General features: G+C 52.3%; 51 protein-coding genes, 3 tRNA genes and 1 pseudogene (1 of these 55 running past the window's edge). 41 read left to right on the forward strand and 14 right to left on the reverse strand.

The genetic code is table 11. The features are described from left to right. The 17 genes from ltrA to ICT70_RS00085 all read left to right on the forward strand — a co-directional run. The coding region (gene ltrA, locus ICT70_RS00005) for a group II intron reverse transcriptase/maturase (RefSeq protein WP_191153337.1) at positions 1-986 on the forward strand (986 nt) is incomplete at its 5' end. A gap of 81 nt (positions 987-1067) precedes the next feature. Then, positions 1068-2075 (forward strand): NAD-dependent epimerase, encoded by a 1008-nt coding sequence (locus ICT70_RS00010; RefSeq protein WP_191153338.1) that lies wholly within the window; start codon positions 1068-1070, stop codon positions 2073-2075. Positions 2076-2128: 53 nt separating this feature from the next. After that, a tRNA-Val gene (locus ICT70_RS00015) sits at positions 2129-2203 on the forward strand. A gap of 74 nt (positions 2204-2277) precedes the next feature. Then, positions 2278-4194 carry a threonine--tRNA ligase gene (gene thrS, locus ICT70_RS00020; RefSeq protein ID WP_191153339.1) on the forward strand — a complete coding sequence of 639 codons (1917 nt, stop codon included), beginning with the start codon at positions 2278-2280 and terminating at the stop codon, positions 4192-4194. 81 nt (positions 4195-4275) lie between these two features. Beyond that, positions 4276-4788 (forward strand): translation initiation factor IF-3, encoded by a 513-nt coding sequence (gene infC / locus ICT70_RS00025; RefSeq protein ID WP_191153624.1) that lies wholly within the window; start codon positions 4276-4278, stop codon positions 4786-4788. 41 nt (positions 4789-4829) lie between these two features. After that, positions 4830-5027 carry a 50S ribosomal protein L35 gene (gene rpmI, locus ICT70_RS00030; RefSeq protein ID WP_191153340.1) on the forward strand — a complete coding sequence of 66 codons (198 nt, stop codon included), beginning with the start codon at positions 4830-4832 and terminating at the stop codon, positions 5025-5027. A gap of 122 nt (positions 5028-5149) precedes the next feature. Further along, the gene (rplT, locus tag ICT70_RS00035; RefSeq protein ID WP_191153341.1) at positions 5150-5506 is read left to right on the forward strand and encodes a 50S ribosomal protein L20; all 357 of its coding nucleotides are present in this window, start codon (positions 5150-5152) and stop codon (positions 5504-5506) included. A 131-nt stretch (positions 5507-5637) separates the two neighbouring features. Next, on the forward strand, positions 5638-6657 hold the full coding sequence (gene pheS / locus ICT70_RS00040; RefSeq protein ID WP_191153342.1) for a phenylalanine--tRNA ligase subunit alpha: 1020 nt from the start codon (positions 5638-5640) through the stop codon (positions 6655-6657). A gap of 20 nt (positions 6658-6677) precedes the next feature. Further along, positions 6678-9089 (forward strand): phenylalanine--tRNA ligase subunit beta, encoded by a 2412-nt coding sequence (gene pheT / locus ICT70_RS00045; protein WP_191153343.1) that lies wholly within the window; start codon positions 6678-6680, stop codon positions 9087-9089. Between the two features lie 94 nt (positions 9090-9183). Continuing rightward, positions 9184-9465 (forward strand): integration host factor subunit alpha, encoded by a 282-nt coding sequence (locus ICT70_RS00050; protein WP_191153344.1) that lies wholly within the window; start codon positions 9184-9186, stop codon positions 9463-9465. 18 nt (positions 9466-9483) lie between these two features. Next, the gene (locus ICT70_RS00055) at positions 9484-9858 is read left to right on the forward strand and encodes a MerR family transcriptional regulator (RefSeq protein ID WP_191153345.1); all 375 of its coding nucleotides are present in this window, start codon (positions 9484-9486) and stop codon (positions 9856-9858) included. A 4-nt stretch (positions 9859-9862) separates the two neighbouring features. Then, positions 9863-10621 carry a 5'/3'-nucleotidase SurE gene (gene surE, locus ICT70_RS00060; RefSeq protein WP_191153346.1) on the forward strand — a complete coding sequence of 253 codons (759 nt, stop codon included), beginning with the start codon at positions 9863-9865 and terminating at the stop codon, positions 10619-10621. 2 nt (positions 10622-10623) lie between these two features. Continuing rightward, positions 10624-11280 carry a protein-L-isoaspartate(D-aspartate) O-methyltransferase gene (locus tag ICT70_RS00065; RefSeq protein ID WP_191153625.1) on the forward strand — a complete coding sequence of 219 codons (657 nt, stop codon included), beginning with the start codon at positions 10624-10626 and terminating at the stop codon, positions 11278-11280. A gap of 21 nt (positions 11281-11301) precedes the next feature. Next, the gene (locus tag ICT70_RS00070; protein ID WP_224746715.1) at positions 11302-11898 is read left to right on the forward strand and encodes a YqaA family protein; all 597 of its coding nucleotides are present in this window, start codon (positions 11302-11304) and stop codon (positions 11896-11898) included. Between the two features lie 61 nt (positions 11899-11959). Beyond that, the gene (locus tag ICT70_RS00075; RefSeq protein ID WP_191153347.1) at positions 11960-12727 is read left to right on the forward strand and encodes a peptidoglycan DD-metalloendopeptidase family protein; all 768 of its coding nucleotides are present in this window, start codon (positions 11960-11962) and stop codon (positions 12725-12727) included. A gap of 46 nt (positions 12728-12773) precedes the next feature. After that, positions 12774-13748: a sigma-70 family RNA polymerase sigma factor gene (locus tag ICT70_RS00080; RefSeq protein WP_191153348.1), complete on the forward strand. Its 975-nt coding sequence runs from the start codon at positions 12774-12776 to the stop codon at positions 13746-13748. A 24-nt stretch (positions 13749-13772) separates the two neighbouring features. Continuing rightward, positions 13773-14288: an adenine phosphoribosyltransferase gene (locus tag ICT70_RS00085; RefSeq protein ID WP_191153349.1), complete on the forward strand. Its 516-nt coding sequence runs from the start codon at positions 13773-13775 to the stop codon at positions 14286-14288. A 58-nt stretch (positions 14289-14346) separates the two neighbouring features. Here the strand turns inward: ICT70_RS00085 and ICT70_RS00090 are convergent, their stop codons facing one another. From ICT70_RS00090 to ICT70_RS00110, 5 genes and pseudogenes are all read right to left on the reverse strand, one after another. Next, a complete protein-coding gene (locus tag ICT70_RS00090) occupies positions 14347-14469 on the reverse strand; it encodes an IS3 family transposase (RefSeq protein WP_475597470.1) in 123 nt (40 codons plus the stop codon). Positions 14470-14613: 144 nt separating this feature from the next. Next, a pseudogene (locus ICT70_RS00095) lies at positions 14614-16041 on the reverse strand (IS5 family transposase); the annotation flags it as partial. Positions 16042-16372: 331 nt separating this feature from the next. Continuing rightward, on the reverse strand, positions 16373-16699 hold the full coding sequence (locus ICT70_RS00100) for a type II toxin-antitoxin system RelE/ParE family toxin (RefSeq protein WP_191153350.1): 327 nt from the start codon (positions 16697-16699) through the stop codon (positions 16373-16375). Continuing rightward, the gene (locus ICT70_RS00105) at positions 16699-16974 is read right to left on the reverse strand and encodes a type II toxin-antitoxin system Phd/YefM family antitoxin (RefSeq protein WP_191153351.1); all 276 of its coding nucleotides are present in this window, start codon (positions 16972-16974) and stop codon (positions 16699-16701) included. Before ICT70_RS00105 ends, ICT70_RS00100 begins: the two co-directional genes overlap by 1 nt. A gap of 85 nt (positions 16975-17059) precedes the next feature. Further along, on the reverse strand, positions 17060-17392 hold the full coding sequence (locus ICT70_RS00110) for an Arm DNA-binding domain-containing protein (protein ID WP_191153352.1): 333 nt from the start codon (positions 17390-17392) through the stop codon (positions 17060-17062). 115 nt (positions 17393-17507) lie between these two features. Between ICT70_RS00110 and ICT70_RS00115 the strand changes: the two genes are divergently transcribed. The 3 genes from ICT70_RS00115 (at position 17508) to ICT70_RS00125 (ending at position 18110) form a co-directional block, all read left to right on the forward strand. After that, positions 17508-17584: transfer RNA gene (locus ICT70_RS00115), tRNA-Arg, on the forward strand. A 212-nt stretch (positions 17585-17796) separates the two neighbouring features. Then, positions 17797-17871: transfer RNA gene (locus ICT70_RS00120), tRNA-Val, on the forward strand. Positions 17872-17951: 80 nt separating this feature from the next. Next, positions 17952-18110: a rubredoxin gene (locus tag ICT70_RS00125; protein ID WP_191153353.1), complete on the forward strand. Its 159-nt coding sequence runs from the start codon at positions 17952-17954 to the stop codon at positions 18108-18110. A 9-nt stretch (positions 18111-18119) separates the two neighbouring features. On the opposite strand, the gene ICT70_RS00130 is transcribed toward ICT70_RS00125, so the two are convergent. The 3 genes from ICT70_RS00130 to amrA are packed head-to-tail and all read right to left on the reverse strand — an operon-like array spanning position 18120 to position 20626. Next, positions 18120-19277, reverse strand: coding sequence for an aminotransferase (locus ICT70_RS00130; RefSeq protein WP_191153354.1), 1158 nt, complete (start codon positions 19275-19277; stop codon positions 18120-18122). A gap of 38 nt (positions 19278-19315) precedes the next feature. Next, positions 19316-20056 (reverse strand): methylenetetrahydrofolate reductase, encoded by a 741-nt coding sequence (locus ICT70_RS00135; RefSeq protein WP_191153355.1) that lies wholly within the window; start codon positions 20054-20056, stop codon positions 19316-19318. Between the two features lie 15 nt (positions 20057-20071). Further along, the gene (gene amrA / locus ICT70_RS00140; RefSeq protein ID WP_191153356.1) at positions 20072-20626 is read right to left on the reverse strand and encodes an AmmeMemoRadiSam system protein A; all 555 of its coding nucleotides are present in this window, start codon (positions 20624-20626) and stop codon (positions 20072-20074) included. A gap of 373 nt (positions 20627-20999) precedes the next feature. On the opposite strand from amrA, the gene ICT70_RS00145 reads away from it, so the two are divergent. The 6 genes from ICT70_RS00145 to ICT70_RS00170 all read left to right on the forward strand — a co-directional run bounded on the left by ICT70_RS00145 (position 21000) and on the right by ICT70_RS00170 (position 27204). Continuing rightward, positions 21000-22193, forward strand: coding sequence for a M48 family metalloprotease (locus ICT70_RS00145; RefSeq protein WP_191153357.1), 1194 nt, complete (start codon positions 21000-21002; stop codon positions 22191-22193). Between the two features lie 5 nt (positions 22194-22198). Further along, positions 22199-22702, forward strand: coding sequence for a hypothetical protein (locus tag ICT70_RS00150; protein WP_191153358.1), 504 nt, complete (start codon positions 22199-22201; stop codon positions 22700-22702). Between the two features lie 77 nt (positions 22703-22779). Next, the gene (miaB, locus tag ICT70_RS00155; RefSeq protein WP_191153359.1) at positions 22780-24105 is read left to right on the forward strand and encodes a tRNA (N6-isopentenyl adenosine(37)-C2)-methylthiotransferase MiaB; all 1326 of its coding nucleotides are present in this window, start codon (positions 22780-22782) and stop codon (positions 24103-24105) included. 16 nt (positions 24106-24121) lie between these two features. Continuing rightward, a complete protein-coding gene (locus ICT70_RS00160) occupies positions 24122-24772 on the forward strand; it encodes a histidinol phosphate phosphatase domain-containing protein (RefSeq protein ID WP_191153360.1) in 651 nt (216 codons plus the stop codon). Between the two features lie 163 nt (positions 24773-24935). Then, complete coding sequence (locus tag ICT70_RS00165) at positions 24936-26003, forward strand: M42 family metallopeptidase (RefSeq protein ID WP_191153361.1); 1068 nt, start codon at positions 24936-24938, stop codon at positions 26001-26003. A gap of 7 nt (positions 26004-26010) precedes the next feature. Continuing rightward, positions 26011-27204 (forward strand): cation diffusion facilitator family transporter, encoded by a 1194-nt coding sequence (locus ICT70_RS00170; protein WP_191153362.1) that lies wholly within the window; start codon positions 26011-26013, stop codon positions 27202-27204. Positions 27205-27228: 24 nt separating this feature from the next. Here ICT70_RS00170 and ICT70_RS00175 read toward each other — a convergent pair whose 3' ends face one another. From ICT70_RS00175 to ICT70_RS00195, 5 genes are all read right to left on the reverse strand, one after another. Beyond that, positions 27229-28434 carry an HD-GYP domain-containing protein gene (locus tag ICT70_RS00175; RefSeq protein WP_191153363.1) on the reverse strand — a complete coding sequence of 402 codons (1206 nt, stop codon included), beginning with the start codon at positions 28432-28434 and terminating at the stop codon, positions 27229-27231. After that, complete coding sequence (locus tag ICT70_RS00180; protein ID WP_191153364.1) at positions 28431-30593, reverse strand: HEAT repeat domain-containing protein; 2163 nt, start codon at positions 30591-30593, stop codon at positions 28431-28433. The genes ICT70_RS00175 and ICT70_RS00180 overlap by 4 nt, the downstream gene beginning before the upstream one ends. Positions 30594-30746: 153 nt before the next feature. Beyond that, positions 30747-32492 carry a DEAD/DEAH box helicase gene (locus tag ICT70_RS00185; RefSeq protein WP_191153365.1) on the reverse strand — a complete coding sequence of 582 codons (1746 nt, stop codon included), beginning with the start codon at positions 32490-32492 and terminating at the stop codon, positions 30747-30749. A gap of 94 nt (positions 32493-32586) precedes the next feature. Next, positions 32587-35094 (reverse strand): efflux RND transporter permease subunit, encoded by a 2508-nt coding sequence (locus ICT70_RS00190; protein WP_191153366.1) that lies wholly within the window; start codon positions 35092-35094, stop codon positions 32587-32589. A 137-nt stretch (positions 35095-35231) separates the two neighbouring features. After that, positions 35232-36851, reverse strand: coding sequence for a fumarate hydratase (locus tag ICT70_RS00195; RefSeq protein ID WP_191153367.1), 1620 nt, complete (start codon positions 36849-36851; stop codon positions 35232-35234). A 301-nt stretch (positions 36852-37152) separates the two neighbouring features. Here ICT70_RS00195 and cysE point away from each other — a divergent pair, with 301 nt between their 5' ends. The 6 genes from cysE to mtaB all read left to right on the forward strand — a co-directional run bounded on the left by cysE (position 37153) and on the right by mtaB (position 42425). Continuing rightward, positions 37153-37851, forward strand: a complete 699-nt coding sequence (cysE, locus tag ICT70_RS00200; RefSeq protein WP_191153368.1) for a serine O-acetyltransferase — start codon at positions 37153-37155, stop codon at positions 37849-37851. Beyond that, positions 37848-38294: an Rrf2 family transcriptional regulator gene (locus ICT70_RS00205; protein ID WP_191153369.1), complete on the forward strand. Its 447-nt coding sequence runs from the start codon at positions 37848-37850 to the stop codon at positions 38292-38294. The genes cysE and ICT70_RS00205 overlap by 4 nt, the downstream gene beginning before the upstream one ends. A gap of 32 nt (positions 38295-38326) precedes the next feature. Next, the gene (gene nifS, locus ICT70_RS00210) at positions 38327-39547 is read left to right on the forward strand and encodes a cysteine desulfurase NifS (protein WP_191153370.1); all 1221 of its coding nucleotides are present in this window, start codon (positions 38327-38329) and stop codon (positions 39545-39547) included. 53 nt (positions 39548-39600) lie between these two features. Continuing rightward, a complete protein-coding gene (nifU, locus tag ICT70_RS00215) occupies positions 39601-39969 on the forward strand; it encodes a Fe-S cluster assembly scaffold protein NifU (protein WP_191153371.1) in 369 nt (122 codons plus the stop codon). Between the two features lie 66 nt (positions 39970-40035). Next, the gene (gene mnmA / locus ICT70_RS00220) at positions 40036-41118 is read left to right on the forward strand and encodes a tRNA 2-thiouridine(34) synthase MnmA (RefSeq protein ID WP_420488568.1); all 1083 of its coding nucleotides are present in this window, start codon (positions 40036-40038) and stop codon (positions 41116-41118) included. After that, entirely contained in the window at positions 41106-42425 is a 1320-nt protein-coding gene (gene mtaB / locus ICT70_RS00225; RefSeq protein WP_191153373.1) for a tRNA (N(6)-L-threonylcarbamoyladenosine(37)-C(2))-methylthiotransferase MtaB, read from the forward strand. Before mnmA ends, mtaB begins: the two co-directional genes overlap by 13 nt. Here the strand turns inward: mtaB and ICT70_RS00230 are convergent, their stop codons facing one another. Beyond that, the gene (locus ICT70_RS00230) at positions 42426-44645 is read right to left on the reverse strand and encodes a vitamin B12-dependent ribonucleotide reductase (RefSeq protein WP_191153374.1); all 2220 of its coding nucleotides are present in this window, start codon (positions 44643-44645) and stop codon (positions 42426-42428) included. A gap of 381 nt (positions 44646-45026) precedes the next feature. On the opposite strand from ICT70_RS00230, the gene ICT70_RS00235 reads away from it, so the two are divergent. The 9 genes from ICT70_RS00235 to panP form a co-directional block, all read left to right on the forward strand. Next, positions 45027-46175: an aminotransferase class V-fold PLP-dependent enzyme gene (locus ICT70_RS00235; protein WP_191153375.1), complete on the forward strand. Its 1149-nt coding sequence runs from the start codon at positions 45027-45029 to the stop codon at positions 46173-46175. A gap of 40 nt (positions 46176-46215) precedes the next feature. Next, on the forward strand, positions 46216-47532 hold the full coding sequence (locus ICT70_RS00240) for a PhoH family protein (protein ID WP_191153376.1): 1317 nt from the start codon (positions 46216-46218) through the stop codon (positions 47530-47532). A 16-nt stretch (positions 47533-47548) separates the two neighbouring features. Next, entirely contained in the window at positions 47549-48562 is a 1014-nt protein-coding gene (gene tsaD / locus ICT70_RS00245; protein ID WP_191153377.1) for a tRNA (adenosine(37)-N6)-threonylcarbamoyltransferase complex transferase subunit TsaD, read from the forward strand. Next, on the forward strand, positions 48559-49089 hold the full coding sequence (locus tag ICT70_RS00250; protein ID WP_191153378.1) for a DUF2062 domain-containing protein: 531 nt from the start codon (positions 48559-48561) through the stop codon (positions 49087-49089). Before tsaD ends, ICT70_RS00250 begins: the two co-directional genes overlap by 4 nt. After that, positions 49086-49886 carry a 16S rRNA (adenine(1518)-N(6)/adenine(1519)-N(6))-dimethyltransferase RsmA gene (rsmA, locus tag ICT70_RS00255; RefSeq protein ID WP_191153379.1) on the forward strand — a complete coding sequence of 267 codons (801 nt, stop codon included), beginning with the start codon at positions 49086-49088 and terminating at the stop codon, positions 49884-49886. Before ICT70_RS00250 ends, rsmA begins: the two co-directional genes overlap by 4 nt. A 108-nt stretch (positions 49887-49994) precedes the next feature. Beyond that, positions 49995-54752, forward strand: coding sequence for an NAD-glutamate dehydrogenase domain-containing protein (locus ICT70_RS00260; RefSeq protein WP_191153380.1), 4758 nt, complete (start codon positions 49995-49997; stop codon positions 54750-54752). 361 nt (positions 54753-55113) lie between these two features. Then, on the forward strand, positions 55114-55917 hold the full coding sequence (panB, locus tag ICT70_RS00265) for a 3-methyl-2-oxobutanoate hydroxymethyltransferase (protein ID WP_191153627.1): 804 nt from the start codon (positions 55114-55116) through the stop codon (positions 55915-55917). Positions 55918-55927: 10 nt separating this feature from the next. Further along, positions 55928-56779, forward strand: coding sequence for a pantoate--beta-alanine ligase (panC, locus tag ICT70_RS00270; protein ID WP_191153381.1), 852 nt, complete (start codon positions 55928-55930; stop codon positions 56777-56779). Beyond that, positions 56776-57671, forward strand: the 5' portion of a protein-coding gene (gene panP, locus ICT70_RS00275) for a pyridoxal-dependent aspartate 1-decarboxylase PanP (RefSeq protein ID WP_191153382.1). It continues 754 nt past the right edge of the window; only the first 896 of its 1650 coding nucleotides appear in the window; its start codon is at positions 56776-56778; the stop codon falls past the right edge of the window. The genes panC and panP overlap by 4 nt, the downstream gene beginning before the upstream one ends.

The raw sequence follows: 57671 nt of genomic DNA on the forward strand, positions 1-57671 counted from the left end.
AGTTGATGCTCATCTTCGAACCGCACTTCTCCGAAGCGTCCTACGGGTTTCGTCCCAGACGCAGTGCCCAGCAAGCCGTCCGAAAGGCCCGGCAGCATGTTGCTGAAGGCTATCGCTGGATTGTCGACCTGGATCTGGAGAAGTTCTTTGACCGTGTCAATCACGACATTTTAATGGCGAGGATTGCGCGGCGAGTCAAAGACAAACAGGTGTTACGGCTCATTCGTCGTTACCTGCAGGCAGGTCTGCTCGAAGGAGGAACTGTCTCGCCACGGATGGAAGGGACCCCGCAAGGCGGGCCACTCTCCCCGCTGCTGTCGAACATCCTTCTCGATGAATTAGACAAGGAACTGGAACGCCGTGGCCACCGCTTCTGCCGCTATGCCGACGACTGCAATATCTACCTGCAGAGCAGACGCAGCGCACAGCGGGTCATGGACTCGGTGAGCCAGTACCTCGAAGAGCGGCTGAAACTCAAGGTCAATCGGAGCAAAAGTGCCGTAGACCGACCGTGGAACCGCAGCTTCCTCGGCTATAGCATGACCTTTCACAAAAAGCCGCGACTCAAAGTTGCACCAGCCAGCGTGAAGCGTCATAAAGCCAAAATTAAGGGAATACTGCGACGAGGACGAGGGCGAAACCTGACGAAGACCATCGAAGAACTGAAGCCGGTTATGCGCGGCTGGATCAACTACTACCAGTACGCAGCAGTTAAGGGCATCTTCGAAGAGCTTGACCAATGGATACGACGTAAACTACGCTGCATCCTCTGGCGTCAATGGAAAAGACCCTGGACTCGTGCCAAGCGGATGATGCAAGGCGGACTGACAGAAGCACATGCCTTCCGTTCAGCCTTCAATGGCCGAGGTCCTTGGTGGAACGCCGGAGCAAGCCACATGAACCTGGCTTGCCCGACGTCCTATTTCTCAAGAGCGGGACTGTTCAGTTACATAGAGCAGTTCCATCGTTTTCAACACACTTCGTGAACCGCCGTATACGGAACCGTACGTACGGTGGTGTGGGAGGACGGCAGGGGCGACCCTGCCTCCTACCCGATGGAGATAACAATGAAAGTTCTGGTGACCGGTGCTGCCGGTTTTATTGGTTTCCATCTATGCCAAAGGCTTCTCAAGCGCGGCGATGAGGTCGTTGGTCTTGATAATCTCAACGACTATTACGATGTCAATCTCAAGTACGCCCGTCTGGCGCAGATTGAGAGTCAGTCTAATTTCCGACTGGTCAAAATGGATCTGGCCGACCGTGAAGGCATTGCCGATCTGTTTCGCGCCGAGAGTTTTGACCGTGTTGTTAATCTCGCGGCACAAGCCGGTGTGCGTTACTCCCTGATCAATCCTCATGCCTATATAGACAGCAATCTGCAGGGATTTATCAATATTCTTGAGGGATGCCGCCATGCTAACGTGGAGCATCTGGTTTACGCTTCGTCCTCTTCGGTCTATGGCGCGAACACCAGTATGCCTTTTTCCGTGCATGACAACGTTGATCACCCATTGTCTCTCTACGCGGCCAGTAAAAAAGCCAATGAGCTGATGGCCCATACCTACAGTCATCTCTACGGATTGCCGACTACGGGTCTGCGCTTTTTTACCGTCTACGGCCCCTGGGGCCGCCCCGATATGGCCCTGTTTCTATTTGCCCGGGCGATCCTGGCTGGTGAGCCGATCGATGTTTTCAATTACGGCAAGATGCGCCGTGATTTCACCTATATTGATGACATTGTCGAAGGGGTCGTGCGCACCCTTGACCATCCCGCCACCCCCAATCCGCAATGGGATGGAGCGACGCCTGATCCGGGAACCAGTGCGGCACCGTACCGGCTCTACAATATCGGCAACAATAACCCGGTGGAACTGATGTATCTGATCGAGGTGCTGGAGAAACAACTGGGAGTTACAGCGCAAAAAAATATGCTCCCTCTCCAGCCTGGTGACGTGCCGGCGACCTATGCCGATGTTGATGCTTTAACCACCGATGTTGGCTTTAAACCGGCAACCCCCATCGAGGTCGGGGTAGAGCGTTTTGTTGCCTGGTATCGGGAATTTTATAATAAATAAAAGCGCTTGACTTTTTCTGTTGGGATTTGTTAAAAGGACGCCTCGGTTGTTGCAGGCACGTAGCTCAGTGGGAGAGCACTACCTTGACACGGTAGGGGTCGGCGGTTCAATCCCGCCCGTGCCTACCAGCGACTGCAGCGAGATAATTCCAACCGAGTCAAGGCATCTGTTAGATGCCTTTTTTGTTTTGGAGGAAGAACTGATGGCCCGTATCCAAATAGAGCTTCCAGATGGATCGACCAGGGACTTTGACGCCGGCGTAACCCCTTACGATGTTGCCCTGTCCATCAGTGAAGGGCTGGCACGCCAAACCCTCGCGGCGCGTTTTAATGATCTTCTGATCGACACCACCCGCGCCTTGGAAGAATCCGGTAAGTTACTGCTCATCACCCCCAGTTCTCCGGAAGCCCTTGAGATGATTCGTCACTCCTGCGCGCACCTGATGGCGCAAGCGGTCAAAGAATTGTATGGCAACGAGGTCCAGGTCACCATTGGACCGGCGATTAAGGACGGTTTCTACTACGATTTTTACAGCGAAACCAAAAAGTTTATTCCCGAAGATTTTCCCGTCATCGAAGCCAAGATGGAAGAACTGGCCAGAGCCGACATGCCGGTCGAACGCAAGGTGATAAGCCGTGATGAGGCGATCGCCATGTTTCGCTCCATGGGCGAGAGCTACAAGGTCGAACTGATTGAAGATCTTGAGCAGGACACCCTGTCATTGTATCAACAGGGCGATTTTATCGATCTGTGCCGCGGACCACACGTGCCGCGTACTGGAGTTTTTAAGGCCTTCAAATTGACCAGTTTGGCTGGTGCCTATTGGCGCGGTGACGAAAAGAAGGCGATGCTGCAGCGCATCTATGCGACCGCCTTTCTGAATAAAAAGGATCTGAAAAAGCATCTGGAGCGGCTTGAAGAGGCACGGAAGCGTGATCATCGCAAGTTGGGGCGTGAGCTTGACCTGTTCTCATTCAGTGATGAGATTGGTGCAGGGATGGTTCTCTGGCATCCCAAAGGGGCACTGTTGCGAACCCTGATTGAGGATTTCGAGCGTAAGGAACACCTTAAGCGCGGTTACGATATCGTTGTCGGTCCGCAGTTACTTAAAACCGAGCTGTGGAAAACCTCCGGTCACTATGACAACTATCGGGAAAATATGTATTTTACCGAGGTTGACGAACAGGGTTACGGTATCAAGCCGATGAACTGTTTGGCCCACATGCTTATCTATAAATCAAGACCCCGTTCTTATCGTAACCTCCCGATCCGTTATTTCGAGCTGGGGACTGTCCATCGTCACGAGAAATCCGGCGTATTACACGGTCTGTTGCGCGTCCGTGGTTTTACTCAGGATGATGCTCATATCATCTGTCGTCCCGATCAGATTGATGCAGAGGTCAAGGGCGTTATGTCCTTTGTCCGCGATGTTGCCGGTATTTTTGGTTTTGATTACACCATGGAACTGTCAACCCGGCCGGAAAAGTCGATCGGCAGTGATGCCGACTGGGAACTGGCAACCGGCGCTTTACGAAGTGCACTGGATGATGTCGGCGAACCCTATGAGGTCAATGCAGGTGATGGGGCTTTTTACGGGCCAAAGATTGATGTAAAGCTGAAGGACGCGCTTGACAGGGAGTGGCAGTGTGCTACAATCCAGTGCGATTTTACCCTGCCGGAACGTTTTGACCTGACCTACACAGGACAGGATGGTGAAAAACACCGCCCGGTCATGTTGCATCGGGTGATTGTTGGTTCTATCGAGCGGTTCATCGGTGTTCTCATTGAACATTATGCCGGCAGTTTTCCTCTCTGGTTGTCTCCGGTACAGGCCATCGTGCTGAACGTTACGGATCGTCAGGCAGAGTACGCGCAGCAAGTGTTTGAGCAGTTACGTGCTGCCGGCGTGCGGGTTGAGCTTGACTTGCGTAACGAGAAGTTAGGCTTTAAAATCCGTGAAGCACAGGTAGCAAAGATTCCCTACATGCTGGTTATTGGTGATCGGGAAATGGAAGATCAGTCTGTTGCCCCGCGTTTCCGCGATGGCAGCACCCTGGATTCACTAGGTGTTGCGGATTTTGCTGCCTTTGTTGCGGCTGAAGCCGCAGCTCATAAATAAGCATGCGTTGCACAAAAGACCCGTCGTGGGTCTTTTGTGTGTGTGTAAATGCGTTAGTTTGCCAAGAATAGGAGACATGTCATAGCCAAAGAAGCGAACATCAACGAAGACATCAGGGCACGCCAGGTGCGTGTTATTGATGATGAAGGCGGCCAGTTAGGAGTTCTTGATATTGACCGGGCGTTGGAGTTGGCGCGGGAGCAGGGTCTGGATCTGGTTGAAGTTTCACCTCAGGCAGAGCCTCCGGTGTGCCGGATCATGGATTATGGCAAGTACAAATACCAGCAGGCCAAACGTTCATCGGAAGCGAAGAAAAAACAGGTCAAGTTCGAAATTAAAGAAGTTAAGATGCGTCCAAAAACCGACGAGCATGACTTCCTGTTTAAAATGAATCATGCCCGGCGCTTTCTTGACGAAGGGAATAAGGTCAAATTGACCATCATGTTTCGCGGACGCGAAAATGCCCACCCTGATCAAGGAATGATGCAACTCAATAAAGCTGTTGAAGCGTTAAAAGATATCGGTCAGGTTGAGGCCCAACCAAGTAAGATGGGGCGTTTCATGACCATGATGATCGGTCCCATTAAAAAATAGTCTGTGGCTGCAGGCAGTCACATCGGTAACAGGAGAGACTCATGCCAAAAATTAAAACAAACCGTGGTGCCGCGAAGCGTTTCCGTAAAACCGGTACCGGCAAGATTCGTCGCAACAAGGCGTATACCAGCCACATTCTTACCTCAAAAACAACTAAGCGCAAGCGTAACCTGCGCCAGGGCACAACCGTAAATAAGTCCGATGAGAGAAATATCGGTCAGCTGATTCCTTACCTGTAGCACCTAAAGAGAAATGTAACTGCCTCTGGCAGTTAGGGTTGTGAACTGTGGGGACGATCTCCCCCTGCAGATCCGGCCGCGGCACATGCCGAAACCACCATTAATGTGAAGGAGCAAGTGAGATGGCAAGAGTAAAAAGAGGGTTTAAAGCCAGACGTCGTCGTAACAAGATTCTTAAACTGGCTAAAGGGTTCCGCGGTGCCCGGAGTAAATTGTTTCGTTCAGCAACCGAGGCAGTTGATCGCGCCTTGAATTATGCGTTTCGTGATCGCCGGGTTAAAAAGCGTGATTTCCGTGCCCTGTGGATTGCTCGTATTAATGCGGCTGCCCGCGAAAATGGTGTGTCTTACAGCCGTTTGATCCATGGCTTGAAGCAGGCTGACATTGCTCTGGATCGAAAAATCATGGCGGATCTTGCGGTTAATGACCCAGCGGCCTTCAGCGTTATTGCTGAAACCGCCAAGGCACGCCTACAGTAAAAAAATCGCTGTTCTTTTCCGGGAGACCGAGTGTCAGGCTCTGTCTCCCTTTTTTTTTCTCGTTTTCCCTGTTGAAGTCAAAATCAGAATCAAACCACGGGTACGCGGTAGCTCGAGATACGGACGACACCATGATAGAACGTATACAGCAACTTCAGCACGATTCTCTAGCAGCTTTGCAAACTGCAGCATCACTAAAAGACCTTCAGGCCATCAGGGTTCAGGTTCTTGGCAAAAAAGGAAGTCTGACCGATATGATGAAAGGGATGCGTGACCTCTCTGCCGCGGATCGTCCGGTAATTGGCAGCCTGGTTAATACCTTTAAGGATGCTTTTGAGCAGGCATATGCGCAGCGTCAGGCTCATCTTGATGAACTCGAAATTTCCTCCCGCCTCAAGCGTGAGAGAATCGATGTAACCCTGCCGGGCCGTAAAAGCCTTCGCGGCAGCCTGCATCCGGTTTCCCTGGTGACCGACGATATTGTCGATATTTTTTCTCGCCTGGGCTTTTCGGTAGAGGAGGGTCCCGAGATTGAGAAGGATTTCTATAACTTTGAAGCTCTTAATATTCCCAAGGATCATCCGGCCAGGGATATGCAGGATACCTTTTACATCAACGATGATCTGGTTTTAAGAACCCATACTTCGCCGGTACAGATCCGTACCATGTTGAAACAGCCGCCTCCTATCCGCATTATCGCCCCTGGAACCGTCTATCGGCGCGATTCTGACCTGACCCACAGCCCGATGTTTCATCAGATTGAAGGGTTTCTGGTTGATGAGCGGGTGACCTTTGGTGATCTAAAAGGGATTTTGACCCATTTTCTCAATGAATATTTTGGTGCCGGGCTACAGGTGCGCTTCCGTCCTTCTTTTTTTCCCTTTACCGAGCCCAGTGCCGAGGTCGATATCGCCTGTGTGATTTGTGGCGGTAGCGGCTGTCGGGTGTGTGGTGGCACTGGTTGGCTGGAGATTCTTGGGTGTGGGATGATTGATCCGGAAGTTTTTGCTGCGGTCAATTACGACGCAACAAAATATAGTGGATTTGCCTTTGGAATGGGACTTGAGCGGATTGCCATGCTGAAGTATGGGGTCAGTGATCTGCGTCTGTTCTTTGAAAACGATATACGCTTCCTGAAGCAGTTCAGTTAGGCGCAAAGGACCAAAAAGTTATGATTATTACCTATAACTGGTTAAAAGAATTTGTCGATGTTGATGCGCCGCCACAAGACCTATGCCATCGCCTGACGATGGCCGGACTTGAGGTCGATTCCTTCAAAGAATTGGGTGCTGGTCTTGAATCGGTGATCGTTGCCCGCCTCGATCAGGTTGATCCCCATCCGGATGCCGATCGTTTAACTCTATGCCAGGTCAATACCGGCAGTGACGTCGTGTCGGTGGTTTGTGGTGCGACTAATCATAAGGTAGGAGATCTGGTGGCCCTGGCACAGCCGGGTACGGTGTTGCCGGGAGACTTCAAGATAAAAAAATCAAAGATTCGCGGCCAGGTTTCCTGTGGCATGTTGTGCTCTGAAAAGGAGCTGGGGCTGGCTGATTCATCTGAAGGGATTATGATTCTGCCGGAGCAGCTGCCGGTCGGTCAGCCGGTTTTTGATGTGATGGGGTGGCGTGACTATCAGATTGAAATTGGTTTGACCCCGAACCGTCCGGACTGTCTTAGCATGATCGGCGTTGCTCGAGAAGTAGCTGCCTTGTACGGTAAACGGCTAAAGCTCCCGACGATCGAGCTGGCGGAGGCTGATGAAGCAATAGGGTCATACGCCCGCGTTGATATTGAGAACCCCCAAGCCTGTCCACGTTATGCTGCGCGCATGATTCGCGGGGTAAAAATTGGCCCTTCACCCGACTGGATGGTGCGGCGGCTTGAAGCTGTTGGTATGCGTTCAATCAATAATATTGTTGATGTGACCAACTACGTCATGATGGAGTTGGGGCATCCGCTTCATGCCTTTGATTTCCGCTTTGTTGAAGATGGCCGGATCGTAGTTAAGTGCGCACAAGAGGGAGATAAATTCGCGACCCTGGACGGTCAGGAACACCTGCTGTCAGCTGATGATTTGATGATCTGCGATGGTCATAAGGCCGTCGCCCTGGCAGGCGTGATGGGTGGTCTGAATTCTGAGGTTCAGGATGACACGGAGACGATCCTGCTTGAAGCCGCTTATTTTAATCCGGTAGCGGTGCGCCGAACGAGTAAGCGCCATGGTCTGCATACCGAATCCTCCCATCGCTTTGAGCGCGGCGCAGATGTTGATATGGTTCCCGTTGCCCTGGATCGGGCCGCTGCTCTGATGGCAGAATTGGGGGATGGCAAGGTTCTGACTGGTGTTGTTGACATCTACCCGCAGCCGCTGCCACAACGAAAGGTCACGTTGGCGTTGGCGACCGTCCATCGCACCCTGGATCTGCCGCTGGAGGCAGCTACTGTCACGCAATGCCTCGAGTCCATTGGCTTAAGTGTGGCACCGCAAAGAGGGGAAAAACACCTGTTTGAGGTCAGTATCCCGAGTTTTCGCCCGGATCTTGAGCGTGAGATTGACCTGATTGAAGAAATCGCGCGTCTTTATGGCTATGATAAAATTCCGGTAACGATGCCGGTTGGTGCAGTAGACGCGGGTGTCCCGACTGACCATCAACGCCTGCAGAGAAAGCTGCGCGATATGCTGGTAGTTGCGGGATTTTCAGAAACCATCAACTATTCCTTCATTGCGTCACAGGCGGTTGAGAGGATCGGGTTGCCGGAAGGTGACCTGCGTCGCTGTCACGTTCCGATTTTAAATCCCCTTTCGGAAGAGCAGTCGGTGATGCGTACCAGTCTGGTGCCGAGTCTGCTGGAAACCGTTAACCGAAACCTCAATTACCGCAGCACCGATCTGCGTTTGTTTGAATTGCGTCCGGTTTTTTTACCCGGTGAAGGTGGCCAGACCAAAGAACGTTTGTCTCTGGCTGCCGTCATGACGGGCCGCAGAGAGCCGGAAGGTTGGGCACAGGGTGGTGCACTGGTGGATTTTTACGACTTGAAGGGGGCGGTTGAGGGTGTTTTAACCGCTTTTGGCTTGCAACATGTCAGGTTTGCTGAAACGCCGGTTCAGACTTACTTGCATCCGGGCAAGTCCAGTGCCCTGATAACTGACAACGGGGACCTCCTGGGTTATCTGGGCGAAGTCCATCCTCGTACCTTGTCGGCCTTTGATATTGAGCAACCCGTTTATTTGCTTGATCTGGATGCTGAAGAACTGCTTTGCCAATTTGTGTCGCGGCGGTCTTTTGCTCCCCTGTCACGCTTTCCCGATGTCAGTCGTGATACGGCGTTGCTGGTGGATGAAGATGTGCGAGCCGAACAGGTACTGGCTATTTTGCGTCAGCATCAGGCCAGAACCGTTGAGGATATGACCTTGTTTGACCTCTATATCGGCAAGGGCGTTCCGGAGGGCAAAAAAAGTATGGGGATTCGTATTCGTTATCGCGATATGACCAAGACCCTTACAGAAGAAGAGGTTGGTAAGGCGCATGACAGGATGATCAGCGCCTTATGTGAAAAATTGGCTGCTGAAATTCGCTGATAGCACTTGCGGCAACCTTGCCTCTATGGTACAAAACTATTGAAATCAAATAGATACTTGATTCCAGGCTTACTTGAAAAAGGCAGGAGGGTTTATGACAAAAGCAGATTTGATAGAGAATGTTTATCTGACTACCGGGTTCTCAAAAAAGGAATCTGCGGAAATTGTCGAGATGGTATTTGACTTGATGAAGTCAACTCTCGAGGACGGTGAAAAAATCAAGATCGCCGGATTTGGTAATTTTGTTGTTAAAGAAAAAGCTTCCCGGCGTGGGCGTAATCCCCAGACCGGTGGCGAAATTGAAATCTCTGCACGTAAAATTCTGACATTCAAGCCGAGTCAGGTACTCAAGGCAGCTATTAACCAAGCTTCCTGAGCTACTTAAAGAGCAGCTGTGGCAGATATACCCGACAAACTGTTTTTTAAAATAGGTGAGGTGGCGGATCTCCTGGATCTCAAAACCCATGTATTGCGTTATTGGGAGACCGAGTTTGGTTGCCTCAAACCGGTTAAAAGTCGTACCAATCAGCGCCTATATCGCCGTAAAGATGTAGAAACGGCCCTGTTGATCAAAGACCTTCTTTATCACCAGGGCTTTACTATTGCCGGGGCGCGAAATCAGCTGGATCATCAAAACAGTCTCGACTTGCCAGCCTCTTCCAGTGATGAGTCCTCTCCTTCCGCCGAGCAACGGTTGATACAAGTTAAGTCTGATCTGTTGACGTTGCGCCAATCACTGTTAGAAAACCATAGACCTATCGAAAAGTAACGACGTGCTGATATTGGCAACTAACGATGATGGCGTTTATTCACCTGGGCTGCGGGCGCTTGCGGGGGCCATGGCGACCCTTGGCGAGACGGTGATTGTTGCTCCGGATCGTAATCGCAGTGCCGTCGGTCATGCCCTTACCCTGGAACGTCCACTGCGTGCGCAGGAAATTGAACCAGGTATCTTTGCTGTCGATGGAACCCCGACGGACTGTGTCAATCTGGGAATTCATGGTCTGATCATGCAGCGCCCTGATCTGGTTGTTTCCGGCATTAACAGTGGAAGCAACATGGGCGACGATATTACTTACTCAGGAACCGTCAGCGCGGCATTGGAAGCTTCGTTAATGGGGATACCGGCCATAGCCGTATCTCTAGATGCCAGTATATTTTCAGATTCTGACCTGTTGGTTGCCACCCGATTTGTCGTTAAGCTTGCCCGGCAGTTGATGGAAAAAAAATTGCCGCCCGACACCTTTCTGAATGTCAATATCCCCTCCGGCGGTTGTCTTGGGGTGGAAATTACCCGTCAGGGTAAACGCCGCTATGGTAAGGCCGTGATTGTTAATGAAGACCCTCGCGGTCGAAAATATTACTGGATCGGTGGTTCCAGTGTCGGTTTTGAGGACATACCAGGTACCGATTGCTGTGCCGTATCGCGCGGTTATATCTCGATCACGCCGCTGTATACCAATCTGACCAGTGACAGTAGTTGTGAGAGCCTGAAAAATTGGTTACTTCAGTGCGATGATGGAGGCTCGTGATGGTGGACTACACCATCGCTCGGCGGCGAATGGTTGAGCAGCAGATTGTTGCCCGCGGGATTGACGATCCTCGGTTGATTGATGTGATGAACAAGGTACCGCGCCATTTGTTTGTTGATGAAGGGCTACGCGGCCATGCTTATGCTGATGGTCCACTGCCGATTGGCCACAAACAGACCATCTCCCAGCCCTACATGGTTGCTGCCATGTCCGCGGCACTGGGGTTGCAGGGGCATGAGCGGGTGCTGGAAATTGGTACCGGCTCCGGTTATCAGACCGCCATTCTTGCCATGATGACTAAACGTGTCTATTCCATTGAACGTATCTCCACTTTGGCTGCTCGCGCCCGCAAGGTGCTTGATCAACTACAGATCAGTAACGTCAATATCAAAACCGCTGATGGCACCATCGGTTGGAAAGATCAGGCTCCGTTCGATGGAATTCTGGTTGCTGCCGGCGCTCCAGATGTTCCTCATGAATATCTGGTCCAGTTGATTATCGGTGGCAAGCTTGTTATGCCGGTAGGGGGGTATCATCAGCAGAGCCTGATTCGAATAACCCGCCTTGATAAAGATCAGTTTAAGCGTGAAGAACTGATGGGCTGCCGCTTTGTCCCGCTGATCGGTACAGCCGGTTGGTCTGAGGCTGATGAGATATAGGTTGTCTGTGATGAATTCACCATGCTGAAATCTGTACGTCGCCTCTACGATTGGGTACTTACCTGGGCCAATAGCCGCTACGCACTCCTGGCGCTGGGGTTGCTTGCCTTTACCGAAGCCAGTTTTTTTCCGATTCCCCCCGATGTTCTGATTATGGCTCTGGCTCTGTCCATGCCGCAGATGTCCTTCCGCTACGCCCTGATCGCCACAGTTGGTTCGGTCCTCGGGGCGGCCCTTGGTTATGCCATTGGCTGGGGGCTGTGGGATGTTCTGGCGGTCTATTTCTATGCATATGTTCCGGGAGTTACCGAAGTGGGCTTTGCCCGCGTAGGCGAATTGTTCAGCAATTATGATTTTTGGATTATCTTTGCTGCCGGTTTTACTCCGATCCCCTACAAGATCTTTACTATTGCTGCCGGGGTGTTTGCCATCAATTTCCCGGTATTTATGCTGGCCTCCCTGATTGGTCGCGGATTACGCTTTTATCTGGTTGCCACCCTGTTCTATTATATGGGGCAGCCGGCTCGTACCTTGATTGAAAAGTACTTCAATCTGTTAACCATTATTGTTTTTGTTCTTATTGCGGTTGCTGTTGTTGTCTTGCGGCTGACCAGCTGATGGCCAGATTTGAAGATCCAAAGAACAACTTCTTATAATTGTCGGCAGCAGGAAGGTGATAGTGCTTTTGTCCCGTTTCTCATTGGTTTTGTTGATCGCTGTGGCCATTGTGGTTGTTTTGGCAGCCTGTCACCGTGGGGTCTATCATACCGTAGAGCCGGGCCAAACCCTTTTCAGAATCAGTCGTACCTATGGGGTTGATAGTGATTATCTCGCCCGTATCAACAATATATCTGACCCGACGCAACTGCGTGCCGGGACCAGGTTGTTTATTCCGGGAGCAGACCAACGCCGTCGTGTTGAGGTCGTAACGTCGCCGCCGGCTTCCACTACAGCCCGTACAACTCCTCCACCGCGACCAGCATCGACTGCGCCTTCATCGCCCGTTCCTGCCCCGGTCCCTCGTTCTGCTCCAACGCCACCTTCACCTCCTCCCCAAGTAGCCGGCGTGCCGCAAAAAAAGCTTAACTGGCCGCTTAAAGGACCCATTGTGCGGCAGTTCAGTTCCTCAGCCGAGGCAGGGGCGGGACGCGGTATTGAGATTGCCGCAATGCCCGGCACATCGGTGCTGGCTGCCGAAGCCGGGCGGGTGATTTATAGTGGCGATGGGGTCAGTGGTTACGGACATCTGGTGATTTTACAACACGATAATCAACTCTTTACGGTCTACGGATTCAATCAGCGTAATCTCGTTGATCAGGGGGTATTTGTCAGTCGGGGCGACAAAATTGCCTTGTCAGGTGCGCCCCCGGCAGGGGGGGAGCCGCGTTTGCATTTTGAGGTTCGATCGGGGAAGGAACCGGTAAACCCTCAATTGTATCTCCCTTAGTGATCACTGCGACCCGATTAAAAGCCCGGAGATTTGGAGATTATTAATGAGCAGATACAATTTAGAAGAAGATCAGCCGGAAGGGTTGGATGCCTTGCCCGAGGGTGAGGTCGATGGTGAGGACAACATCCAAGATCTTGATACCGATATTGAGGATGAGGATGGAGAAAAGGAATACCAGCCCGATGATCAGCCATCAACGGCTGACGCCATCAAGCTCTATCTAAAAGATATTCAGAAAAGCCAGCTGTTAAGCGCAGAACAGGAACGTGAGTTGGCTGAATTGATCGCTGTCGGGGATGATCATGCCAGAGCACGAATGATCGAGTCGAATCTGCGTCTGGTTGTTAAAATTGCCAAGCGTTATATGAATCGTGGCTTACCTTTTCTTGATCTTATCGAAGAAGGTAACATGGGGCTGATCAAGGCCGTTGAAAAGTTTAAAGTCAGCAAAGGATGTCGTTTCTCCACCTATGCTACCTGGTGGATTCGGCAGTCGATCGAACGTGCGCTGGTGAATCAGAGCCGTACTATTCGCTTACCAGTCCATGTTGCTGATGAAATCAATAAGCTGGTAAAAGTGAATCGCGAACTGGTTCAGACCCTTAAGGGTGACCCGTCCACTGCTGACATCGCAGCTGCCATGGGAGTCAGTGAGCACCAGGTGGAAAAGTTGCAGGTTCTGCTCCGAAAAACCTATTCAATAGAGCATCCCATGGGGGACAATAATGATTACAGTCTGATTGATACCGTAGAAGACAAAAATCTCGTTGATCCTGCCAGCACCATTGAAGATGTTGATCTTTTTGTCCATGTTCTTGAGCTGATGGATGATTTGAGCGAAACCGAACGTGACATCCTGATTATGCGTTTTGGCCTGGACGATTCCGAACCACAAACCCTTGATACCATCGGGCAGCTTTTCGGGGTGACTCGCGAGCGCATCCGCCAGATTGAGGCCAAGAGTTTGGCGACCCTGCGCAAAGCCGCACAACAGAAACTCATATCGTCTGAATCCTAACCATTGTTGATGGGAGAACAGTTAATGGATGATTTAAAAAATATTATTCGTGATATCCCTGATTTTCCCAAAAAGGGGATAATTTTCAAGGATGTTACGACGTTACTTGCCGATGCGAAAAGTTTTCAGCGGATGATTGACTTGCTTGCCCACCGTTATATCGGCGAAAAAATCGATCAAATTGTCGGTATTGAGGCGCGCGGGTTTATTCTCGGGGCGGCTCTGGCATATAAGCTTGGGACCGGTATCACCCTGGTCCGCAAGTCGGGGAAGCTCCCCTATAAAACCCATCAGGTAACCTACGATCTGGAATATGGCAGTGATGTTCTAGAAATCCATGAAGACGCTTTCAAGATTGGCGACCGGGTCATCATTGCCGATGATCTGCTTGCTACCGGTGGCACCATGGCCGCAGTTATTCAACTCCTCGACCGCGCTGGCGCAGAACTGGTTGAATGTGCTTTTTTGGCGGAACTGGAATTTTTGAATGGTCGTAGTAAATTGCCGGAAGGAAAGGTTTTCAGCCTGCTTAAATTCTGATTGCTGGTCGAACCGGGTTGCCGCCAACTGACGTGGTCAAGTAAAAATGGACAGTTTATTAAGCCACTTTTTTCATCGCCATCATCTTCTCAAAATCTCTGGGGCTGAGATATCCCAAATGAGAATGACGCCTCTTACTGTTGTAGAACATTTCAATGTAATCGGGGCTTCCTGAATAAATTTTTGTTGAGCTGGAACTGGGATCAACTCAATTGTTCTGTTCTTTGACAAACCACAGCGGCATTCTTTCGGTTCGCATAATGCGCTGATGCCACGTTATGAACGCCTGTACAGCGCTCCAAGCCTGATACAGAGTGCTCCGGAAGCAGAAAAAAAGGATAAAAAACAGCTTTTTCAGCCATTTTTCCAGGTTCATCACAATGAAGGTAATGGCAATGGCGGTTTCGCTGGTACTGGCTAACTTGGCCATGATCAGGTCAAGGCCAAATCGGCGCTTGCCTTGGCCAAATTTGCCTTCAACGGGGATCCTGTGCCGTTCATCCTGCTGTCGTTGGCGCTTTTTTTCCTGCAGTTCCTGGGCGTTTTCCGCTGTTTTTTGAGGCGGACGACCTAAGGGCGGCCCTGACATCCGGATGCCGTGCTTCTTGCAGAAAGCGCGGTTGTCTCGCGTTCGATAAATGGTATCGCAATGCACTGATTCTGGATAATGTCCAAAGCGCTGCTTGTAGCTATTGACCTGCGGGATCAGATCACCCGATTCGTTGTAAGGGTCCCAGTCGAGGCGATCCAGGAAAACCGCTCCGTCAACCACGCTGGCTGAAATCTTGGCACCGAACTCCACGGGTGCAGAGGTTTTGCCACGAACAATGGGCCGAACATGGGGTTGACTGATACTGACAATCCGGCCACTGATCCGATGGCAGCGATTCTCAAACATCCAGTGCTGTTGACGATATAGCTCCTGGATGACCAGAAGGTTGCGATACTGGCGGCGATCAAGGCGCGTCAATGGTGTATGCCGGGCCAGGTGGCCAATGGTTTTAAGATTGCGTTCCAGGAAGCGCAGCTGTTGTCCTAACACCTTGCGTGTTTGCCGAGCGGAACGCTTGCGGGTTTTGCTATAACTGACAAAAAGACGCCGGGCTTTCTGACGATAGGTGCGCGGCTTTGACATGGTGCCTTTAAGCGGTTCAAACAGAGTGTCGATGATCTCTTCCGTTTTTTCACGCGCTTCGTTGACCAGACTGACATCGGTTGGATAGCGGATGTCAGCGGGTGTGCAGGTGGCATCGATGAGCAGCTTGCCGCTGTTGCCGGTGGACGATGGGGCGTCATCAGAATCATCATCGTCAGGGGCAGAGGATCCTTCAGCCTGTTGTCTTTCGGCCCTCTCAGCCTGGACAATGACTTCATTGATCTGGCCCAGCTGCTCCAGGCTGAAACGCTTGCGAAAATGAACATACATGGACGGATCGAAAGGCGCCTCATCGCGAAACTCGTGGAAGCCGAGAAAGTATTGAAGGTACGGATTTTCGCGGATCTGCTCGACGGCTTCCTCATCACTGACGCCAAGACGCTCTTTGATGATCAGAGCGCCAAGCGCCAGGCGTGCCGACTTGGCCGACGGACCTTGAGGGTTCTGGGAAAACTGAGCGGCATAAAAGTTTTCCACGAGATCCCATGGGACCATGCGGGCCAGATGGACCCAGCGATTTGAACCACTGAGCTTGCCCCCAAAGGGGAGATAAAAATCATCGAAGGCAGGTTGGCTGTCGGGTGTTTTTCGATACATTGGCGACCACCAGGTGCAAGGGTTTTTAAGATAACTGCTTGTTTTCCTTGCACATTCTAACCCAGAAAAGCACAAATAATCAAGTAATTTCAGCACGTTGTGCTATGTTCAGGAAGCCCTATTTATCACCATCTTTCAGACAGAAAAAACTCTCATTCTCCGTACTGAACGCTTTTTCTGCAATGCACCATATTGGGGACGCGTTGCAGGGGATGAAGAATGCCGGTATTCATCCAAGCCCCTCTGGGATAGCACCAAAGGATGTGTTGTCGTAACCCTTGGCAAAGGAAATGGGATTTAAAAAGTCGAGCCAGCGGCATAGAGGAAGAATTTACGCTTCCAATAACCGCCGTTGCAAAAGGGATTGCATATCGCGGCGGCCATCGACAATCAGAAAAACATAGACGTTCTTACTCAAAACTCTGTAGATGATGCGGTAGGGTTTGAAAAAAATCTCACGGTAATCGCGGATCCCAAGTGCCAACAACTCCTTAGGAAAAGTACCTCTCTCTGGAAATTCAGAAAGGCCGGTGAAGATTGTTTCTATCTTGTCTAGGACATCGTTCGCGTTCTCTGGCGCGTCGTGCAGAGAGATATATTCGTAAAGCTCCTCAAGGTCACGTGTTGCGTCATTGGTCAAAAGAACGTTGAACGGCATCAGCTGGCCTGCCGTCCTTCGCGGAGACGGTTGATTACGTCGGTCACAGGCTGAACTTTGCCTTCCTCGATTTGTCGGTTACCAATCGCCAAGATTTTCAAAAGCGCCATAGTCTCCTGGGTCTGTTCATAGCTTTCGATATCCTGCATGACGACCTTGGCTTCGCCGTTCTGGGTGATGATGAGCGGTGCTCGTTGCTCGCCAAAATTCCGCACGATTTCGGCAGCATGAGCCTTCAGATAGCTGATTGGCTTGATCTGACTGGAAAGTTTCATGGTGTGCCCCCCTTTCTCAGGAATGACTGAATATAGTCCTTAAACGGGTCAACTGTCAATATTGAAGACAAAGTTGCTTCATGGTTCATACGGCTTTCTCCCAGCTCGATTCTCGGATCCGAGGGTTTGTATGAATTAAGGCCTCCTCCGCAATGGTGATGCAGTTAAGCTTCAGATCAGTACCTCTCTTTCTGGTTGAATGAAGAGCTGCCGCCTTCTCTCGCGCTTCGAGAAGTGACATGGCACCATATTCGCCAATCCGAACCCTTTGTTTCTTGCCAGCATCAGCATAGATATAGTAAAAGGTCTTTGTTCCCGATGGCTGGATCCGGACAGAGAAGCCATCGCCTTCTCTGTATTCGTATAATTTGGCCTTCGGCTTGAGATTTCTCAACCAGGTATCAGTGAACCGTTTCATTGTTTTTCGTGGTCCTTTAGGGCTGTTATGTTATGGTTTTGTTTAGTACAGCATGATATTAAAACAGGAAAGTGAAAATTGTAAAGCATTGAAATTATAAGCTGAAAACCCCCACGACCCCATAGCTCAGCTGGATAGAGCGACTCCCTCCTAAGGAGTAGGCCGGTGGTTCGAATCCACCTGGGGTCGCCAACAATATTTCCGAATTCGGCAGAAGGATTCGAAGCGCAGCGAACGCTGACTTAATGTCAGAAGAGCGGTCATGGATGGCCGCGTCAGTGAGCGGAGGGGAGCCGACGCAGGAGCCGCCATGATGGCGGCAACGTAGTGGGCGAATCCACCTGGGGTCGCCACAACAAGCAATTGACAGATCAGCAGGATGCTGCTATAAAAACGCCTCATGCGGGCGGTTAGCTCAGCGGGAGAGCATTCGCCTCACACGCGAAGGGTCACTGGTTCAATCCCAGTACCGCCCACCAAAAAATACCAGACTCAAGCCTACGACTTGGGTCTTTTTTTTGTTCAGGCTGAGGTCTGAACGTTTAAAGGATGGAAAATAATGCGTTATATCTGCACCTGTTGTGGCTACATTTATGATCCCGAGCAGGGGGATGCCCTGAACAATGTTCTTCCCGGTACGGAATTTGATGATTTGCCGCCTGAATGGGTTTGCCCTTTGTGTTATGCTGAGCGGGATCAGTTTGATCCGCTGGATTAGCTCGCCGCTTTATAACTCTTCCAATCGTTGCCTTAGTTCGTTGATCTGATCGGTTTCAAGATTACCGAAAGCCAGTCGTAAATAAGGTTCAAGGTCCGGGCCGAATGCTTCCCCCGGTAAACAGATAATTCCCACTTTGTCCAGTAGCTTTCGCGCCGCCTGACGACCGCTGATGCCGTTCCATGGATGTTTGACCCAGGCAAAAAAAGAACCGCTGGCGGTCAACTCGAATCCGTTGATGCCGGTGTCAAAACAAGCAGAAACAGCAGCGTGTCGTTGTTGCATCAATTGTGTTTTTTCCGCAATCCAGCCATCCAGATGATTACAACCATATTGCAGCGCCAGTTGCGCCGGACGCGGTTGGCAAACCACCATGCTGTCCTGAATTTTTAACCCTTGTTCGATCAGTTCTATTGCGCCGATCAGGGCGCCACAGCGCAAGCCGGTGAGGGCAAAGGTTTTGCCGAAAGAGGCGAGGTGAACAAAGTGCTGCTGCCAGTTGCTCCGGGCAAAGAGCTGGTGCGGTGCGGCACCGATGAAACAGTTATAGGTTTCGTCAAGAATCAAGACAATTGAGCGCGCTTGCGCCAGATCGAGAAGCTGTTCCAGTTGCTGAGGCGGTATTGTCGCCCCGGTCGGGTTGCTGGGGGTAACCAATAGTAGGGCACGGGTTCTGGGGGTGATCTTTTGTTCGATGGTGGCAAGGTCCGGGATGCCACTGCTGTTTGGATCGAAGGGAATATATGATGGTGTTACTCCGTAACTTTGCAACGCCATCAAGTGATCAAAATAAGCCGGCAGGGGTACGATCACTTCATCACCCGGTTGACACAGACACAGCATTGCCAGCCAGAAGGCCTGACTGGCTCCAATGGTCAGACAAACCTGGTCTGGCTGTGGGCCACTCTGGTAGTGACGCTGATACCAGTTGCATAGATCCGTTCGTACCTCCGGCAATCCTTCGTCCGGGCTGTAGCGATAGGTGGCCGGATCGTCGAGCGTCTGGTTCAGATGAGCGATGAGTTGTGGAGCCGGAGGGTAATTTGGTACCGCTTGACAGAGATCAAGTAACGATGATTCTTTTGAACTCCGATGCTTATCAAGCCAGCTTTTGACTTCGGTGATTGGCGGTGGCTGCACCTGGTATAACCGGCTATTGATCTTCATGACTTAAATATCCACCCGGGGGTTCGAAACCTGTCCCCTTAGATAATGCCGTGCAGATACTTGATGATATCGGTCTTGATCGGCATGAAATACACATTGTCATCATGGTGATGGGCAAATTCAAGGACCTTGCGGGCAAATTCTCGATTCCATTCCAGGGTCGGGGCAAAATCTCGCGGGAATATGGCGTGGTTTTTGTTCTCCCAATAGCTGCGACTACTTTCCGTAAGGACGGGTGAGACCCCCCAGTAGATGGTGGTATTGCGTAAAAATCCCTGAAAAATCTCCATCAAGCGCAAATCAAAAAACGGCTGGGTGAAAAAACCATCAGCTCCGGCGTCCTGCTTGGCGCGCAGGTAGTCGATCTCGGCTTTGATGCCACTGCGATAGGGGTCAATTCCGGCGTATATCGTCAACTTTGGACATTCGCGTTTGAGTCGCCGAATCATTTCCAGAGAGCTGGTACGGTAATAGGTATGTTTCATCTCTTGTGGGGGGTCGCCGTTGATTATCAGCACCGCCTCAACATTTTCCTGACATAACTGGTCAATGATTGGCAGGGGGGCGTCAGGGTTAAAGTCGATAGCGCGCAAGTGGGGGATGGTGCGAGAAACGTACTCTCCGGCAATGGCGCACCCCTGCCAGCTGCGCATATCAAATCGCAGGATATCAGGGATATTGATCCGTTGCACCAGCGGGAGGTGCCGGCGCACCAGTTCCAGCTCTTTACGCAGGGAAGATTCACTCCGGGGTACAAGTTCCAGGGAAATCTCAGTCATTCTATCTCCAAACATTCAATCCAGATTATTTTTTTCAGCGATGATCTCGCCACTGAAGCGATAAATCTCGGCATCAGGCGCTTGCCACATATCTGCTGACAGCCCGGCTTTGTTACAGGTCTGACGCAGAAAAGTCAAGGCATCCCATTGATGTTCGGTAGCGACTTGGGGCAGCAAAACACCCCGATTGATGCCATGTTCCAGATAAATGCCATGCTCGCCAATGGTGATGTCGTCGGGACCGGAGATTTTTTCCAGCGGTGAGAGGATGGTGATTTCAAGATGAATCTGATCCAGCTCGGGCTTGGTCAGGGGTGAAAAACGCGGATCCTGGGTCGCAGCAGCAGCGGCCATCAGTGCTACCTCCTGAAATAACGGGCGGCGGGATTGAAAATTGCCGATACAGCCGCGTAATTGACCGTTCATTTTAAGGGTGACAAAGCATCCTGCGCGTTCATTGAGTGACTGTTCTTCCCGCGGCGGCGGGTTGAAGGATTGCTGGTTGATTTCATGCGCAATCGCAGTTCGTGCAATGTTCAGCAGCACCTGTGCTGCAGTATCGGTGATCATGGCGGCTCCTTATTTTAAAAGATGGGTATCTGTTCAGCACCAGATCTTCGGATCCTCTGTCAAGGGACGCGATTGTTTCCCGATGGGTCATCCCTGACCGCTTGTTGTTGCGACAAACACCCTTGCCACAGAAACCCCGACCCTGCGCAAGGATAGAGCTGAATAGTTACAAAGATGGAAAAAGTTGTTTTTAGCCGACGAGATAACTTATAGTTGCTGCTTGTTTTTGACGCAACCGTTTTAATATCAGGCACCAGATTGATGACAATCTGAGCATGACTGAAAGGGGTATCTGTTGGTACGGATTTTTCAGTTTATAGTGATTTTTTGCCTCCTGTCTGTTGTCGGAGGATGTGCCCCGCGGCCGCTGGTTGTGAAGGTTACTGATGATACGCCTCCCACTCCACAACAGGAAGCACAGCTTGGTCTGATCTTGAGTGGTATGCTGATTCAATATCTGGGAGGGGGTTATCCGGAGATCGGTCTGGAAAACTATGTCAATCAGGTGGCCCGGCGCTTGCTGACAGCTAACAGCAGCCGGCGCGTACAGGTTAGGGTCGCTAATCATACCGACCCATATTTTCTTGCCGTGCCGGGGGGGAGTTTTGTTGTTACCCGTGGCTTGTTGCAGGAGCTTGAGTCTGAATCTCAACTCGCTGCCCTGCTGGCTCATGAGATCGGCGATTCTCAGCCAGATCTTGTCACTGAAAGGATGACGGCTATAGTGCGGGGTCGTGCCGCTTTTTTGCAGGATGTGCGACCTGGAGAGGCCCTCTATTCACAACGATTATTGTTGACCCGTGAACTGACGGATGTTGCCCTGCACTGGGGTTATGGAAGGGATAAAGGTCATAATGCTGATATCGCTATGATCGATGCACTGGTGCGGAGCGGTTATTCTTTAAACGGTGTTTTTGAACTGGACCAGCTGTGGCAGCATCTGAAGCGGACAGCCAGTAACAGCGAACGGTCGGCTTCTCCCGATCCGTTGTCTGGGCAGCGTCTGCAGGCGGCACGTGATTATATCGCCGCAACCTATCCCGATTATCGTGGATCTAGGGGGGTTCCTTCAAAGACTGGTCTTCGTCAGCTGGAAAGCTCTGATCAGCTGACGAGGGCCTATCAACTTTATCATCAGGCCCGTTCTGCTGAAGCAGCCGGAGAGCAAGCAAGGGCTCTGCAGCTCTATCATCAGGCGATTCAGGAACAGCCCCAAAGTCTGTTGCTGACAGGGCTGGGGATGGCTTATCTGCGTGGTGAGGACCTGATCCCGGCCCGCCGTTATCTGCGCCAGGCAGTTGCCGCCGATGAGGAATTTTATCAGTCTCGTCTGGGCCTTGGTTACATTCATCTGCAGCGTTCCGAATGGTCGGATGCAGCTGCAGAACTGGAGGCTTCTCTGACATTGTTACCGACCTTGCAGGGAGTTTTTCTGCTGGCGGAAACAGAAGAAGGGCGGGGCAATCTGGTACGGGCGCGCAACCTGTATCGCCATTTGCTCGAGGTAGATGGTCAAAGTGCCCTTGGGCGTGCAGCCGCTGAGCGTTTGCGCCTGTTGCCGCGCTGATCTCAATGCTGATCTGGCCGCTGGAACAAGATGAGGTTTTGCTCTGGCAGGGGCGCCCGGCACCCCGTTGTTATCTGTTTCGCTGTTGGCGCGGCCAGCTGGTCACGCTTATTGTATTGTTGTTTGTGGGTGCGTTCTTCCGGCAAGTCCGGCAACAAGACGTTACCTCTATGACCCTGATCTTTTTTCTGGCGTTGTTCCTGTTGGCACTGGTATATGGACCCCTTCGCTTGATCTATTTACGTTGGCATTGGGAGACCCTTTTTTATGCTGTCAGTGACCGGCGGTTACTGGTCCGCAGTGGAAGCAACAAGCAAATGGTCAGCTATCCCTGGCTGCTGCTGGATGCCATCGTTGTCCACCCCTACACAGATCAGCTGGCCGATATTGAACTGACATTTGCCGATTCGCGGCGGGTGGTGCTTGCATGTCTGGAAGAGCCCAGGACTTGTCTTCGCGCCTTGCCGCTACCGGCTGCTAATTCCCCGGAAAAAAATACCTCGGTTTGACTCGGACCAGTCCTCATGACTATGATGCGAAGTTATTTACAATCGATGCTGAAAAGCATATTAGCAATGAAGGTGATATGAAGTCTTTTTACCTGGAAACATTTGGTTGTCAGATGAATGTGGTTGATTCCGAGCAGATTACCGCGCTGTTGCAGGAGATCGGCTATCAACCAATTGACGCTCCCGATCTGGCTGATCTGGTGCTACTTAATACCTGTTCGGTGCGCGATAAAGCAGAACGTAAGGTTTACGGACATCTTGGGCGCTTCAAGCCAATCAAGGATAAACGCCCGCAGCTGATTATCGGGGTCGGGGGGTGTGTCGCCCAGCAGGAAGGGCAGCGCATGCTTGATGCGGTCTCCTACCTCGATCTGGTTTTTGGTACCCACAATATCCACCGGTTGCCGGAGATGGTCCAGCAGGTCGAACAGACCCGCCAGCGTGCCAGTGAAACCGATTTTCTCGATCGCGAAACGCGCTTGAATCTGTTCCCGGAGCGCTCGGCCAGCGAGAGTGCCACCCGCTTTGTTACCATTATGCAGGGGTGCGATAATTTCTGTTCCTACTGTATTGTTCCCCATGTACGCGGTCGCGAGATCAGTCGCCTCAGCGCTGAAATCCTCAACGAAATTGAAGCCCTCGTTGCTGCCGGGGTCAAGGAGGTGACCCTGCTTGGGCAGAACGTCAACTCCTACGGGTGCAAAAATGACGGTGAGTTGTCTTTCCCCCAGCTGTTAGCGGCGGTAGATGCCATTCCCGGTCTCGAGCGCCTGCGCTTTGCAACCTCTCACCCCAAGGATATTACGGCTGAGTTGATTGACTGTTTTGGCCGCTTAGAAAGTCTTTGTCCGCAAGTCCATCTGCCGGTACAAAGTGGTTCAGACCGGATTCTGGCATTGATGAATCGTGGCTATGATGCTGCTGATTATCTGGACAAGGTGCGGCGCTTAAAAGCTGTGTGTCCGCAGATCCGTTTGACCACCGATATCATTGTCGGTTTTCCCGGAGAGACGGAAGAAGACTTTCAGGCCACCCTTGATCTGGTGGCCCAGGTCCGCTATGCCGATGCCTTCACCTTTCTCTATTCGCCCCGGGTGGAAACAGCCGCAGCCTCCATGCCGGATAACGCCTCCGCGCGGCAGAAACAACAGCGTTTTGATCGCCTACTGACCTTACAGCAGCGGATCAGTGGTGAAATCTGGCAGGAAGATGCTGGAAAGATTCTGCCGGTGCTGGTCGAGGGGGCAAGTAAACAGGGGGAAGGTCAGCTTTTCGGACGCAGCGTCTGGAATCGGATTGTTAACTTCAGTGGACCACCAGAACTGATCGGTCAGGTTGTCCCCGTAGCTATTAATAAGGTGCTGCGCAACTCCCATCTGGGTGAATACCAGAATAACTGCTGATGACAGGAATACGATAATGATGGATCTTCATACCCATACATTTTTCAGCGATGGTGAACTGGTGCCGGCTGAGTTGGTACGGCGTGCTGCTGTTGCCGGTTATCGCGCTATGGCCATTACTGATCACGCCGACAAAAGCAACATCGCCTGGCTATTGGCCAATATTGTCCCTGTGGTTGATGAACTCGGTGAGGCCAACGGGATGCAGGTTCTGGCCGGTGTGGAACTGACCCATGTGGCCCCTGCAGCCATTGCTGATGCCGCCCGTCTGGCCCGCGATCATGGAGCCGAACTGGTGGTTGTGCACGGCGAAACCATTGTCGAACCGGTCATGCCGGGAACCAACCTGGCCGCAATCAAGGCGGGTGTTGATATTCTCTCTCATCCGGGTCTTATCACCCCTGAAGAGGTCCAGCTGGCAGCAGAAATGGGCGTCTGTCTGGAAATTACCACCCGTAAAGGACACTCCCTCACCAACGGTCATGTCGCCAAACTGGCGCACAAATACGGTGCCAAGCTGGTTATTAATAATGATGCCCACGGGCCCGGCGATCTGGTTGCTGCTGAGCAGATGCGCCGGATTGCCCTGGGGGCGGCTATGACCGAAGAACAGTTTCTGCAGGCCCAGGCCAACTCAAGGGCTTTGGTTGCTCGCGCCAAGGGGTGATGGCGTCGCAAAAACTCACCAACTGCGGCGTTGTTGCGATTATTTCACTGCTTCGACGTACGAAAGTACGCCTCATTGCTCAATAATCGCGCGCCTTGCATTTGGCGCTTTTTGCTTATCCATCCATGTTGATGTTTTTTGCGAAACCAGCAAAGGGTAGTTGATGAACAATTTGTGTCATTTTGATTTTCTTAAGCAACTGGTTGAAACTCCCAGTCCCTCCGGTTTTGAACAGCCGGTGCAACGGCTGATACGTCAGCAGCTTGAGCCTCTAGCTGACACTATTGAAACCGACATCATGGGCAATCTTATTGCCCTGCTCAAAGGGACTGGCGGCCCGACAGTCATGCTTGCCGGCCACTGCGATGAAATCGGTTTCATGGTCCAGTTTGTCGATGATAAGGGATTTATCTATTTCGGAGCGATCGGTGGGGTTGATCCCCACCTGTCACCGGGACAGCGGGTGGCGATCCACACTGACCAGGGCGATATTGCCGGGGTTATCGGTAAAAAAGCCATTCATCTGATTGACAGTAAAGACCGGGATACCGTCATTAATCTGAAAAAGCAGTACATCGACATCGGTTGTACCTCACGCGAAGAGGTAGAAAGGCTGGTCTCTATCGGCGATCCCGTTACTTTTGCCGTTGGTCTGCAGCCGCTCCAGGGGCGGCGGGTTACGGCGCGAGCCTTCGATGATAAAATGGGGGCTTTTGTTGTCACTGAGGTGCTCAAACAGGTAAAAAATAATGGTGGTATGGCTGCCGATCTGTATAGCGTTTCGACGGTGCAGGAAGAGGTCGGGTTGCGCGGGGGGATCACCAGCAGCTATGGGGTCAACCCCGATATTGGTATTGTCGTTGAAGTGACCCACGCTACTGATTGCCCGGATGTCGAGCACAATGGTATTGGTCGGGTTGAACTGGGCAAAGGGCCGGTGATCGCCCGTGGCGCCAATGTCAATCCGATGCTGTTCAGACTGCTGGTTGAAACGGCAAAAGCAGAAAACATCCCGGTGCAGATTATCGGCGTACCGCGCGCTACCGGCACCGATGCCAACGTGATGCAACTCTCCCGAGGCGGGGTGGCCACGGCACTGTTGGGTATTCCTTTACGCTACATGCACACCCCGGTAGAAACCCTCGATCTGAACGATCTGGAGTCGGCCATCAGGCTGCTCACAGCCAGTCTGACGAGGATCCACCATCATACCAGCTTTGTTCCCGTTTGATAAATCCATGATGGCCATTGATTCTGAAATACCTGACCAGCAAGCGCAAGCCGCGCGCAAGGTCACCCTGATTGGTCTGGTGGTTAATACCCTCAACGCATTGATCAAGGTTGTTGTAGGCTTTTGGGCCAACTCCTACGCCCTGATCGCCGACGGTATTCATTCTGCGTCGGATATGCTCAGTGATGTTCTGGTGCTGGTGGCCAGTCATTATGGGCGTCAGCGGCCGGATAAAGACCACCCCTACGGCCATGACCGTTACGAAACCCTGGCAACCCTGATCCTGGGGGCCCTGTTGATTGCCGTTGCCGGCGCTTTGGTATGGGATAGCCTGATGCGTCTGTTAACCCCGCGCGAACTGGTGACTCCCGGAGCGGTCGCGCTGGTTGTTGCCCTGGCCTCGATTGCCAGCAAGGAATGGATCTACCGTTATACCTTGCGGATCGCCCGGCAGATCAACTCGCGCCTGCTTGAGGGTAACGCCTGGCATCATCGCACTGACTCACTGTCTTCCATTGTGGTCTTTGTTGCCATCGGCGGGGCCCTGTTGGGCGTCACCTGGCTGGATCAGCTGGCGGCCGTGGTTGTCGCATTGATGGTGGCGCGCATCGGTTTTACCCTGATCTGGGACAGTCTCAAAGAGCTGGTTGATACGGCCCTGCCGCAGGATGTGGTTGCCAATATCCGTGCCAGCGCTCTGACCGTTCCCGGGGTCAGGGATGTCCACGATCTGCGTAGTCGGCGCATGGCAAATCGCACACTGCTTGATATCCACCTGCAGGTGGATCCGCACATCAGTGTTTCAGAGGGGCACGAAGTTGGTGCCTGGGTTGCGCGTTTGCTGCGCAATCAATATGATCACATTTCCGATGTCATCTTTCATATCGATCCCGAGTGTGATGAACAAGTTGATGTCACCGAAGACAGCCGCCGGTTGCCATTGCGCCCGGACGCAGTTGCCCAATTGACGCATTGCTGGCAAGGGGTGCCGTTGTTTGATCAGCCCCACCATACCGTGCTCCACTATCTTGATCTGGCGATTGATGTGGACTTGTTCTATCGCTCAGCTGATGTGCCCGCTGATCATATTGAGCCCTTGCAAGCTACCTTGATGAGCCGAGCAGCTGATCTGTCCTGGCTCAGAAAGGTGAGCGTCTGGATCGGTGAACCGCCGGATAGTGATCAACCCTTGCCGAGTTAGATTAGACCCACAGGTGCTGATTCCCTATTCGCAGACACAGCGCCGGCTGAGATCTTCTTCGCTCACCAGGGGCGCTTCTGTCGACAATTCCAGTCCATCGGCAAGGATTCTGTCACCGCAGGTTTGGAGCAGTTTTAAAAAATTCAAGGTTAGATGGGGGTTGAGTTGACTGCCTGCCACCTCCATCATCCGGCCACTGATCCGGGGTAGATCCCAGGGCTCTTTATAGGCGCGGCGGGTCCTGAGGGCATCAAAGGTATCGGAGATCATCGTCATCTGACTGCAGAAGTTGAGTTGCCAGCCGGGCGGGGGTGTCGGATAGCCGGTTTTGTCATAACGCATGTGATGTTCAAAAGCGGTTAAAATCGCGATCTGCGGCACATCTTCCTGACCCATCAGATACTGGGCTCCACGCGCAGGGTGTTTCTTGATCTCCTGCCACTCGGCGTCAGATAGCTGATGCGTCCCCCTGATGATTTCTTTATCGACAAAAATTTTACCGGCATCGTGCAACATCCCGGCCACGCCCACATCATGCAGCAGATCTTGGTTTAATCCCAGTGATGTTGCCTGGGCGATATTGAGAATGGAGACATTGATGGAATGGGCGAAGGTATACTCGTCTTCCACCTTCAGTGGAACCAGGGCCAATAACGGGTTGCATTCCTGTTGGAAGGCCGCAACAAACCCGGAAATGATGGCAGAAATCTGACGCAGGTCAACGTTTTCCTTGTCGGCAATTTTTTCATAAAGGGTTTTGATGCTCGCCAGTTCCTCGGGACTTAAATCTTCAAAGCGGGCAATCGCCAGGGGACTGTCCGGGTCATCCTTGACATCAATTTTACCATAGTCGATATGGGGAGCGCCGGTATCAACCTGCTGGAGCGGCTGGTTGCCACACACGACATCGATGAACAATTCGATCTCGTTGCTCCTGATCCCGTTTTTCAGAGTAACGTAGCCAATGTTACGACCGTAAAGAGAGCGGGTGATGCGCTCACAATGGAGGGTTTGTTCCAGAGGGGTTCCGTCACACAGAAGTTCCTTTTTGACGATCATAAAGGTTATTTCTTTATGCTGATTGAACAGAGCCTTCAGACATTCCAGAATCCGGAGGACCTGGGTCTGCACTTGCTCATGGGTCAGAGAATAGAGGTTGGTCGTTGCAATGGCGGTTGATAAAAGGCGCAATAGTTCGTCGATTTTACTGCGATCAATGCCCGATTTCATGGGTTTTTCTCCTGCTTATTGCGCTGAAGAATTTGTCTGGCCAGGTTGGCCGCCTCAACGTTCCCTTTGTTAAGTTGTTGTCTAAGCAGCGGATCGGCCTGGTCCGCAGGGTATTTGGCAAGGACCCTGATGATTTCGATCTTAAGTTGCTCAATTCCCTGACGATGAAATAAGTTGCGCCCGTTCAAAATTTTGGAAAAAACCCCCAGGGCCCCGGGATGAACTTTTTCTGCCAAAGCTTGAACCAGATTTTTTTTCAGTTCCAGATCGAAATTGAACAGAGATTTTTCGCCCAGCATGGCCAACAGGTGCTTCGTTATCTCCGCATGATTAATTAATTTTGTCATAAGAATAGCATTGAGCGCTTCCTGCCGGTTCTTCGAGTGGAGCCCGGCCATAATCTCCTTGATGGAAAGGGTATCACCCAGCAACAGACAGGTTTTTAATGCTTCCTGGCGGACTTTGGTGTGGCTATGGTTGAGCAGGGGTCTGATCCTGGGGAGCTGCTCTTTCGCCTCCAGTTCACCGAGGAGTAGGAGCATATTGCGGACCACGTACCATTGATTATTATCAAGGTATGAAGCCGCGGCATCGATGACCTGTTGCCCGAGCTTTTTAAGGCAACTCAGATAAAAAAACCGGTTAGTGCGATTTGTCTCGCTGATCGTCAGTTCGAGCAGAGGAGAAATAAAGGGTGAGCCAACCAAATCAATAATATCACCAAGCATGATTCGATGATCTTTGCCCTGGTAACAGGCTGCCGTCACCGCCTGTTTCAACAAGGAAGAGGGGATCATGTTGCTCGGAAATTGGGTATCTTTGTGGTTCGCCTGAGTGAAAATCGACCGACAGAGGGCCAGTGTTCCGGCGAAATCGCCCGCATCAAGATAAAATTGCAACGATTTGACAAGCTGCTGATACAATGCCGGCATCTGGTTCTTGTCGGGTCCATGCTCTAACAGATAGAGCGATAACTGCGCGGTCTGAAGGTCGATCTGGAAGTGTTCCAGACTGGTTTTGAGGCTTTTCAATTCGCGGCTTAGAACGGTCGGAGGCTGTTGGTCGGCGAGAACATCCAGCAGGGTCTTCTGGTATTCCGCCGGGACGTATTGGGCAATATCTTCATTGCTTAACAGTTCGCCTGCTTTTTTTAAAAATCCTTTTTCATCCCGTGACAGTCGGTTGATTTCCTGCTGGGAGACAACTTCTCGTGATTCCGCCAGTTTCATTACCAACGACAGCATCATTGGTGATGAGTAGTTCTGCCCGGAGGTGGCTTGATAGAGTGCGTTGAGGATCACCTTGTTGGATAGATTATTACATAGATCCTCGGCAAAAGTCTTAGGAATCGGCAGCTTACAGAGCTCCTTGACAATTTCTTGCCTGGGCTCATCATCAAAGTGGTTGATCAGCTCTGCCAGCTTAATAAGGATTTCCAGGCGTTCGGATTTTGGATAGTGAGCCTGGGTCGTAGTAATACAGCGGATCAGGGCTTTGTTAAACTGAGACTGCTCTTCCCCGGTCGTTCCTGTTAAGAGCAGGCTGAGTCGGCGCGCCAGGAGGGCGGGATCAAATCCTGTTTGCGCCAAGCTGTCAAGATCGGTATCCGCAAAAGCAGATATGAGCGAGCGGGCGTAGCGTTCCCAGAAGTGATCGGCCACGCTGCGGATCTTGTTTTTGTCAGCCTGATCCTTGCCATCGACCAGCAGAAAGTCCTTACGTGACATCTGGGTAACGATAATCCCGTCAATTTGTTTCTGTTCGAGCAGGTTAATGATACCATCAGCTTTCCAGGTGTCATCAGGGCTGCCCATGATAACGCGCAAAAACCGGTAGAGGGAAGGTATGGTGAGTTCAGCGGTTAGGGTGAAGGTGGTAATGCCATGCTGAAACATGCGATAGGCGTATTTGCTGAAGAGCTGGTTGTTGGGGTTCAGCAACTCCCCCAACACCATAAAATTGTTTTTTGCGACAGAGATCTGTACCGGCAGGTTGGCTGCTTGAGCGGCCTTAAGACCGCTCAGCAGTTTGGCGCTGGCAGTCTGGACAACAGCATTATCCTCATCGTATAAACTCAAATGCTTGCTGAGCACTAGCATGGTTTTGAGGATGTTTTCATGTTGATTGATGATGACATCTATGTTCAGTTGTTGATTCATCTTCAAGTTTTTCCGCTTTGATTCAGCCCTATATAAGCAATTGTCTCCCTATGGTATCGCATATAGTGTAGCTCATATGGTTCTGACCAGCAGCTACCGATACACATTATGGGTGGATAATGCGCACCGGATGTCCATTTTTCCTGGATCGAATCAGCTGCGTTTGGTCGATCTGTTGCGTGGCAGTGTTTTTTTAGGGGCCGGACTGCGCCCTTTGCCGACAATCCGCTTACCACGATTGGTTTTTCTCTGGGTGTCCGCCTGAGACGCCCCTTTGGTATCCAGACTGATTAATAAAGGGTGTTGGTTGATGTTGATGTCTCTGATGCGTTTGAGCTGCGCAGGGTCCAGGGGGGTGAGCAAATCGACCAGGCAGAAGTGCTCAAAAATATTGATGCGCCCGATTGAGCGACTGTCGATACGTCCTTCGTTGCTCAGGGCACCAACTATATTGCCCGGTTCGATTCCGTGACTGCGACCCACCTCGAGCCGATAACAAGTCGCCTGCTCGCCTGACCTGCGTTCAGTTCGCTGGCTGAAACTGCGTTGCTCAACTGGTTCCTCCTGAATAAAATGATCCTCTTGCATCTGCAGGGGGCGTTCTTTTTGCAGCAGAAACGCCAGGGCCGCTGCAATGCGGCGGTGGCCAATATCGTAGTCCGTTTGAATGTCATCAATCAGCTCTTCGAAGAATTCAAGATCCTGGGATTCCAGGGTCGCATTGACCTGTTCTTTAAACTGACCAACCCGCCGGTTGGTAATTTCTTTGCGGCTCGGCAGGGCCATGGCTTTGATCGGTTGCCGGGTGGCCCGTTCAATCGCCGCCAGCATTCTTTTTTCACGCGGGGCCACGAACAGAATGGCTTTACCTTCGCGGCCGGCCCGGCCGGTGCGACCGATGCGATGGACATAGGATTCGGTATCGTGGGGAATGTCATAATTGACCACATGGCTGATGCGCTTGACATCCAGTCCGCGGGCCGCCACATCGGTAGCGACGACAATATCGAGACTGCCTTCCTTGAGGCGTTCAACTGTTTTTTCACGCATCACCTGGGTCATGTCACCGTTTAAGGGAGCACTGGAAAAACCGCGCGCTTCGAGCTTTTCCGCCAGTTCCACGGTGGCGATCTTGGTGCGCACAAAGATGATCATGCCATCAATTTCTTCCGCCTCAAGAATGCGGGTGAGGGCATCCAGCTTATGTAGTCCCTTGACCTGCCAATAGCGCTGGGTGACCTGTTCAACCGTCGAGGTTCTGGATTTGATGCGAATCTCCACCGGCTCCTTAAGATGGCGCCGGGCAATTTTCAGCACTTCCTGCGGCATGGTGGCTGAAAAGAGCGCGGTCTGATGATCAGCCGGGGCGTGGGAGAGGATTTCTTCAACCTCATCGATAAACCCCATTTTCAGCATTTCGTCAGCTTCGTCAATTACCACGGCAGTGAGTCTGTCGAGTTTAAGTGTGCTCCGGTTCAAGTGGTCCTTAATCCGGCCGGGGGTGCCGACCACAACCTGTACGCCGCGTTGCAATTGGCGCAACTGCTGGACCATGTTCTGACCACCGTACACCGGCAGAACCTGAAAACCCGGCAGATGGCGGCCGTAGGTCTGTACGGCTTCAGCCACCTGGAGGGCCAGCTCGCGGGTCGGGGTCAGAATCAGCAGCTGCGGATATTTCAGCTCAGGCTTAAGGCGGGTCAAAAGCGGCAATGAAAAGGCCGCCGTCTTGCCGGTGCCGGTCTGCGCCTGGCCAAGCAGATCACGACCTGCAAGCAGGGGGGGGATGCTTTGGGCCTGGATGGGCGTTGGCGTTTCGTAACCGACCTCGTCGATGACTTTAAGAATGGCCGGTGCCAGCCCCAATTCGCTGAAAGAAAGTGCTTCGTCGCTGCTCATGCTGTTCCTGTCTTTTAAGAAGTCGTATTAGTTGATGGCAAAGTTTTGAACATTAGCCTGTCCGTCAGCTTAATGCCAGTTCTTTATGTCGGTTTTATACCGGTTTCTGTCGCGGCTGCCACAATAACAACAGCAGTGCCAGCAAGGTTAAGTTGGCAAACATGGCGACAATCATGGCCAGGCCGGTAAACAATCCAAAGTAGATCGTTGGATTGAAATTGGACAGCGCCAGAATCGAGAAACCAGTAATAATGGTAACCGATGTGTAGTACATGGCGCGTCCAACACTGTCGTGGGTGCGTCTGATCGCCGCCAGAGAATCGCCATCGATTCGCAGCTCGTCGATATAGCGATGGATATAATGGATGGTGTCATCCACCGCAATGCCGATGGTGATGGCAGCTATAGTGATGGTCATAATGTCTAACGGGATCTTCATCAAGCCCATGAGCCCCAATACGGCAGCAGCCGACAGGAGGTTGGGGACAATAGCAATGAGGGCGAGCCGCATTGAGCGGAACTGGATCAGAAACATGCCGACAATCACCAGAAAGACCACGCCGATGGTCATGATCTGCGATGAAAACAGACTCTGCAATACATTATTGTAGAGGACGAACATGCCGGTCAGGTGGACCTGTTCCGGTTTGAGATCGAACAATGCAACCAGGTCCTGTTTGATCTTGCCGATCAGCTGATTGCGCTGCAGGCTCGGGTCGGAGTCGATAATCCGCAGATTAAATCGGATCTGGTTGCCATCCGCAGCCATATAGGGGCGGAAGAGGGCTTCGTCAATGACCTCAGGCAACTTACGGTGGATCACCGACAATGCCATATTGTCCAGAGGTTGCCCTTCATTGACGTGCTCCATCAGGGTAAAGGTGGTCGCCATGGACAGCACCTTGCCCGATTCAGGAAGTTGATCCAGGTAGTGATGAATAGCGTGAATATCATCCACCCGGAAACTGTTATACCAATAGCTGCTGCCGGACAGGCCGGCTTCAACCGTATCCTCAGCAAAGAAATCGTCAGCAAAGGGGTCATCTTCAGCAACGGCCGGTTCTTGTTCGAGGGCGGCTAAAAAGTCGGGATCGGCATCAAGGATAACATCGAGGGGGGTAGTCCCGCCCAGTTGCCGGTCGATCAGTGCCATGCCCTGATAGATTTCCGTCGTCGGTTTGAAGTAGTCAATAAAGCGGTTTTCAACCGATAACTGGCTGATGCCGTAAGCGCTGATCAGGGTGATCAGGGCAAAGGTCAGTAAGGTTGCCCGGCTGTGATGTTCCACCAGATGACCACATCCCCTGGTGATATAACCGGTAATGTCGAGGCGCGGGGCAAAAGATTGTGGTTTTTTTAACAGCACCAGACCCGCCGGAAAGATGATGAGGCTTATCACCAGAGCAAATCCGATGCCGATGGCCATCATCCAGCCGAAGTCGATAATGGGTCGAATATCGCTGGTGAGTAACGAGGCGAAAGCGGCGATGGTAGTCAATGCGGTAAAAATGCTCGGCAGCGCCTTGGAGCGGATGGTTTCACGGATCAGGGCAGCATGGCTGGCCTCAGGCTGCTCGGCCAGCAGTTCGTTGTACCGAACAATCAGATGAACACAGAGGGAAAGGGTGATGATCAGCAGCAGGGAGGTGAAGTTGGAAGAAACAACCGTGACTTTCCAGCCGACCAGTCCCAAAAAACCGAACATAAACAAGACTGCCAAAAAGCAGCAGGCCATAGGCAGCAGTACCCATTGGAGGCGCCGGAAAATCAGCATCAGCATGGAGACCAGAAACACCAGGACGCCAAGGCCGAATTTGACCAGATCGTTGCGAATAAAATCGATCATGTCGACAACAATCATCGGGATTCCACCCAGAAACAGCTCAGCCGTATCACGATGCTCAGCCATGATGGCACGGATGGTGGCGATGTCACGAGCTTCCTGCTCATTATGGGCACGGCTGACCTGGTCATAGCTAGCTGAAACCACTGCCAGTTGTTGCTCCTGGGCGGCGGTGATCATGCCATCATCGCGTTTTTCCCGCAGTTCGGTGCGTTGGCGATGTAAAGAGCGCAGTTCTTCATTGGTTTTCAGCATGACCTGAAGGGCGGTGGTGCGGCCATCGGCACTGACTAATAGATTTTGATAGATCGGCCCATCGGTAAATTCGGTCATCGCCAGGCCGAGGTCGATACCTGGAGTTTCGATCGTACGGATCTCGCGACTGAGTTCCGCCAAGGTGACCCGTGGGCTGTCGATCAGCGGCGCATCAAGGATGCTCATGACCTGGGTAACCCGTTCAATTTGCACCAGGCGATCGCGCAACCGGCGAAGATCGGCAATGGTTTCGGGTGCCAGCAGTTCCCCTTGCGGGCTATAGCTGATAATCAGGAAGTCGCTGGTGCCGTACTGGGCGTTAATCTGGCGAAAATAACGCAGATCCTGATCGTGCTCGAGCATCAACGAATCAGCAGAAGCATCGAGGTGAAAGTCTTTGGCAAAAACGCCCACGCTTGCAATCAGTGCTAACAGCAGTGTCAGGGTGATCAAGGGGTGGTGCAAGACCAGACGTTCATAGATCGAAATGATCGTTTGCTTCATCAGTTTCCACCTCTATTGTGGTGGTAGGGGTAACATTGACAGTAAAAAACAAAATTTCACTATAGCGCCACCAGGCCAAAAAGACAAAAGCCCCGACATGGTGTCGGGGCCATTGCGCAGTTACTGGTTACAGGTGACTAGAGGCCAAGTTGCTTGAAGAAGTCGTTGCCCTTGTCGTCCACCAGAATAAAGGCCGGGAAGTCAACAACCTCAATCTTCCATACGGCTTCCATCCCCAGTTCGGGGAAATCGATACATTCGACCTTCTTGATGTTTTCTTCAGCGAGCACGGCGGCTGGTCCACCGATCGAACCAAGGTAAAAACCACCATGCTTGGCACAGGCGTCTGTAACCTGCTGACTGCGGTTGCCTTTAGCTATCATCACCATCGAGCCACCGTTACTTTGGAGCAGATCAACATAGCTGTCCATCCGACCGGCTGTGGTTGGGCCAAAGGAACCGGAGGCTTTGCCGGAGGGGGTTTTGGCCGGGCCGGCATAGTAGATTGGATGTTGTTTCAGGTAGTCCGGCAACGGTTTGCCACTGTCGAGAATTTCTTTGAACTTTGAGTGGGCAATGTCCCGGCCGACAACGATAGTTCCATCGAGCAGTAGGGGTGCTCCAACGTCAAGCTTGGACAGATCGGCAAGAATCTCCGGCATCGGGCGGTTGAGGTCAATACGGGTTCCCTGGCTGGTTTTGCCACGATATTTTTCCGGTATCAGGCGCCCGGGATTACGATCCATCTCCTCGACAAAGAGGCCATCGCGGGTGATCTTGGCCTTGATGTTGCGGTCCGCCGAGCAGGAAACCGCCATCCCAACCGGGCAGGAGGCACCATGGCGCGGGAGACGGATAACGCGCACATCGTGAGCAAAATATTTCCCCCCGAACTGAGCGCCGATGCCAAGCTCCTGAGCGGCCTTGAGAAGTTTCTCTTCCAGTTCGATGTCACGGAAGGCCTGGCCGTGGTCGTTGCCGCTGGTCGGCAGGCCATCGAGGTAACGAGCGGTTGCCAGTTTAACGGTCTTCATGCAAGCATCAGCTGAGGTGCCGCCGATAACAAAGGCCAGATGGTAGGGCGGACAGGCGGCGGTGCCGATGGTTTTCATCTTCTGAACGAGGAAGTTATAGAGGGAGTCCGGGTTGAGCAGGGCCTTGGTTTCCTGATAGAGCATGGTTTTGTTGGCGGAACCACCACCCTTGGCGATAAACAGAAATTTATAGGCATCACCATCGGTTGCGTAGATGTCGATCTGAGCCGGCAGGTTGGTGCCGGTATTCTTTTCCTTGTACATATCAAGAGCGACGGTCTGGCTGTAACGCAGATTTTCTTCGGTATAGGTTTTAAAGACACCCTCTGAGATTTTCTCTGCGTCGTTACCGCCGGTCCAGACCTGTTGCCCCTTTTTCGCAACGACGGTTGCGGTACCGGTATCCTGACAGGTGGGCAGTTCAAACATGGCAGATATTTCTGCATTACGCAAAAAAGCCATGGCTACGCCACGATCATTATCGCTGGCTTCCGGGTCGCTGAGGATTTTGGCGACTTGTTCGTTGTGGTCGGGACGCAGCAGAAAAGAGACATCGCGCATAGCTGCGTTGGACAGTACCTTTAACGCTTCCGGATCGACCTTGATCACTTCTTTGCCATCAAAGTTGCTGACCGTGACGTACTTTTCAGACCCTTCAATCTTGTAGTACCTGGTGGTGTCTGCTCCCATCGGCATGGGATCCTGATAGGTAAATTGCGGCATCTCTCTCACTCCTTGGTCAATGTTAATAAGATGTTATGGCCATTACGCCCGACAAAAATAATGCAAATAACTATAGGTGATTTTTCTTCCAGTGTCGACCGATAAGTACAGTGTTCCGGTGTAAAACAACAGAACAGTTCAATTTGAAGTTCAGGGATGAAAATACCTGACTCTTTCTCTTTAATAAGAAATTGACAGAAACAGTCAGGTATGATAGTGGTTCAAGGTAGTTTGTAGCGCTTAAAGTCCGTCCTTGTCTGATCTATGTACCCTGTTAGTGCGGTTTTTCAGGAGGTTGTTTATGTTCGCTTTTTTAAAAGACGATATCAGGGCAGTTTTTGATCGTGATCCGGCCGTGCGCAGTGTTTTTGAAGTAATTTTCTGTTATCCCGGTTTTCATGCCATGTTGTTTTATCGGCTTTCTCATTGGTTATGGAATAAAAACCGTACCTTTATGGGACGCTTTGTCTCCCACCTCGGGCGATTTTTTACCGGCATCGAAATCCATCCCGGGGCAAAAATCGGGCGTGGATTTTTTATTGATCATGGTATGGGCGTCGTCATTGGCGAAACCGCTGAAATCGGTGAAAATTGCACCCTCTACCATGGCGTGACCCTGGGAGGTACATCATGGGCCAAGGAAAAGCGCCACCCGACCCTCGGTAATAATGTTGTGGTTGGCTCCGGGGCCAAGATTCTGGGCCCGTTCAAGGTTGGCGATGATAGCAAGATCGGTTCGAATTCTGTTGTCGTCAAGGAGGTTCCAGCCACGGCGACAGTGGTCGGGATTCCCGGTCGTGTTGTGTTGTCAGGGGAAAAACGGGTTGGTGTCGATCTGCAGCACGGTGAATTACCCGACCCCGTAGCAAAAGCAGTAAGCTGTGTGTTTGATCAGATTCAACGGTTGGAAGAGCAGATAACCAGTTTGCGCACGGAACAGGCCAAACTTAACTCGGAGCTGGAGAGATACCGCGCCGATGAGGAGGATACGGTTTCATGAGACTGTCAACCAAAGCCCAGTATGCTGTACGTGCTCTGGTCAGTCTGAACTTGGCCAGCGGCGGCAACCCGGTAACCATCAAGGATATTTCCGAGCGAGAAAAAATTTCACTGACCTATCTTGAGCAGCTTTTTGTCAAACTCAGGCGCGGTCAGATTGTCAAAAGTGTCCGTGGTCCCGGTGGCGGCTATCTGCTCGCACGCGCGGCTGATCAGATTCGCGTAGACCAGATTATTGATACCGTTGAAGAGATTCTCGTGCCGGTTTCTTGTATGAACGATGATGGTAGTTGTGGTTGCGACCTGGAATGTGCGACTCATTTTGTATGGCAGGGATTGGGAAATCAGATCCGTACTTTTCTCGCCTCCATGACCCTGGAAGATCTCACCAGAGATGCCAGCCGCCGTCTTGATCAACATTTTAGAGAGCAAATTTGTATTTGACGCTTTTATTCACGTAACCCCGGAGGATTTTTGTGAAGCAGATTTATCTTGATAACAACGCAACAACAACAGTCAAGCCGGAAGTGCTGGAAGCCATGCTTCCTTATTTTCGAGAGCAATTCGGCAACCCTTCCAGTGTTCATTGGGCCGGCCGCATGGTCAGTGGGGCCATTGAAAAAGCTCGAGAGCAGGTAGCACAATTGCTCAATTGTTCGTCGGCAGAAGTTGTCTTTGTCTCCTGTGGCAGTGAAGGAGACAACTTCGCCATCAAAGGGACAGCTGAGGCGTTGCGCCACAAGGGGAACCACATCATCACCACTACGGTGGAGCATCCGGCGGTATTGGAGACCTGTGAATACCTGGAAAAAAATGGTTTTGAAGTAACCTATCTGCCGGTCGATAAGGACGGTATGCTTGATCTGGCCGATTTGGAGGCCGCAATTTCTGACCAGACCATCCTGATTTCGGTCATGTGGGCCAACAATGAAACCGGCAACCTGTTCCCCATTAACGAGATCGGTGAGATTGCCCGTCGCCACAAGGTGCGTTTCCATACCGACGCGGTTCAGGCGATTGGTAAGGTGCCGGTGGATGTACAGGCTGCCAAGGTTGACCTGCTGGTCCTGTCGGGTCACAAGATTGGCGCGCCCAAGGGTGTCGGCGCCCTGTACCTGCGTCGTGGTACCCGCATGACGCGTTTTATGCATGGCGGTCATCAGGAACGTAATCGACGAGCCGGAACCCATAATGTACCGGGCATCGTCGGCCTTGGCGTGGCTTGTGAACTGGCCCGCCTCAATCAGGAAAAGGACTATGCCTATGTGCGTCGCCTGCGTGACAAGCTCGAGCAGGGGATTCTCAGCACGGTTCCTGATGTCAAATTGAACGGTCATCCGAATCCTGATCTGCGGCTGCCCAATACCCTCAATGTCAGTTTTAACTTCATCGAAGGGGAATCGTTGCTGTTGTTTTTTGATATGAAGGGGATCGCTGCCTCCTCCGGTTCAGCCTGCACCTCCGGCTCCCTGGAACCCTCACATGTAATGAAGGCGATGGGTGTTGATATTGTCCTTGCTCACTCGAGCGTGCGTTTCAGCTTCAGCGCTGACAACACCGAGGAAGAGGTTGACTATATCCTGGCGGAACTTCCCCCGATAGTTCAACGCCTGCGCGAAATGAGTCCTCTTTATCAACGTGAAGAGCCGACCCCGTTGCATTGCGATGAGTGCCGGATGGTTCATAAGGCCAGCTGAGGTAAGTGTTACGAGCCTTAGCTGAGAATACTAAAAAAACAGGAGAATGACGGATGTACACAGAAAAAGTCATGGATCATTTCAGTAACCCTCGCAATGTGGGTGAAATTGAAAACGCTAACGGAGTCGGCGAAGTCGGTAATGCCTCCTGTGGTGATATCATGAAGATCTTCCTCAAGGTTGAAGACAATATAATCAAGGATGTTAAATTCAAGACCTTCGGCTGTGGTGCGGCGATAGCCACCTCCTCCATGGTGACGGAACTCGCTATCGGCAAGACCCTTGAGGAAGCGCTGGTATTGACCAATCAGGCCGTCGCTGAGGCTCTTGATGGTCTGCCGCCGGCCAAGATGCACTGTTCCAACCTGGCCGCCGATGCCCTGCATGAAGCGATCAAGGATTACCAGGCCAAGAATTCCTGATTTGTCAGTGGTACGGCAAACAATTTTTTCAATAGGCTCCGCTTATGCCGGGGCCTTTTGTCTGAGGTGGATGTGAAAAGACGTGTTGTCGTTGCCATGAGTGGTGGCGTTGATTCCTCGGTGACAGCCGCTCTGCTGAAAGAGCAGGGGCATGAGGTTGTTGGTATGACCATGCAGATCTGGGATTATTCTCAGTATACCGACAAGCACGGCGAGACCTTCGGCAGTTGCTGCTCCCTTGATGATGTCTACGATGCCCGGCGGGTTGCTGAACAACTTGATATCCCTTTTTATGTCATCAATTTTGAACGACAGTTCAAGCAGCAGGTCATTGACCGTTTTTGTGATGACTACCTGACCGGCCTGACGCCCAATCCTTGCGTCCTGTGCAATCAGGTGCTCAAGTTTGAATTGCTGATGCGCAAGGCGCGTGAACTCGAAGCGGAATTTCTGGCCACCGGCCATTATGCCCGGATCCTTCCCACGGAAGATGGCGGTTATGCGCTGCATAAAGGGATTGACGGCGATAAGGATCAAAGCTACTTCCTGTTTACCCTGACGAAAGAGCAGATGGCGCTGGTACGTTTCCCTTTAGGTGGCATGACCAAAGAAGAGGTGAGGGGACATGCGGCGCGCTTTCATCTGCGGGTTGCCGAAAAAGCTGAGAGTCAGGATATCTGCTTTGTTCCTGATGGCGATTATGTCCGGTTTCTGGAAGAAGAGCGGCAGCTCGATGATTGTGCCGGACCGATTATCCATGTCGCGGGTCAGGTTCTCGGGCAGCATCAGGGCTACTATCGCTATACCGTCGGCCAGCGCAAAGGCTTAGGTATCGGCTGGAGTGAGCCTCTTTATGTCGTCCGTATCGATGCCGCCAATAAGACAGTGATCGTTGGTGAAAAGCAGCACCTGCTGTGCCGGGAAATGATTGTCGGTAGCTGTCGATGGAGCATGGAACCACCACAACGGCCCTTCGCGACCAACTGTCGGATCCGCTATCGTCAGCACGAACAGCCGGCTCAGGTTGTCCCCCTGACGGATGGCCGGGTTAAGGTGACCTTTGCGATTCCCCAATCAGGGGTAACGCCGGGTCAGGCTGCTGTGTTTTATCAGGGAGATCGGGTGCTGGGGGGGGGATGGATTCAGTAACCAGATCAGTGGCGGTTGTTACCCTTGGCTGTAAGACCAATCAGTTTGAATCAGCGGCCATGCTTGAACAATTGGTGGGCAACGGTTATCAGCAGGTGGACTTTACTGCCGGAGCTGATCTGGTGATCGTTAATACCTGCAGCGTGACGGCGGCTACTGATTCCCAGTCACGTAACCTGATTCGTCGCGCCCAGCGCTTAAACCCCGCGGCCCGAATTGTCGTCACCGGCTGTTATGCCCAGATCAATCCCGTCGAACTGCAGAAGCTTCCCGGGGTCAGTTTGATCATCGGCAATGAGGAGAAAAAAGAACTGCTGCGGCTGCTGCTCCAGACCCGGGAAAACAGCGCCAGCGAGGCCTTCGTCGAAGTGTCTGATATCCGTGCGGCCGAAAACTGTCACCCTCTGGATCTTCAGTCCTTTGCCCAGCGCAGCCGCGCTTTTGTCCAGATCCAGAACGGTTGTGATGCCTTTTGCTCCTACTGTATTATTCCTTACGCTCGTGGTAAAAGTCGTTCGGTGGGGGTTAAGCAGGTGGTCGCCCAGATTGAGCGCCTGGGAGCGGCCGGCTATCGGGAGGTTGTGTTGACCGGCATCCATATCGGTGGCTATGGTCAGGACGTTGCGGATGGCACCAATCTGTTGACCCTGTTGCAGGCGATAGAAACCTGCGAGTTTGGCGGTCGTGTACGTTTAGGGTCGATTGAGCCGACGGAGTTGCCCCCCCGGTTGCGTGACTACATTGTTCAGAAGCCGTGGCTCTGCCCGCATCTGCATATTCCCCTGCAGGCCGGTGATGACGCGATCCTGAGGCGCATGAATCGTCATTACGATACGGCTTTTTTTGCTGATCTGCTCGCTGATCTGCATCAGCGTCAGCCTGATATGGCGCTTGGACTTGATGTCATCTGTGGCTTTCCTGGTGAAACCGAGGCGCATTTTTCCAACACGTTCAGATTATTACAGCAGCTTCCTTTCAGTCATCTGCATGTTTTTCCCTTCAGCCGCAGACCCGGAACCCCGGCTGCGTCCATGCCCGATCAGGTCGCTCCAGCGTTGATTAAGGAACGTGCAGCCAGGTTGCGCGGGCTGGGGGACGAAAAATTACAGCAGTTCAGCCGTCGTTTTATTGGAACAGAATTGCAAATGCTGGTTGAAGGGGGTGTTAACCAGGGGCTGTACAAGGGACTGTCGGAGAACTATCTGACCCTGCTGATTGATCAGCACCAGGCACAAGCAGGGGAGCTGTGCCTGGTGCGGGTTATCCATCAGACCAACGACGGGTTGACGGTGGAACGAGTGAACTGATCAGGCACACTCACTGAAGCCGCAGGCGTGGCAAACGCAGCAGCCTCCCTCATGTTCAACCGGACCACCGCAATCGGGGCAGGCACCACCGCCATTGTTGACTGCAGTCAAGATGTCTTCTGAATCTGCCATGTGCAGCTGAATCGCTTTGGCAACCGCATCGGCACAGGAGGTGATGCGGTTATTGCCGAAGCCGCTGGGCTTGTGACAGGTAATCCCGATCAATTGTTTAACGCTCTGGCGCGCCTGCACGCCGCTGCGCCAGGCCAGGGACACCAGGCGACCGATCGCTTCACATTGTGATGCGGCACAACCACCGGCCTTGCCCATGGTGGTGAAAAGTTCAAACAGCCCCTTTTCATCCTGATTGATGGTGATATAGAGTGGCCCACAACCGGTTTCCATCTGGTAGGTGGCGCCGGTCAGGGCCCGCGGGCGTTCACGTTTGCGCAATCCCTTGCGGGTTTCCATCGGGACATCTTCTTCGGTCTTGGCTTCTGCTTTGCCGGCCACTGAGAGAACCTGCATGGAACGCGAGCCGTCACGATAGATGGTCACCCCTTTACATCCCTGTTGATAGGCCAGACGGTAAACGGTGGAGACGTCTTCACGGGTGGCACTGTGGCAGAAATTGACGGTCTTCGAAACGGCATTGTCGGTATGTTTCTGGAATGCCGCCTGCATCATCACGTGGTCTTCCGGGGTTATGTCGTGGGCGGTAACAAAGATCCTGCGGATATCTTCGGGGATCGCTTTCACCTCCTGTACCGACCCTTTTTCGGCGATTTCCTGCATCAGCTCTTCCGAGTAAAAACCACGTTCGCGGGCAATGCGGGCGAACATTGGATGAACTTCAATCAGCTTGTTGTTGTCCATGACCTGGCGCACGTAGGAAACGGCGAACAAGGGCTCAACTCCGCTTGAACAGTTGGCGATAATGGAAATGGTACCGGTCGGTGCAATGGTGGTGCAGGTCGCATTCCGCATGGCACGACCTTCAGGATGATCAAAAATGCTCCCCGGGAAGTTGGGGAAGGAACCCCGCTCTGCCGCCAACTGCGTAGACTGTTGGTGTGCGGCGTTATTGATAAAGCGCATGACTTTTTCGGCCAGGGCCACCGCTTCCGGGCTGTTGTAGGGGATCTTGAGCAGAATCAACAGGTCGGCCCAGCCCATAACCCCAAGCCCGATCTTGCGGTTGGCACGGGTCATCCGGTCGATTTCCGGTAGCGGATAAGCGTTGGCTTCGATGACGTTGTCGAGGAAGCGGGTCGCCAGTTCCACGGTTTGCTGTAGTTTGTCCCAGTCGATCTGCCCGTTGTTGACCATCCGCGCCAGATTGATCGAGCCCAGGTTGCACGACTCGTAAGGCAGCAGCGGCTGCTCACCACAGGGGTTGGTGCTTTCAATTTCACCGACCAGTGGGGTGGGATTGTCACGGTTCAGACGATCGAGGAAGACAATACCGGGTTCGCCATTGTTCCAGGCCATGTCGACAATCTGGGTAAAGACCTTGGTGGCATTTAACAGTTTGACCTGTGCGCCGGTACGTGGGTTGATCAGAGGGTAGTCATCACCGGCTTCTACCGCCTGCATAAAGGTTTCGGTAACGCCAACCGAGATGTTGAAGTTTGTCAACACCGTCGGATCGCGCTTGGCCATGATAAAGTCCATGATATCGGGATGATCTACCCGCAGGATGGCCATATTGGCACCGCGGCGGGTGCCCCCCTGCTTAATCGTTTCCGTTGCCGCATCAAACACCTGCATGAAAGAGATGGGACCCGAGGAAACGCCGCTGGTCGATTGCACTTCGTCATTGGCTGGACGAATACGGGAGAAGGAAAAGCCGGTACCGCCACCACTTTTATGAATCAGGGCGGTGTGTTTGATGGCATCAAAAATGCTTTCCATGGAGTCACCAACCGGCAAGACAAAGCAGGCCGAGAGTTGTCCTAAGGGCCGACCGGCATTCATCAGGGTCGGCGAGTTTGGCAGGAAATCAAGCTGCGACATCATGTTATAGCAGGCCGCTTCAAACTGCTCACGTCGATTGCCGTCTTTTTCCACACCGGCTATGGTGCGCGCAACGCGGCGAAACAATTCTTCGGCATTTTCCAGGGACTTGCCGTTGGCATCGCGGATGAAATAGCGTTTACGTAAAACTGTGAGGGCGTTAGTGGACAGGTTGAGGGTGTTTTCCGGGTGATTATCGGTCATTTTCAGGTCCTTCTGGTTTGGATGGATAGACAGGATGTTGATCTTCTTGACACTATATATGTGAAGCCAGAAACTCTAGCGACTATATATTGTGGTTTCAAGTTATTTTTTATTTATTTCCTGTAACCCGACAAGCGGGTCAGGACGGGGTTTGCTTCGGTATCCATCGGGTCAGGAATCGGTTATAGTAAAAGACAAATCTGTGGCATTATTTTGCCGGCGCGAGAATGTCTTGTCGTCACCATGAAATTTAAGTATTGTTCGAAGTTTGACGGGGCCTTACAGAACTTTTTTCGGATCTGTTTAGCACCGGATCCAAAGGCTTTGCGCAAGGATAGAGCGGAATAGTTACCTTTTTCTTTAACCGGATCAACCTCAACCATGAATCTGCTTTATCTCGACAACGCTGCGACCAGTCACCCCAAGCCGGAGGCCGTTTATCAAGCAGTTGATGCCGCCCTGCGCAGCGGCGGCAGTGCCGGGCGCGGCAGTCATCAGCAGGGAATCAGTGCCGATCGTGAGATTTTTTCCACCCGCGAGCTTCTCGCTGAGTTGTTCGGGGTTGCCTCATCAGAGCGCTTTATTTTTACCGCCAATGCCACCCAGGCACTGAACACGGCACTCTTTGGCCTGCTGAAGCCGGGCGATCGGGTGGTTACTACCAGCATGGAGCATAACGCAGTAACCCGGCCATTGCGTGCTTTGCAGGACCAGAGTGTCGAAATTGTCAAGGTCCCTGCCGATGCGCAAACCGGCGTGACAGCAACGGCGGATATTCAGACCGCCTGCCTGGCAGCGCCCACCCGCCTGCTGGTGGTCAATCATGCTTCCAATGTGTTCGGTTCACTGCAGCCGCTGGATGGTTTGGGGCGCTGGTGCCGTCAGCAGGGCATTATTCTGCTGGTTGATGGTTCCCAGACTGCGGGGCTGTTGCCCATCAATCTTGATGAATTAGCGATTGATCTGTTTGCCGCTCCCGGTCATAAGGGCTTGTTGGGGCCCCAGGGAACCGGTTTTTTATATGTCCATCAGGGGATCGAGTTACGTCCTCTGATTTATGGCGGCACCGGTGCCAATTCCCATTCGTCGCAGCAACCGGATGTTCTGCCGGAACGCTTCGAAAGCGGCACCTTCAACATCCCCGGTCTGTCCGGTCTCGGTGCCGCTTTGCGGTTTTTGCTCGCAACCGGTGTTGAGCAGATTCGCACCCATGAGTCCCGGCTGGTGTGCCGGCTGATTAATGGTCTGACGCAGATCAACGGCGTTCAGCTTTACGGTCCGTCTGCCCAGCAAGCCCGAGGATCGGCCGTTTCTTTCACCCTTGAGGGCATCGATCCTTCAACTGCGGGCTATCTTCTTGATCAACGTGGCATTGCGGTACGGACCGGGTTGCATTGTTCACCCGACAGTCATCGCAGTTGTGGAACGTTTCCCACCGGAACGATTCGCGTCAGCCCCGGTTTTTTTACCACGGAAAAACAGATTGATGATTTTATCGAGCAGGTTGGCAGCCTGAAACTGACTTTGTGAATTGGACCACTGGCGTTCCGATTCCCCGGAGAGACATGTGATGAAGTATTATATTCTGGATACCAATGTTGTTCTGCACGATCCCCAGGCTATCTTTAAATTTGATGATAATGTGGTCGTCCTCCCGTTAACGGTGATTGAGGAGATTGATCGGTTTAAAAAGGATCAGAGTGAAACCGGACGCAATGCGCGTCATATCTCACGGATGATCGATGCCTTTCGCTCCCAGGCCAAACTGGTGGAGGGGGTAACGCTGGAAAATGGCGGCATTCTCAAGGTAGCTATCTATAAGCAGGAGTTTATGCAGAAGCTGCCGCCTGAGTTGCGGGTTGATCGTGGCGATAACCGGATTCTGGCGGTGGCAAACGATCTGATGGAGTCTCTGCCTGATAGCCGGGTGGTCCTCATCTCTAAAGATATCAATCTGCGCATTAAGGCGGACACTTTGGGCCTGCAGGCGGAGGATTTTCTCAATGACAAGGTGCCGGTAGATGAGTTGTATACCGGGACGGTGGAGCAACTGGTCAGCAAAGAGCAGGTTGATCGTTTTTACGAAGAAGGCTCTATTGATATCGAACTGGACTTTTATCCCAATCAGGGGGTTACCCTGGTCGATGAAACCAACCCCTCCCACACCGCCCTCGGCCGTTTTTTTGCTGCTCAGCAGCAGATTGTTCCTTTGATCAAGGTGCCCAAGGAGGGGGTATGGGGGATTCATCCACGAAATCGTGAGCAGCAGTTTGCCTTTGATCTGCTGTTGAACGACGACGTTCAGCTGGTATCTCTGGTAGGCAAGGCCGGTACCGGGAAAACCTTGCTGGCTATTGCTGCCGGTCTGCTTAAATCCGCCGATGAAGGAACCTATAACCGTTTACTGATCTCGCGCCCGGTTTTTCCGATGGGGAGGGATCTCGGTTTTTTGCCCGGCGATATAGAAGAAAAACTGTCACCCTGGATGCAGCCGATTTTCGATAATGTTGAGCTGCTGCTGTCTTCCCATGACGAAGGAGGGAAACGCAAACGTGGTTATCGTGAGCTGATTGATCTGGGATTGATGGAAATTGAACCCCTAACCTATATTCGTGGACGCTCGATTCCAAAGCAGTATCTGATTGTTGATGAAGCGCAGAACCTGACTCCCCATGAAATAAAAACGATTATCAGTCGTGCCGGTGAAGGGACAAAAATCGTCCTGACCGGAGATCCCTATCAGATCGATAATCCCTATGTTGATTCGGCCAGCAACGGACTGTCTTTTTCAGTAGAACGGTTGAAGGGGCAGGAGCTGATTGGTCATGTCACCCTGACCAAGGGGGAACGCTCGGCTCTGGCTGAGTTGGCCGCAAATTTATTGTGATAGATAGGGACTTGTGATGTTGCTTCTGGCTTTGGAAAGTTCCTGTGATGAGACGGCCGCCGCCGTGGTCCGAGATGGCCGTGAGGTGCTGTCGAATATTATCTCATCGCAGATTGATCTGCATGCAGTCTATGGTGGTGTGGTACCCGAACTGGCCTCGCGCCGCCATCTGGAAGTGATCAATCCTCTGGTTGATGAAGCCCTGCAACGTGCCGGTATAACCGCCGGTGATCTTGAGGGGGTCGCAGTGACCAGTGGCCCCGGTTTGACCGGTGCCCTGCTGGTCGGTGTGTCCTTTGCCAAGGCTTTTGCCTATGCCCTGAATATCCCCTTTATCGGGGTGCACCATATCGAGGCACACATCCAGGCGATTCGCCTTGAACAGGAGGTTGCTTATCCGTTTCTGGGCGCGGCAGTTTCCGGTGGCCATACCCACCTGTATCGGGTCGATGGTATCGGTTCTTACCGTTTGCTCGGACGTACCATCGATGATGCAGCCGGTGAAGCCTTTGATAAGGTAGCCAAGATGCTTGGACTTGGTTACCCCGGGGGGCCGCTGATCGATAAACTGGCCGTCAGGTACGATAGCGGTGAGATTAAATTTCCTCGCCCCTTGCTCAATCGAACCAATCACGACTTCAGTTTTTCTGGTCTGAAAACCGCTGTACTGAGTTATATCCAGGGGTTGCCGCAACCGCTGAGTGAACAGCAGGTGGGGCAGGTTGCCAGTGCCTTTCAACAGGCTGCGGTCGATGTGCTCACGGCCAAAACGTTACGCGCGGCGCAGCGCGAAGAGCTGGAGCGGATTGTTGTTGCCGGCGGGGTTGCCTGTAACTCAGGCTTGCGGCAACGTTTTGCTGATTTGACTGCAGGATCCGGGATCCAGGTTTATTTCCCCAAACCTCTGTTGTGTGCTGACAACGCTGCGATGATAGCGGTGGCTGCCGACTATTATCTAAGCCACGGCAAGCGTTCTGGGTTTGATCTTAATGCGGTGTCGAGTTGGCCTCTGGAGCAGGTCTCCCTTTGAACGAGCCTTCTGTCAATCGCTGGCAGCGTTTCGGCTTTTTTCGCCAGTTCAAACTTCATTTGATCCGCCTGGCACGCATTAAATCTTCCCCGGATGCCGTAGCCCGGGGGATGGCTCTCGGTGTTTTTATCGGTTTCACCCCGTTTTTTGGTTTTCATATCCTGATTGCCCTGTTGTTCGCCTTTGTTCTGCAGCAGAACAAGATTGCCACCTTCGTTGGCGTCTGGGTTACCAATCCGCTGACTGCTCCCATTATCTATGCCCTTGAATATGAAATCGGTCGTATGCTGATGGGAATGCCACCCATTGGTATTGCAGTGTTCAGCCGTGAATTAACCTGGAACACGGCGTTGCAGTTAGGTTTGCCGTTAGGACTTGGTTCTGTCGTCCTTGGCTTGCCGATGGCCCTCATCAGTTATGCCCTGACCCTGCGCTTTATTCCCTGGTTGCGCCAATACCGGATACCACGCTGGCCCAAGTCCTTGCGCAAACTGTTACCCAGCGACAGCAAGAACGAGAAGCCATGAGTTATCAGACCAAAAAACGTTTCGGCCAGCATTTTCTTCATGATCCCGGCGTGATTGACAAGATTATTGGTGCCGCCCGTCTCGAACAACAACAGCGGGTTGTCGAAATCGGTCCCGGTCTGGGGGTGCTTACCGACCAACTGCTGGACAAGGTGGGCCGGGTTGACGTAATCGAAATCGATCGTGACCTGATTGCCCTGCTGCACCAACGTCAGGACGAGCATCTGATCATCCATGAAGGTGACGTTCTTAAGCTGCCCTGGCCCGATCTGTTGATTCAACCGCCCTATACCCTGGTTGCCAATCTGCCTTATAACATCTCCAGTCAGATTCTGTTCAAGCTGTTGGACCATCGCCACCTGTTTGCGCGAATGGTCCTGATGTTCCAGCGTGAGGTGGGTGAACGTCTGATGGCCCGGCCCGGCACCAAAGATTACGGTATTCTCTCGGTACTGTGCCAACTCTGGTATGATATAAACAAGGTCGTGCTGGTCAAGCCCGGCGCCTTTAATCCCCCACCCAAGGTTGATTCCCTGGTGCTCACTTTTATCCCGCGGGCAGAACCTCGGGTGGATCCGGGTGATGAGTTCCTGTTTAAAAAACTGGTGAAGGGGGCCTTTACCCAGCGCCGTAAAACCCTGCGGAACAGTCTGCTGGCCAGTGGGATCAACGCCACAGCTATCGATGCGGCGCTAACCCGGGCTCAGATTGATCCCGGCTGTCGGGGTGAAACCCTGAGTCTGCCACAATTTTCAGCGTTAACCAGGGCGTTTCTGGCGATTGAAGCAGTCGCGTAAATGCCGCAGGCGCCTTGCCCCTCGGCGGCGACTATTCTATATTTTTCAGGTCAACATGGTATTATTTTTAATCAGAGCTCATTTCACCCACCAACAAAGGAGTCGGTAATGAAAGTAACGGTTCTAAGTAGCGGATCAATAGAAGAAAATGAACGGCTGTTTGAACCGGATGCGATTAAGAAGGAGTTGCAGCGGCAGGGGCAAAAAAGAAATCTTGATACCTTTGTGACTTTAGCTCAGATCTTGCGCACTGAGATTCCCGAACATTTACTGGCTCAGTTGAGTTTTGCCGAGTTGACCCAACAATTGATCGAGGCTGGACGCTTTCTCTTTACTCAGGATCATGAGGTCAGGGCGAAACTGTTTCCCCTGAAAGATTCCGGAAAATATCGTCTGTTCACCAACTCCCCTGACGCCAATCATATCTTTTTCTCGTTGCAGGAGTTCCTGCACCGCAGGGCCCTGCAATTTCACGTGGTCTGTCATCCCATTCTGTCGGTAACGAGAAAAGATGGAAAAATTGAAAGTCTCACCAACGCATCCGGTGACCTGCCACGTGAGTCCTTTGTCTGGATGGAGTTTGAGCGTCTTGCAGAAGGGCAGGTTGAGGAGATTGAAGCGGCGCTCAAAACCATTATTTCAGCGGCCCTGACCATCTACCGCGATCGTCCGGCGATGCTGAAAAAATTCGATGAACTACTGAAAATAAAAGAGTTTGCGGGCCATCAGGCCCTTTTTGAATGGTTGAAGCAGGAAAACTTTATCCCCGTGGCCACGCGTAATTTTACTTATGCTTCAGGTGACGATATCAATGGTTTTAAAGAAGAGGACAGTAAGGCCCTGGGATTGAGGGAATTTTATCTCCAGCCTTTCCACAAGGCTGATAAGCCGTTCACCCTGAGTATGGAGAAGGCCTTTTCACTGCTTGGCCATGGGAAAATGGTCGATGTTGAACGAACTGAATTGCGTTGTCCGCTACACCGTTTTGAGCGTCTGACTTATCTTGGTTTTCGCGAAAAGATCAAGGGTGGCTACCGTGAACACTGTTTCTTCGGTTTTTATACCCAAAAAAGCATTGATGAAAACAGTTTTATGATTCCGGCCCTGCGTCAGCGGATCGAAAAGGCCCAACAGCAGTTGAACATTGTTCGTGATAGTCACAACTATCGCAAGACGGTCCAGATCATCAACAGCTTCCCCAAAATTGAACTTTTTCTGATGGAAGAGGATGAATTGCGGCGCATGTTGCGCTCCTTCATCCAGATGCACCGCCAGGCCGGCGTCAAGGTGGTAATCGCGCCGACAACCGCCGAGCAGGGGTTGACGCTGCTGCTGATCATGCCGAACGAGTATTATCTGCCTGAGCATATTGAGCGTCTTGAGGCGTATCTGCGCCGCTATTTCAAGGCCGTCAGCGTCGATATTCGCCTCATCCATGCCGCTTCGGATTATTTGACCCTGCATGTTAATCTGCAGTTGCGCCATAAAGAGGTACAGGTTGATCTGCTCAAGCTGGAACAGGGATTGACCCGCCTGACCATGCCGTGGAAGCTGCGTTTTCGTACCTTGCTGGAGAAGAACTTCAGCAGTGAATCCTATGCCACCTGGGATACCTACATTAAGGCCTTTGATAAGGAATATCGTGCCCGCAATGAGCCGCGTTTTGCTATCCGGGATTTACGTAACATTGAAAAGCTCCTGCATTTTCAGCAGGATGTTTTTGATCTATGGGGCCCGTTCCATGGTAAACGCGATTATTATCGGTTGCAGTATTATAGTTTGAACCGCAGCTACCTGAACGATCTGATGCCTTATCTGCAGAATCTCAATCTGTATGTACTGCACCAGGTTGATTCCGATCTGGTCATCAACGATCAACCGGTCTATATCAAAAGTTTTTCCGTGCGCGCAGACGCCGCCAAAAGTTTGCCCATGGCACAGGTTAAAACACCGTTGATCGAGACCCTGCGCGCTCTGAACAATAATGAGGTGGAGAATGATTATCTCCACCAGCTGTTGTTGCCAACCGGACTCTCATGGCGCCAGATCGATGTCTTTCGTGCCTATCGTAATTACTATCTGCAGCTAGGAAGTCCTTTCTCCAAAAAACGGGTCGCTGAAACCCTGACCAATAATATTGCCGCTACACAGTTGTTGTATCGTTATTTTGAAGGGCGTTTCAAGCCGGCACCAGAGTGGGACGATCCGATGGTGCGTGAGTTGGAGGTGCTCTCGCCGGTGCGGCAGGAGTTGGTCAAGGTGCTGGAAAATGTCACCAACCCCAATGAGGACAAGATCCTGCGCACCCTGTTTAATCTGATTGACTCCACTATTCGTACCAACTTTTTTGTCCGCTGCGACAAGGATGATTACTTTATTTCCCTCAAAATCAGTTCTCTGGGTGTCATCGATATGCCTGCACCGCGCCCGCTCTATGAAGTCTACGTCCATTCGGCGCAGATAGAAGGGGTCCATCTGCGTGGTGGCAAGGTTGCTCGTGGCGGCATCCGCTGGTCCGATCGGCCCGATGATTTCAGAACCGAAGTGTTGGGACTGGTCAAAGCTCAGATGACCAAAAACGCCGTGATCGTGCCGGAAGGTTCCAAGGGGGGATTTGTCACCAAACGTAGCAGTGCCGATCGCGAGCAGCTGGGGAAGATCGTCAAGGAGGCCTATCAGACCTTTATGCGCGGCCTGTTGGATATCACTGACAACCGGGTTGGTAACGATATCGTCCGTCCTGCCGGGGTGATTGCCCATGATGACCAGGATCCCTATCTGGTCGTTGCGGCCGATAAGGGCACGGCTCATCTTTCCGATGTCGCTAACGCGATCAGTGAATCCTACAACTTCTGGTTGGGCGATGCCTTTGCTAGTGGTGGTTCTCATGGTTATGACCACAAAAAACTGGGAATTACCGCTCGTGGAGCCTGGGAGAGCGTTAAACGTCTGTTCCGGGAGATGGGGCACGATATTCAAACTGAGCCCTTTACCGTGGTCGGTATCGGCGACATGAGTGGCGACGTGTTCGGCAATGGTATGCTGCTGTCGAAAAAAATCCGCCTGTTGGCGGCTTTTGATCACCGCCATATTTTCCTTGACCCTGATCCTGATCCGGAAACCTCCTGGCAGGAGCGTCAGCGCCTGTTCAATGTGCCGCGTTCAACCTGGGAAGATTACAACAGTGAACTGATCTCTGCCGGTGGCGGCATTTATTCACGCCAGCTCAAGGAGATTCCTTTGACGCCGCAGGTTGCCAAGTGGCTTGGTGTGCGTCAGAGCAGTATTGATGTGCCCGGCCTGATTAAGTTGCTGCTCACTGCGCCGGTTGATCTGTTGTGGAATGGCGGTATCGGTACCTATATCAAGGCCTCAACCCAGAACCATGAAGAGGCTGGTGATCGGGCCAATGACGGATTGCGCGCCGATGGTATTGAGGTGCGTGCCAAGGTGATAGGTGAGGGGGGGAACCTCGGCTTGACCCAGGCCGGCCGCATTGAATTTGCCTTGAATGGTGGGCGGGTAAATACCGATGCCATCGACAACTCAGGCGGTGTCGACAGCTCCGATCACGAGGTTAATCTGAAGATCCTGTTACGTCTGTTGCGCCAGGAAAAGAAAGTTAAATCACTTCAGGCCGGCTACGCTTTACTTGAGGAGATTGAAGAGACCGTTTGCAAGGATGTGCTGGCGAACAACTACACCCAGACCTTGTCTATTTCGCTGGATGAATTACGCATCGAAAAGGATGTGGAACCGCATCTGGACCTGATCGATCGCCTAAGTCGCGCCGGGCTGCTTGATCGTCGCGGAGAGGGGTTGCCGAGCCGCAAAGAAGTGGCACTGCGCCAACCCAATCGCCTGACTCGTCCGGAACTGGCAGTGCTGCTGGCCTATAGCAAGATGTTTCTGTATCGCGGATTACTCGACGCCGAACTGCCCGACAATAAGGTCGTCAAGCAGCTGCTTTTTGATTATTTTCCGGCAGAAATTGGCGAGCGTTATGCCGAACAGGTCCCCCGTCACCCTCTGGCGCGAGAAATTACTGCGACGATGCTCACCAACCGCGTCATTGACCAGGCCGGAAGTGCATTTTTGCAGACCGCCAGCCGTTTGACCGGGCGTTCGCAAGTCAGTGTCGCTAACGCTTATCTGATTTTTGACAGTCTGCTTAGTGGCTCGGAACTACGCCATGCGGTGTATTCACTGGATAACCGGATGGCGGCTGCGCGTCAATATGAGTTATTGCTGCTCCTTGAGAATATTTTGGCCACTTTTTGTGTGTATGCTCTTGGTAACGGCATGGCGATTCCGGCGACCACCGCTGACCTTGAACGGATCAGCGCCCAGCTTCATGATTACGCAGGACTGTTGCCCAAGGTGCTGCCGGCCAATGCCTGGCAGGAATGTCGTCAAGGTAAAAGCACTTTGCAAAATGAGGGGTTGAATCCGGACATTGCTTATAAATTTTCGGTGTTGGACAGCCTCGTCGACTTTCTCCCACTCTTGTGTATGGCTGACAGCTCCGGGCAGAGTCTGGAAACTCTGGCTCAGATCAAGGTGCTGGTGGATCAGCAGGTTAAAATTGATGTGCTCCTGGGTCAACTGGCGAAAGTGCCGGTTCGTGACAGTTGGGATCGTCAGGCCCGTGAGTCTTTGATCAGCAGTCTTCACGCTGTCAATGTCAACCTGGTGGACCAGGTGGCGACGCAATCAGCAGACCAACCGGAGGCCTTTTTCAGCCGGCGACGGGCAAAAATACGCTTCCTTGACAACGCACGCCAATCGTTGATTGCTGAAGAACCGCAGAACTTTCATCCATTTTCGGTGCTGCTGCATCATCTGGAGGGGCTGGTTAAATCCTGAAGAAACACCATCAGATGATTGGTGGTCAGATGGTGGTCTGGGCGGTACAGAGGGGAAAAGATGGTGGACAGCTTTTTCCCCTCTGTGGTATATCCGGGGCGGTTTTGTTCCTATGGTTGGCAGCGCAATTGGTGGTGTGGTATTTATCTTAATAGCCATTGTTTGAGGTTTTGGCAAAAAAATTAACCTGGCGACCCGGAACGTGTGCCGGAGTCATGCCCGGTCGTTTAACCGAACACATATCGCCTGGATCATCAAGACCGGGACGAAACGGTATTCTTTTAAGCGAAGTCTGGTGCTTCGACTGTTGCCTTTCGTTACGACGGAGGGCTTTTTTGTTGGAAACACAGGATCCATTATGGTGCAAAAAAGAAAAACCATCCTTGATATTGCCCGGATGAAACAGGACAAGAGCAAGATCGCGGTCCTGACTGCCTATGATTACCCTTTTGCTCGTTTGATGGACGAAGCGGGCATTGATGTTATTCTGGTCGGCGATTCGGTTGGTTCGGTGGTGTCCGGCTATGATAATACCCTGCCGGTCACCATGGATGAAATGATCTACCATACCAGGGCCGTCATGCGTGGTAGCCGACAGGCGCTGGTGGTCACCGATATGCCTTTCATGTCCTATCAGAGTGACATTCGCGACGCCCGTATTAATGCCGGCCGTTTGATTAAGGAGGGTGGGGCGCAGGCGGTCAAACTCGAGGGCGGTGTACCAATGGCCGCCACCATTCGCGCTTTGGTCGATATTGACATCCCGGTGGTTGGTCATATTGGCCTGACCCCACAGTCGATTCATCGCATGGGTGGATTTCGCGTCCAGGGGCGGGCCGATGACCAGGCCCAGCAGCTGATTGCTGACGCCCGCGCGGTGGAGGAAGCGGGAGCTTTTGCCCTGGTGCTGGAGGGCATTCCGGCGCCGCTGGCGCGTGAAATTACCCGCCTGTTGACCATTCCAACGATTGGTATCGGTGCGGGAATCGGCTGCGATGGCCAAGTGCTGGTGATTCATGATCTGCTGGGACTGTATGACAAATATGCACCCAAATTTGTCAAGCGTTATGCCGATGTTGCCCCGGTGATTTCGCGCGGTATCGAGGATTACATTCAGGAAGTCAAGCAGGGGATATTTCCGACTGATGATCACTCCTTCAAATAGGTGTTAAGGGATGGAGATTGTAGAATCCATAGAGTTGCTGCAACAGCGTATGATGAGCGCACGCGCTGCTGGTAAAACCATCGCCTTTGTTCCCACCATGGGGTTCCTCCACGCCGGGCATTGTTCACTGCTGGAGGAAGGTCGTCGCCGCGGCGATCTGCTGGTGCTGTCGATTTTTGTCAATCCGACCCAGTTTGGCCAGGGGGAGGACTTTGAAGACTATCCGCGTGATCTGCAAAAAGACTGTACCCTGGCCCAGGAAGCCGGGGTCGATCTGATCTTTGCGCCGTCGGCAGTTGCTATGTATCCTCATGGTTATGCGACCGAGGTCAATGTCGCGGGTATTACTGCCGGGCTCTGTGGCGCCAGTCGCCCGTCCCATTTTCGTGGCGTCTGCACCGTTGTTACCAAGTTGTTCAATATTGTTCAGCCCCATGTTGCCGTGTTCGGTACGAAAGACTTTCAGCAACTGGCGGTGGTCAAACGCATGACCCGGGATTTAAATCTTCCTATCGAGATTATCGGTATGCCGATCTACCGCGAAGCGGACGGTCTGGCTTTGAGCTCGCGCAATGTCTATCTTGATCCTGAGCAACGTCAGCAGGCCCTGGCACTGTCGCAAGGAATAACCCTGGCGCAGGAGCTGGTCAAGCAGGGGCAGACAGATGCCGCAACAGTCATCGCTGCTGTTTCCTGTCATCTGGGGGCCCAGTCACAAGTTCGCAGCGACTATGTTGCCATCTGTCATCAATCAACCCTCGAGCCGCAGCAGCAGATAGATGGCGATTCGGTGCTGCTTGTCGCCGCCCTTGTCGGCCGGACGCGTCTGATTGATAACGGCTACCTGATGGATCTGTCATGACTGAAACTGCAAGGGCCAATCTCGAAAATCTCTACCGGATCTTTACCGTGCCGGAAGCTCCCGATTCAACCCTGGGGGCCATCGATCAGGCGATCAGTAAAAATGTTGCTGATTTTTTGCAGAAACACGTGGTTGCGCTGGAGCGTAGCCTGGAGGATATCGAAAAGGATTTTTCTCACAGTCAGATCCCGGATGAGCCAACCTTTGTGTCCGAATACACCACCTTCGTCAAGGAAAAGCTTGTCGCCCAGTCGGTTCATACGGCGGCCCCTGGTTTTATCGGCCACATGACCTCGGCGTTGCCCTATTTTATGTTGCCCCTGTCGCGCATCATGATGGCCCTGAATCAGAATCTGGTCAAAGTTGAAACCTCCAAAGCCTTCACTCCGATGGAGCGGCAGGTGTTAGCCATGTTGCATCGGTTGATTTATGCTGGTGAGGACAGCTTTTATCAGCAGTGGATCCACGACAGCCGCCATGCCTTGGGTGCCTTCTGCTCCGGTGGCACTATCGCCAATATCACTGCCCTGTGGGCTGCCCGTAATCGCCTCTGTGGGCCTCGGGACGATTTCGCGGGCTTGGCCATCGAAGGTCTGCCGCGAGCTCTTGACTCCCTGAATTGTGCCGGCCTGGCGATCCTGGTGTCACGCCGAGGTCATTATTCCCTTGGCAAAGCTGCCGATCTGCTGGGTATTGGGCGCAAGCAACTGATTCTTGTCGATACGGATGCTAACAATCGGATCGATATGGCGTCCCTGCGTGAGGCATATAACAGGCTGCAGCAGCAGAATATCCGCGTTCTGGCACTGGTGGGTATTGCCGGGACTACCGAGACCGGGCACATTGATCCGCTGGTGGAAATGGCTGATTTTGCTGCCGAGGTCGCATGTCA

The organism is Pelovirga terrestris (assembly GCF_014773365.1).
GTDB lineage: Bacteria > Desulfobacterota > Desulfuromonadia > Desulfuromonadales > Geopsychrobacteraceae > Pelovirga > Pelovirga terrestris.

Bases quoted from the DNA above. Each gene is read 5' to 3' on its own strand.
- ICT70_RS00010 (WP_191153338.1), top strand. From the start codon at position 1,068: ATGAAAGTTCTGGTGACCGGTGCTGCCGGTTTTATTGGTTTCCATCTA.
- thrS (WP_191153339.1), top strand. From the start codon at position 2,278: ATGGCCCGTATCCAAATAGAGCTTCCAGATGGATCGACCAGGGACTTT.
- rpmI (WP_191153340.1), top strand. From the start codon at position 4,830: ATGCCAAAAATTAAAACAAACCGTGGTGCCGCGAAGCGTTTCCGTAAA.
- rplT (WP_191153341.1), top strand. From the start codon at position 5,150: ATGGCAAGAGTAAAAAGAGGGTTTAAAGCCAGACGTCGTCGTAACAAG.
- pheS (WP_191153342.1), top strand. From the start codon at position 5,638: ATGATAGAACGTATACAGCAACTTCAGCACGATTCTCTAGCAGCTTTG.
- pheT (WP_191153343.1), top strand. From the start codon at position 6,678: ATGATTATTACCTATAACTGGTTAAAAGAATTTGTCGATGTTGATGCG.
- ICT70_RS00050 (WP_191153344.1), top strand. From the start codon at position 9,184: ATGACAAAAGCAGATTTGATAGAGAATGTTTATCTGACTACCGGGTTC.
- ICT70_RS00070 (WP_224746715.1), top strand. From the start codon at position 11,302: ATGCTGAAATCTGTACGTCGCCTCTACGATTGGGTACTTACCTGGGCC.
- ICT70_RS00080 (WP_191153348.1), top strand. From the start codon at position 12,774: ATGAGCAGATACAATTTAGAAGAAGATCAGCCGGAAGGGTTGGATGCC.
- ICT70_RS00085 (WP_191153349.1), top strand. From the start codon at position 13,773: ATGGATGATTTAAAAAATATTATTCGTGATATCCCTGATTTTCCCAAA.
- ICT70_RS00100 (WP_191153350.1), bottom strand. From the start codon at position 16,699: ATGCCGTTCAACGTTCTTTTGACCAATGACGCAACACGTGACCTTGAG.
- ICT70_RS00105 (WP_191153351.1), bottom strand. From the start codon at position 16,974: ATGAAACTTTCCAGTCAGATCAAGCCAATCAGCTATCTGAAGGCTCAT.
- ICT70_RS00110 (WP_191153352.1), bottom strand. From the start codon at position 17,392: ATGAAACGGTTCACTGATACCTGGTTGAGAAATCTCAAGCCGAAGGCC.
- ICT70_RS00125 (WP_191153353.1), top strand. From the start codon at position 17,952: ATGCGTTATATCTGCACCTGTTGTGGCTACATTTATGATCCCGAGCAG.
- ICT70_RS00130 (WP_191153354.1), bottom strand. From the start codon at position 19,277: ATGAAGATCAATAGCCGGTTATACCAGGTGCAGCCACCGCCAATCACC.
- ICT70_RS00135 (WP_191153355.1), bottom strand. From the start codon at position 20,056: ATGACTGAGATTTCCCTGGAACTTGTACCCCGGAGTGAATCTTCCCTG.
- amrA (WP_191153356.1), bottom strand. From the start codon at position 20,626: ATGATCACCGATACTGCAGCACAGGTGCTGCTGAACATTGCACGAACT.
- ICT70_RS00150 (WP_191153358.1), top strand. From the start codon at position 22,199: ATGCTGATCTGGCCGCTGGAACAAGATGAGGTTTTGCTCTGGCAGGGG.
- miaB (WP_191153359.1), top strand. From the start codon at position 22,780: ATGAAGTCTTTTTACCTGGAAACATTTGGTTGTCAGATGAATGTGGTT.
- ICT70_RS00160 (WP_191153360.1), top strand. From the start codon at position 24,122: ATGATGGATCTTCATACCCATACATTTTTCAGCGATGGTGAACTGGTG.
- ICT70_RS00165 (WP_191153361.1), top strand. From the start codon at position 24,936: ATGAACAATTTGTGTCATTTTGATTTTCTTAAGCAACTGGTTGAAACT.
- ICT70_RS00170 (WP_191153362.1), top strand. From the start codon at position 26,011: ATGATGGCCATTGATTCTGAAATACCTGACCAGCAAGCGCAAGCCGCG.
- ICT70_RS00175 (WP_191153363.1), bottom strand. From the start codon at position 28,434: ATGAAATCGGGCATTGATCGCAGTAAAATCGACGAACTATTGCGCCTT.
- ICT70_RS00180 (WP_191153364.1), bottom strand. From the start codon at position 30,593: ATGAATCAACAACTGAACATAGATGTCATCATCAATCAACATGAAAAC.
- ICT70_RS00185 (WP_191153365.1), bottom strand. From the start codon at position 32,492: ATGAGCAGCGACGAAGCACTTTCTTTCAGCGAATTGGGGCTGGCACCG.
- ICT70_RS00190 (WP_191153366.1), bottom strand. From the start codon at position 35,094: ATGAAGCAAACGATCATTTCGATCTATGAACGTCTGGTCTTGCACCAC.
- ICT70_RS00195 (WP_191153367.1), bottom strand. From the start codon at position 36,851: ATGCCGCAATTTACCTATCAGGATCCCATGCCGATGGGAGCAGACACC.
- cysE (WP_191153368.1), top strand. From the start codon at position 37,153: ATGTTCGCTTTTTTAAAAGACGATATCAGGGCAGTTTTTGATCGTGAT.
- ICT70_RS00205 (WP_191153369.1), top strand. From the start codon at position 37,848: ATGAGACTGTCAACCAAAGCCCAGTATGCTGTACGTGCTCTGGTCAGT.
- nifU (WP_191153371.1), top strand. From the start codon at position 39,601: ATGTACACAGAAAAAGTCATGGATCATTTCAGTAACCCTCGCAATGTG.
- mtaB (WP_191153373.1), top strand. From the start codon at position 41,106: ATGGATTCAGTAACCAGATCAGTGGCGGTTGTTACCCTTGGCTGTAAG.
- ICT70_RS00230 (WP_191153374.1), bottom strand. From the start codon at position 44,645: ATGACCGATAATCACCCGGAAAACACCCTCAACCTGTCCACTAACGCC.
- ICT70_RS00235 (WP_191153375.1), top strand. From the start codon at position 45,027: ATGAATCTGCTTTATCTCGACAACGCTGCGACCAGTCACCCCAAGCCG.
- ICT70_RS00240 (WP_191153376.1), top strand. From the start codon at position 46,216: ATGAAGTATTATATTCTGGATACCAATGTTGTTCTGCACGATCCCCAG.
- tsaD (WP_191153377.1), top strand. From the start codon at position 47,549: ATGTTGCTTCTGGCTTTGGAAAGTTCCTGTGATGAGACGGCCGCCGCC.
- rsmA (WP_191153379.1), top strand. From the start codon at position 49,086: ATGAGTTATCAGACCAAAAAACGTTTCGGCCAGCATTTTCTTCATGAT.
- ICT70_RS00260 (WP_191153380.1), top strand. From the start codon at position 49,995: ATGAAAGTAACGGTTCTAAGTAGCGGATCAATAGAAGAAAATGAACGG.
- panC (WP_191153381.1), top strand. From the start codon at position 55,928: ATGGAGATTGTAGAATCCATAGAGTTGCTGCAACAGCGTATGATGAGC.